Annotated in this window: 54 protein-coding genes, 2 pseudogenes and 3 riboswitches (2 of these 59 only partly in view); of the genes and pseudogenes, 24 read left to right on the forward strand and 32 right to left on the reverse strand. The window is 68.6% G+C overall.

The window, feature by feature from the left end; translation table 11 throughout:
• From KIS93_RS56035 to KIS93_RS56050, 3 genes are all read right to left on the reverse strand, one after another.
• A protein-coding gene (locus tag KIS93_RS56035; RefSeq protein ID WP_418114795.1) for an IS3 family transposase occupies positions 1–1264 on the reverse strand; the annotation gives its coding sequence in 2 pieces (ribosomal slippage) (positions 1–925 and positions 925–1264; 1467 coding nt in all) (it extends 202 nt beyond the left edge of the window).
• 24 nt (positions 1265–1288) lie between these two features.
• On the reverse strand, positions 1289–1912 hold the full coding sequence (locus KIS93_RS56045; protein ID WP_080039274.1) for a CHAP domain-containing protein: 624 nt from the start codon (positions 1910–1912) through the stop codon (positions 1289–1291).
• Positions 1913–1926: 14 nt separating this feature from the next.
• A riboswitch (cyclic di-AMP (ydaO/yuaA leader) is annotated at positions 1927–2081 on the reverse strand.
• Positions 2082–2353: 272 nt separating this feature from the next.
• Entirely contained in the window at positions 2354–2986 is a 633-nt protein-coding gene (locus KIS93_RS56050; RefSeq protein ID WP_080039275.1) for a CHAP domain-containing protein, read from the reverse strand.
• A gap of 13 nt (positions 2987–2999) precedes the next feature.
• Positions 3000–3146, reverse strand: a riboswitch (cyclic di-AMP (ydaO/yuaA leader).
• A 304-nt stretch (positions 3147–3450) separates the two neighbouring features.
• Here KIS93_RS56050 and KIS93_RS56060 point away from each other — a divergent pair.
• Positions 3451–4916 (forward strand): IS3 family transposase gene (locus KIS93_RS56060; RefSeq protein ID WP_418114795.1). Its coding sequence is split into 2 segments (ribosomal slippage): positions 3451–3790 and positions 3790–4916, totalling 1467 coding nucleotides; the frame shifts between segments, so codons are not numbered across the junction.
• Between the two features lie 276 nt (positions 4917–5192).
• Here the strand turns inward: KIS93_RS56060 and KIS93_RS56065 are convergent.
• Positions 5193–6755: an ISL3 family transposase gene (locus KIS93_RS56065; RefSeq protein WP_080039276.1), complete on the reverse strand. Its 1563-nt coding sequence runs from the start codon at positions 6753–6755 to the stop codon at positions 5193–5195.
• Between the two features lie 339 nt (positions 6756–7094).
• Positions 7095–7239: riboswitch (cyclic di-AMP (ydaO/yuaA leader) on the forward strand.
• Between the two features lie 12 nt (positions 7240–7251).
• On the opposite strand from KIS93_RS56065, the gene KIS93_RS56070 reads away from it, so the two are divergent.
• On the forward strand, positions 7252–7977 hold the full coding sequence (locus tag KIS93_RS56070) for a glycoside hydrolase family 25 protein (protein WP_080039277.1): 726 nt from the start codon (positions 7252–7254) through the stop codon (positions 7975–7977).
• 62 nt (positions 7978–8039) lie between these two features.
• On the opposite strand, the gene KIS93_RS69405 is transcribed toward KIS93_RS56070, so the two are convergent.
• Entirely contained in the window at positions 8040–8498 is a 459-nt protein-coding gene (locus KIS93_RS69405) for an excalibur calcium-binding domain-containing protein (RefSeq protein WP_080039278.1), read from the reverse strand.
• Between the two features lie 18 nt (positions 8499–8516).
• Complete coding sequence (locus KIS93_RS56080; protein ID WP_080039279.1) at positions 8517–9251, reverse strand: helix-turn-helix transcriptional regulator; 735 nt, start codon at positions 9249–9251, stop codon at positions 8517–8519.
• 68 nt (positions 9252–9319) lie between these two features.
• Between KIS93_RS56080 and KIS93_RS56085 the strand changes: the two genes are divergently transcribed.
• Both KIS93_RS56085 and KIS93_RS64055 read left to right on the forward strand, forming a co-directional pair.
• Positions 9320–10144: an MFS transporter gene (locus KIS93_RS56085; protein WP_246005547.1), complete on the forward strand. Its 825-nt coding sequence runs from the start codon at positions 9320–9322 to the stop codon at positions 10142–10144.
• Positions 10114–10332, forward strand: coding sequence for a hypothetical protein (locus KIS93_RS64055; protein ID WP_222108054.1), 219 nt, complete (start codon positions 10114–10116; stop codon positions 10330–10332). Before KIS93_RS56085 ends, KIS93_RS64055 begins: the two co-directional genes overlap by 31 nt.
• Before the next feature lie 260 nt (positions 10333–10592).
• Here the strand turns inward: KIS93_RS64055 and KIS93_RS56090 are convergent, their stop codons facing one another.
• On the reverse strand, positions 10593–11057 hold the full coding sequence (locus KIS93_RS56090) for a hypothetical protein (RefSeq protein ID WP_080039280.1): 465 nt from the start codon (positions 11055–11057) through the stop codon (positions 10593–10595).
• A gap of 97 nt (positions 11058–11154) precedes the next feature.
• Here KIS93_RS56090 and KIS93_RS56095 point away from each other — a divergent pair, with 97 nt between their 5' ends.
• The 5 genes from KIS93_RS56095 (at position 11155) to KIS93_RS56115 (ending at position 17354) form a co-directional block, all read left to right on the forward strand.
• Positions 11155–11676: a universal stress protein gene (locus KIS93_RS56095; RefSeq protein WP_080039281.1), complete on the forward strand. Its 522-nt coding sequence runs from the start codon at positions 11155–11157 to the stop codon at positions 11674–11676.
• 205 nt (positions 11677–11881) lie between these two features.
• On the forward strand, positions 11882–12109 hold the full coding sequence (locus tag KIS93_RS56100; protein WP_080039282.1) for a DUF2933 domain-containing protein: 228 nt from the start codon (positions 11882–11884) through the stop codon (positions 12107–12109).
• Entirely contained in the window at positions 12106–14823 is a 2718-nt protein-coding gene (locus tag KIS93_RS56105; protein WP_080039283.1) for a heavy metal translocating P-type ATPase, read from the forward strand. Before KIS93_RS56100 ends, KIS93_RS56105 begins: the two co-directional genes overlap by 4 nt.
• Before the next feature lie 254 nt (positions 14824–15077).
• Complete coding sequence (locus KIS93_RS56110; protein ID WP_080039284.1) at positions 15078–16190, forward strand: GNAT family N-acetyltransferase; 1113 nt, start codon at positions 15078–15080, stop codon at positions 16188–16190.
• A 3-nt stretch (positions 16191–16193) separates the two neighbouring features.
• Positions 16194–17354, forward strand: a complete 1161-nt coding sequence (locus KIS93_RS56115; RefSeq protein WP_080039285.1) for a DegT/DnrJ/EryC1/StrS family aminotransferase — start codon at positions 16194–16196, stop codon at positions 17352–17354.
• Between the two features lie 360 nt (positions 17355–17714).
• Here the strand turns inward: KIS93_RS56115 and KIS93_RS56120 are convergent, their stop codons facing one another.
• The 3 genes from KIS93_RS56120 to KIS93_RS56130 are packed head-to-tail and all read right to left on the reverse strand — an operon-like array spanning position 17715 to position 19224.
• Complete coding sequence (locus tag KIS93_RS56120; protein WP_080039286.1) at positions 17715–18140, reverse strand: thioredoxin domain-containing protein; 426 nt, start codon at positions 18138–18140, stop codon at positions 17715–17717.
• Entirely contained in the window at positions 18128–18580 is a 453-nt protein-coding gene (locus KIS93_RS56125) for a hypothetical protein (RefSeq protein ID WP_155127555.1), read from the reverse strand. Before KIS93_RS56125 ends, KIS93_RS56120 begins: the two co-directional genes overlap by 13 nt.
• Positions 18577–19224 carry a methyltransferase family protein gene (locus tag KIS93_RS56130; protein ID WP_080039288.1) on the reverse strand — a complete coding sequence of 216 codons (648 nt, stop codon included), beginning with the start codon at positions 19222–19224 and terminating at the stop codon, positions 18577–18579. The genes KIS93_RS56125 and KIS93_RS56130 overlap by 4 nt, the downstream gene beginning before the upstream one ends.
• A gap of 403 nt (positions 19225–19627) precedes the next feature.
• On the opposite strand from KIS93_RS56130, the gene KIS93_RS56135 reads away from it, so the two are divergent.
• Positions 19628–20968: a phenylacetate--CoA ligase family protein gene (locus KIS93_RS56135; protein ID WP_222108055.1), complete on the forward strand. Its 1341-nt coding sequence runs from the start codon at positions 19628–19630 to the stop codon at positions 20966–20968.
• Between the two features lie 234 nt (positions 20969–21202).
• Here KIS93_RS56135 and KIS93_RS56140 read toward each other — a convergent pair whose 3' ends face one another.
• Positions 21203–22156 (reverse strand): M56 family metallopeptidase, encoded by a 954-nt coding sequence (locus tag KIS93_RS56140; protein ID WP_080039290.1) that lies wholly within the window; start codon positions 22154–22156, stop codon positions 21203–21205.
• Positions 22153–22527, reverse strand: a complete 375-nt coding sequence (locus KIS93_RS56145) for a BlaI/MecI/CopY family transcriptional regulator (protein ID WP_080039291.1) — start codon at positions 22525–22527, stop codon at positions 22153–22155. The genes KIS93_RS56140 and KIS93_RS56145 overlap by 4 nt, the downstream gene beginning before the upstream one ends.
• 211 nt (positions 22528–22738) lie before the next feature.
• Here KIS93_RS56145 and KIS93_RS56150 point away from each other — a divergent pair, with 211 nt between their 5' ends.
• The 4 genes from KIS93_RS56150 to KIS93_RS56165 all read left to right on the forward strand — a co-directional run bounded on the left by KIS93_RS56150 (position 22739) and on the right by KIS93_RS56165 (position 27934).
• Positions 22739–22909: a hypothetical protein gene (locus KIS93_RS56150; protein ID WP_155127558.1), complete on the forward strand. Its 171-nt coding sequence runs from the start codon at positions 22739–22741 to the stop codon at positions 22907–22909.
• Between the two features lie 302 nt (positions 22910–23211).
• Positions 23212–25569: a heavy metal translocating P-type ATPase gene (locus tag KIS93_RS56155; RefSeq protein WP_080039292.1), complete on the forward strand. Its 2358-nt coding sequence runs from the start codon at positions 23212–23214 to the stop codon at positions 25567–25569.
• 326 nt (positions 25570–25895) lie between these two features.
• Positions 25896–26282: a hypothetical protein gene (locus tag KIS93_RS56160; RefSeq protein ID WP_155127561.1), complete on the forward strand. Its 387-nt coding sequence runs from the start codon at positions 25896–25898 to the stop codon at positions 26280–26282.
• A gap of 92 nt (positions 26283–26374) precedes the next feature.
• Positions 26375–27934 (forward strand): multicopper oxidase family protein, encoded by a 1560-nt coding sequence (locus KIS93_RS56165; protein ID WP_080039294.1) that lies wholly within the window; start codon positions 26375–26377, stop codon positions 27932–27934.
• 674 nt (positions 27935–28608) lie between these two features.
• Here KIS93_RS56165 and KIS93_RS56170 read toward each other — a convergent pair.
• A complete protein-coding gene (locus KIS93_RS56170) occupies positions 28609–28944 on the reverse strand; it encodes a hypothetical protein (protein WP_080039295.1) in 336 nt (111 codons plus the stop codon).
• Between KIS93_RS56170 and KIS93_RS56175 the strand changes: the two genes are divergently transcribed.
• From KIS93_RS56175 to KIS93_RS56190, 4 genes are all read left to right on the forward strand, one after another.
• The gene (locus KIS93_RS56175; RefSeq protein WP_080039296.1) at positions 28934–29758 is read left to right on the forward strand and encodes an ABC transporter permease; all 825 of its coding nucleotides are present in this window, start codon (positions 28934–28936) and stop codon (positions 29756–29758) included. The genes KIS93_RS56170 and KIS93_RS56175 overlap by 11 nt on opposite strands.
• On the forward strand, positions 29755–30885 hold the full coding sequence (locus tag KIS93_RS56180) for an ABC transporter permease (RefSeq protein ID WP_080039297.1): 1131 nt from the start codon (positions 29755–29757) through the stop codon (positions 30883–30885). The genes KIS93_RS56175 and KIS93_RS56180 overlap by 4 nt, the downstream gene beginning before the upstream one ends.
• The gene (locus KIS93_RS56185) at positions 30882–31721 is read left to right on the forward strand and encodes an ATP-binding cassette domain-containing protein (protein WP_080039298.1); all 840 of its coding nucleotides are present in this window, start codon (positions 30882–30884) and stop codon (positions 31719–31721) included. Before KIS93_RS56180 ends, KIS93_RS56185 begins: the two co-directional genes overlap by 4 nt.
• 79 nt (positions 31722–31800) lie before the next feature.
• Positions 31801–32319 (forward strand): transposase, encoded by a 519-nt coding sequence (locus KIS93_RS56190; RefSeq protein ID WP_222108056.1) that lies wholly within the window; start codon positions 31801–31803, stop codon positions 32317–32319.
• Between the two features lie 8 nt (positions 32320–32327).
• Here KIS93_RS56190 and KIS93_RS56195 read toward each other — a convergent pair whose 3' ends face one another.
• Entirely contained in the window at positions 32328–33437 is a 1110-nt protein-coding gene (locus KIS93_RS56195) for an IS630 family transposase (protein ID WP_080039299.1), read from the reverse strand.
• A gap of 100 nt (positions 33438–33537) precedes the next feature.
• Here KIS93_RS56195 and KIS93_RS56200 point away from each other — a divergent pair, with 100 nt between their 5' ends.
• A complete protein-coding gene (locus KIS93_RS56200; protein WP_080039300.1) occupies positions 33538–35118 on the forward strand; it encodes an IS1182 family transposase in 1581 nt (526 codons plus the stop codon).
• Between the two features lie 43 nt (positions 35119–35161).
• On the opposite strand, the gene KIS93_RS56205 is transcribed toward KIS93_RS56200, so the two are convergent.
• Positions 35162–35347 (reverse strand): hypothetical protein, encoded by a 186-nt coding sequence (locus tag KIS93_RS56205; RefSeq protein ID WP_080039301.1) that lies wholly within the window; start codon positions 35345–35347, stop codon positions 35162–35164.
• Between the two features lie 413 nt (positions 35348–35760).
• A complete protein-coding gene (locus KIS93_RS56210) occupies positions 35761–36000 on the reverse strand; it encodes a hypothetical protein (RefSeq protein ID WP_155127563.1) in 240 nt (79 codons plus the stop codon).
• Positions 36001–36080: 80 nt separating this feature from the next.
• On the opposite strand from KIS93_RS56210, the gene KIS93_RS56215 reads away from it, so the two are divergent.
• The gene (locus tag KIS93_RS56215; RefSeq protein ID WP_012891277.1) at positions 36081–36368 is read left to right on the forward strand and encodes a transposase; all 288 of its coding nucleotides are present in this window, start codon (positions 36081–36083) and stop codon (positions 36366–36368) included.
• The gene (locus KIS93_RS66795) at positions 36365–37309 is read left to right on the forward strand and encodes an IS3 family transposase (RefSeq protein WP_155127567.1); all 945 of its coding nucleotides are present in this window, start codon (positions 36365–36367) and stop codon (positions 37307–37309) included. The genes KIS93_RS56215 and KIS93_RS66795 overlap by 4 nt, the downstream gene beginning before the upstream one ends.
• A 681-nt stretch (positions 37310–37990) precedes the next feature.
• Here KIS93_RS66795 and KIS93_RS66800 read toward each other — a convergent pair.
• From KIS93_RS66800 to KIS93_RS56230, 4 genes and pseudogenes are all read right to left on the reverse strand, one after another.
• Positions 37991–38854, reverse strand: a pseudogene (locus KIS93_RS66800) (recombinase family protein); the annotation flags it as partial.
• On the reverse strand, positions 38803–39156 hold the full coding sequence (locus KIS93_RS68055) for a recombinase family protein (RefSeq protein ID WP_222108058.1): 354 nt from the start codon (positions 39154–39156) through the stop codon (positions 38803–38805). The gene KIS93_RS68055 and the pseudogene KIS93_RS66800, both read right to left, overlap by 52 nt.
• Before the next feature lie 349 nt (positions 39157–39505).
• A complete protein-coding gene (locus tag KIS93_RS56225) occupies positions 39506–39976 on the reverse strand; it encodes a helix-turn-helix domain-containing protein (protein WP_080039302.1) in 471 nt (156 codons plus the stop codon).
• A 213-nt stretch (positions 39977–40189) separates the two neighbouring features.
• Complete coding sequence (locus tag KIS93_RS56230; protein ID WP_080039303.1) at positions 40190–40435, reverse strand: DUF5372 family protein; 246 nt, start codon at positions 40433–40435, stop codon at positions 40190–40192.
• Positions 40436–40479: 44 nt separating this feature from the next.
• On the opposite strand from KIS93_RS56230, the pseudogene KIS93_RS56235 reads away from it, so the two are divergent.
• Positions 40480–40704, forward strand: a pseudogene (locus tag KIS93_RS56235) (IS3 family transposase); the annotation flags it as partial.
• Positions 40705–41009: 305 nt separating this feature from the next.
• Here the strand turns inward: KIS93_RS56235 and KIS93_RS56240 are convergent.
• From KIS93_RS56240 to KIS93_RS56250, 3 genes are all read right to left on the reverse strand, one after another.
• The gene (locus KIS93_RS56240) at positions 41010–42707 is read right to left on the reverse strand and encodes a tyrosine-type recombinase/integrase (protein ID WP_080039305.1); all 1698 of its coding nucleotides are present in this window, start codon (positions 42705–42707) and stop codon (positions 41010–41012) included.
• Positions 42704–42961 carry a MerR family transcriptional regulator gene (locus KIS93_RS56245; protein ID WP_080039306.1) on the reverse strand — a complete coding sequence of 86 codons (258 nt, stop codon included), beginning with the start codon at positions 42959–42961 and terminating at the stop codon, positions 42704–42706. The genes KIS93_RS56240 and KIS93_RS56245 overlap by 4 nt, the downstream gene beginning before the upstream one ends.
• Positions 42962–44611: 1650 nt before the next feature.
• Positions 44612–46309 carry a sensor histidine kinase gene (locus KIS93_RS56250; protein ID WP_080039307.1) on the reverse strand — a complete coding sequence of 566 codons (1698 nt, stop codon included), beginning with the start codon at positions 46307–46309 and terminating at the stop codon, positions 44612–44614.
• A 228-nt stretch (positions 46310–46537) separates the two neighbouring features.
• Between KIS93_RS56250 and KIS93_RS56255 the strand changes: the two genes are divergently transcribed.
• Both KIS93_RS56255 and KIS93_RS56260 read left to right on the forward strand, forming a co-directional pair.
• Positions 46538–47251, forward strand: coding sequence for a CBS domain-containing protein (locus KIS93_RS56255; protein ID WP_080039308.1), 714 nt, complete (start codon positions 46538–46540; stop codon positions 47249–47251).
• A gap of 87 nt (positions 47252–47338) precedes the next feature.
• The gene (locus tag KIS93_RS56260) at positions 47339–47980 is read left to right on the forward strand and encodes a response regulator transcription factor (protein WP_080039309.1); all 642 of its coding nucleotides are present in this window, start codon (positions 47339–47341) and stop codon (positions 47978–47980) included.
• Positions 47981–48008: 28 nt separating this feature from the next.
• On the opposite strand, the gene KIS93_RS56265 is transcribed toward KIS93_RS56260, so the two are convergent.
• From KIS93_RS56265 to KIS93_RS56305, 9 genes are all read right to left on the reverse strand, one after another.
• Positions 48009–48611 carry a hypothetical protein gene (locus KIS93_RS56265; RefSeq protein WP_080039310.1) on the reverse strand — a complete coding sequence of 201 codons (603 nt, stop codon included), beginning with the start codon at positions 48609–48611 and terminating at the stop codon, positions 48009–48011.
• A 157-nt stretch (positions 48612–48768) separates the two neighbouring features.
• Positions 48769–49545 carry a DUF6544 family protein gene (locus KIS93_RS56270; protein ID WP_222108060.1) on the reverse strand — a complete coding sequence of 259 codons (777 nt, stop codon included), beginning with the start codon at positions 49543–49545 and terminating at the stop codon, positions 48769–48771.
• Positions 49542–50396, reverse strand: coding sequence for a universal stress protein (locus KIS93_RS56275; protein ID WP_080039312.1), 855 nt, complete (start codon positions 50394–50396; stop codon positions 49542–49544). The genes KIS93_RS56270 and KIS93_RS56275 overlap by 4 nt, the downstream gene beginning before the upstream one ends.
• A 161-nt stretch (positions 50397–50557) precedes the next feature.
• Positions 50558–51061: a CBS domain-containing protein gene (locus KIS93_RS56280; RefSeq protein ID WP_080039313.1), complete on the reverse strand. Its 504-nt coding sequence runs from the start codon at positions 51059–51061 to the stop codon at positions 50558–50560.
• On the reverse strand, positions 51058–51897 hold the full coding sequence (locus KIS93_RS56285) for a universal stress protein (RefSeq protein WP_080039314.1): 840 nt from the start codon (positions 51895–51897) through the stop codon (positions 51058–51060). Before KIS93_RS56285 ends, KIS93_RS56280 begins: the two co-directional genes overlap by 4 nt.
• A 43-nt stretch (positions 51898–51940) precedes the next feature.
• On the reverse strand, positions 51941–52897 hold the full coding sequence (locus KIS93_RS56290; protein WP_080039315.1) for a carbamate kinase: 957 nt from the start codon (positions 52895–52897) through the stop codon (positions 51941–51943).
• Positions 52894–53823 (reverse strand): ornithine carbamoyltransferase, encoded by a 930-nt coding sequence (argF, locus tag KIS93_RS56295; RefSeq protein ID WP_080039316.1) that lies wholly within the window; start codon positions 53821–53823, stop codon positions 52894–52896. Before argF ends, KIS93_RS56290 begins: the two co-directional genes overlap by 4 nt.
• Positions 53820–54995, reverse strand: coding sequence for an arginine deiminase (locus KIS93_RS56300; RefSeq protein ID WP_080039317.1), 1176 nt, complete (start codon positions 54993–54995; stop codon positions 53820–53822). The genes argF and KIS93_RS56300 overlap by 4 nt, the downstream gene beginning before the upstream one ends.
• A protein-coding gene (locus tag KIS93_RS56305) for an amino acid permease (protein WP_080039318.1) crosses the window boundary here: on the reverse strand, positions 54992–55522 show its final stretch. The gene runs 819 nt beyond the window's last position; 531 of the gene's 1350 nt are visible here — the last part of the coding sequence; the start codon falls outside the window, past its right edge — the gene reads right to left on this strand; the stop codon is at positions 54992–54994. Before KIS93_RS56305 ends, KIS93_RS56300 begins: the two co-directional genes overlap by 4 nt.

The raw sequence follows: 55522 nt of genomic DNA on the forward strand, positions 1-55522 counted from the left end.
TGGTGGTAGCCGATCCCGGAGTGGAAGTGGTCCCGGTTGTACCAGGCGTAGAACTCCTGGCAGAAGACGCGGGCGTGCTCGATCGAGCCGAACCGGGCGGGGAAGGCGGGACAGTACTTCAGCGTTTTGAAACTCGCTTCGACGTGCGGGTTGTCGTTGGAGGTGCGGGGCCGGGAGTGGGACTTGGCCACGCCCAGGTCGATGAGGAGTTCGGCCAGCGTTTTGGAGGTCATCGAGCTGCCGCGATCGGCGTGCAGAGTGAGGGTGCCCGCGTCGATGCCGTGCTTGCGGGCGGTCGCTTCGATGAGGTGCCGGGCCAGGCCGGCGGACTCGCGGGAGGCGACCATCCAGCCGACGACGTAGCGGCTGAACAGGTCAATGATCGTGTAGAGGCAGTACCAGACGCCCTTGTCCGGGCCGCGCAGCTTGGTGATGTCCCACGCCCACACGACGTTGGGGGCGCCGGCGACCAGCTCGGGCACGACCCGCGGTGGATGGGTGGCCTGCCGGCGCCGGTCGGCGCCCACCTCGCCGTGCTCGCGCAGGATGCGATACATGGTCGACTGCGACGCCAGATAGACGCCCTCGTCGAGCAGGCTGTAGTAGGCGGTGGCCGGGGAGGCGTCGGCGAAGCGCTCGTTCAGCACCGCCCGGACCTGCTCGCGCTCGGCCGGTGACAGCGCGGCGGGATGCGGCTTGCGCGGCCGGGTCGGCCGGACCGGGGGCGGGCTCTGGCGGTGCTGGCGATACCAGGTCGCCTGCGACAGCCCGGCCGCCATGCAGGCCTTGCGCCGGCCGAGCAGCGGGGTCAGGTTCTCGATCGCCTCGGCCTGGGCGGCCTGGAAGGTTCCGGTCACTGCTCGCCCCGGCCCGGCTGGGTCTCGCTGCTGGTGGCGAGCTGATCCAGCAGCGCGAAGAGCTTTCCCTGCACCTCGATCACCTGGCGGGTCTGGCCGAGTTCGGCGCGCAGCCGTTCGACCTCCGCCTGCAGGGCCTCGATCCGCTTGTCGCGCGGGTCGGCCTTCGGCCGCCCGGCCGGGCGGGCCAGCGCCTGCTCCGCGCCGTGGTCCCGGGCTGTGCGCCAGCTGGAGATCAGCGACGAGTACAGGCCCTCCCGGCGCAGCAACGCGCCCTTGCCCGCCTTGTCCAGGCGGTCGTACTCCTCCAGAATCCGAGCCTTGTAGGCGGCGGAGTAGGACCGCGGACGCCCCCGATCACGCACCTGAGGATCAGGGAACTCCGGACCCGGCTTGCTTGCTCCCACGAAGGGATGTCTCCTTCCCCACCCTCAGCACAGAGTTTCATGCCTGTTTGCTACCTCTGTCCATTTTGACAGGGAGGGGACGGCTTTGGGAGGCCCTGCCTTGCCAAAGGCGGCCGGCTGCACCGGAGGGGAACCTAACTCGCCCTCAATGATGAAGACCTCTCTCCCGCCGTCCCCCATCTTCTCCCGCACCTTCTTCGGCAGCCCGTACCCGACGACCTTGCTCTGATCGCGCTCCTTGCGCTTGAGCCACACCCTGTCGACGTTCCCCTCGATCGTGGAGATCCTCTCCCCGTCCACCCGTTCCACGATGCCGGCGTGATCGATGCCGCCGATGTCCTTGGAGCCGCTCCAGTCGTAGAACACGATCGCGCCCGGTTCAGGCTTGTCGCTCCATGCTCCCTGCGACTTGAACCACCTCGCGTGGTCGACCGTGTAGGCGAACTCGCCGACGTACTTCTCCACGCCTGCCTGGTTGGCGGCCCACGTGATGAACATGTCACACCAAGGAGCCGTCTTGAAGTAGGAGTCGCTGGAATCCACGTTGACGTAGTACCAGTCGCCGAACCTGGTATAGCCGCTGCTCTGTTCCTGGTAGCCGAGATACTTCTGGGCAGCCTCAAGCAGGCCCTCGTCAATGGATGCCATAGGCCGGGAGAATGACCCTTCTCCTTGACCGCCTACCGGGTTAGCTGACGGATTCGGGCCAGGAGACGCCCTACCACCGTACCTGCGGCGGATTCACCCCGTACGTGGATCGCTCCACGTGGATGGTTCCCCGGTTCCCGAGCACGCCGGGATTGAGCGGCTGGCCGATCGACTTCGGGAGAAGCCAGGTCACCCGGCCAGTACGATGCACTGTAGTAGACAAGACGACCCATTTGTGCCGGTATGCCAAAAGGATCTACCCCAAGCGGGAAGCACGGCTTCAGCCCTACGTTGCTCCATCCTCAAGAGTCTGCTCGGGCTGACCGCTCACGATGCCGTACGGACAGCGCGCACATGCAACGGGTGGTGCAGGAACCCGTCCTGCACCACCCGTGATTCCTTGACCATCGCACTGGCAAGGAGCTTTCGGCCCCCTAAAGGTCAGGCCTTGTATTCAGGGTACCCGTAACCCACCACCTGCGACTTGGGCCGGATCCGCTGCTCGACCTTGCCGTTGCCGGTGTTGCCCTCGATCGTGGTGATCGTGCCGTTGCCGTTGTCCTGTTTGACCAGGCCCATGTGGTCGATGCCCGTGGTGCTCTTGCCGTTCCAGTCATAGAAGACGACGGCGCCGGGCTTGGCCAGCGTGCCCCACTTCTTGTTGGCCTGGAACCACTTGGCCCAGGTGACGGTGTACGCATCCCAGCCTACGGTCTGCCGGGCGCCCGCCTTCTCGCCCACCCAGGAGACGAACATGGCACACCACGGCGCGTTGGCGTAGGCCTGCACGCTGCCGCCGTCACGGGCGATGGTCTCCTTCGCCCGCTGGGAGGACATGTACCAGCTGTGGAACGGCGTTCCGCCACCCGCAGCGTTCTCCGTCACACCGATCTGAGACTCGGCGATCTTCAGCACCGACTGCGCGGACGCCTGCGTCGCAGGCTTCTGGGCTTCATGGTCGGCGGCGAAGGCCGGCGTGCCGGCGAGCATCGCGCTTGCGGCCACACTGGCTGAGGCGGCGAACACACCAAGAGTCGCGGGCTTCAGGGCACGGGTGAAGACGTTCTTACGCATGAGTGGAAATTGCTCCTTGCTTCCATGCCGCCTACCGGGTTAGCTGACGGGTTCGGGCGTGGAAGTGCCCTACGGAGCGCTCAAGCGGAGCGCGCCGATTCACCCCAGGAACATGTGGGTCCCCGGCTCCGCGAGATCGCGAATTCGGCGGCCGCCTCTCACCCGCAGTCACGACGTTCATGCTGGTGAGAGGCGGTCTCGGCAATACAGTGACGTTCCGTGACAGGCAACGCTGCCATGCGGTACGCCGTGAGTCCTCGAAGGTAAGCGAATCGCATAGAAAGATGCAAGCCAAGCTCGGGAGAAGGCAACGGAATACCCTGCCCTGCAGGCGATACCGATAAAATCCTTTACCTACGCACGATCGATCAGAGAGCTCAGCCAAGCCCTCCCTGTCAAAATGGACAGAGGTAGCAAACAGGCATGAAACTCTGTGCTGAGGGTGGGGAAGGAGACATCCCTTCGTGGGAGCAAGCAAGCCGGGTCCGGAGTTCCCTGATCCTCAGGTGCGTGATCGGGGGCGTCCGCGGTCCTACTCCGCCGCCTACAAGGCTCGGATTCTGGAGGAGTACGACCGCCTGGACAAGGCGGGCAAGGGCGCGTTGCTGCGCCGGGAGGGCCTGTACTCGTCGCTGATCTCCAGCTGGCGCACAGCCCGGGACCACGGCGCGGAGCAGGCGCTGGCCCGCCCGGCCGGGCGGCCGAAGGCCGACCCGCGCGACAAGCGGATCGAGGCCCTGCAGGCGGAGGTCGAACGGCTGCGCGCCGAACTCGGCCAGACCCGCCAGGTGATCGAGGTGCAGGGAAAGCTCTTCGCGCTGCTGGATCAGCTCGCCACCAGCAGCGAGACCCAGCCGGGCCGGGGCGAGCAGTGACCGGAACCTTCCAGGCCGCCCAGGCCGAGGCGATCGAGAACCTGACCCCGCTGCTCGGCCGGCGCAAGGCCTGCATGGCGGCCGGGCTGTCGCAGGCGACCTGGTATCGCCAGCACCGCCAGAGCCCGCCCCCGGTCCGGCCGACCCGGCCGCGCAAGCCGCATCCCGCCGCGCTGTCACCGGCCGAGCGCGAGCAGGTCCGGGCGGTGCTGAACGAGCGCTTCGCCGACGCCTCCCCGGCCACCGCCTACTACAGCCTGCTCGACGAGGGCGTCTATCTGGCGTCGCAGTCGACCATGTATCGCATCCTGCGCGAGCACGGCGAGGTGGGCGCCGACCGGCGCCGGCAGGCCACCCATCCACCGCGGGTCGTGCCCGAGCTGGTCGCCGGCGCCCCCAACGTCGTGTGGGCGTGGGACATCACCAAGCTGCGCGGCCCGGACAAGGGCGTCTGGTACTGCCTCTACACGATCATTGACCTGTTCAGCCGCTACGTCGTCGGCTGGATGGTCGCCTCCCGCGAGTCCGCCGGCCTGGCCCGGCACCTCATCGAAGCGACCGCCCGCAAGCACGGCATCGACGCGGGCACCCTCACTCTGCACGCCGATCGCGGCAGCTCGATGACCTCCAAAACGCTGGCCGAACTCCTCATCGACCTGGGCGTGGCCAAGTCCCACTCCCGGCCCCGCACCTCCAACGACAACCCGCACGTCGAAGCGAGTTTCAAAACGCTGAAGTACTGTCCCGCCTTCCCCGCCCGGTTCGGCTCGATCGAGCACGCCCGCGTCTTCTGCCAGGAGTTCTACGCCTGGTACAACCGGGACCACTTCCACTCCGGGATCGGCTACCACCACCCCATCGACGTGCACTACGGCCGCGCCGCCGCCATCCGTGACCGGCGCGCCACCGTCCTGACCGCTGCCCACACCGCCCATCCCGAACGGTTCGCCAGCGGCGGCCTGCCCACCCCGCCCGACCTGCCCGGCCCCGCCTGGATCAACAAGCCCAAGACCGACGAAGCGAAGGACGCCACAGAGAAGACAACACAGAATTAGCCCAGCTCAACTGCCTTGATCAGATTGACAGGTTCCGAAGCGCTTTCCCAGCTTTTTCAGGGCGCGCATACCGAGCCCCTGAAGGCTCGTCTCCTATCAAGCCCGCGAGTTCCTCGTCCAGACGACGCCACGCAGGGGTCTTCCTCCAGCGCGAAGACGCTTCTGATCGCCTGTATCAGCAGTCGCTTGAGTCACACAGGCCACCTAATCCCGCCCTCACGAGGAACGTCGTGTCAATGGCCTTTGAGTTCTGGCTCTGGCACAGAGTCCGTGAAGTCATGGGCCGAGCAGCACACGACGGCGGAGAAGCTCGAAGTTGGCTCTGCCGTACATCTGCCTCTTGATCGCCTTGATTCGGCACACAGCACCCTCGACAGCGCCACTGTTCCAGTCCAGCGTTAGTCCGTTGCGTACGGCGTCGTAGTCCTTGAGCAGGCCGTCGGCGAAGCCCTGCATCTGGGTGATACCGCTGGTCTGTGCGTTGGCGATCCATGTGTCGAGGTGCTGGCCTTGACGATGACGGAGCATCCCGGCGAAGTCGCTGACGAGTTGATCGACAGCCTTCAAGGTCTGGCAGCGGTCGAGGATCTGGGCCAGGTCTGCCTGCTCTTGCTCGCTTCGCTTGTCGGCGGGGCGGATGATCCATCCGGTGACCTGCCGAGGTTTGGGCGTGCTCACCGGGGTGGCGCTAGGTGGGGTGACGTTGTCGCGCCAGGTGTGCAGCAACCGGCGTACCGTCCGTTCGCTGCCACGGTATCCGCGCTGGCGCAGTTCCTGGGTCAGCCAGGCGGCGTTTGTGCAGCCCTCCTGCCAGCGCTGGGCGAGGTAGCCGACGTGCTGGTCGAGCATGCTCTCGCGTCGGGTGGGCTGGGTGAGCAACTCCTCGGCGGTGGCGGCGCGGACGTAGCGCAGGACGGTCTTGTGGTCCAGGTTGAGTGCTCTGCAGATCGCGGTGGTACCCACGCCCTTGCCCCACAGGGCGTGCACCTCGGCGTGCCGCTGCCTGGTCTGCTCGGCACGCCGTCCTTGACCTGCCACGCTGGACGGCGGTGCCGGCTGAGCGACGGTGTCCTGCGCGGGTTGCTCACGCAGACACATGCGGTGGGCGCGGACCACCCGGTCGACGGCCGTGGTCAGGTTGAACAGCAGGTGCCAGCGATCCGCCACCTGGATCGCCTCGGGAGCACCAAGACGGCCGCCCTCGGCATACCCGCCCGCGCGGTCACGGCAGATGACCTCGACGCCGGGATGCTCACGCAGCCACGCGGCGAAGGTATCGCTCAGCCGATCGGGCAGCAGGTCGATGGGCCGGTGGCTATCCATGTCGACCACGACGCTTCCGTAGTTGCTGCCCTTACGGAAGGCGAAGTCGTCCACCCCGAGCACCGAGCAGGCCGGAGCCTTAGGAAGAGGCATCGCCATGATCAAGCGCAACAAGGTCATCCGCGACACCTCGGCAGCCAACCGCCGGGTGAGCCTGGCGCCGGGGCGACCACCCAGCGCCAACGCGACCGCCTCCAGCCATCGGCGCAACAGCAGCGTGCGCCGGGCATGCGGCACCGTCAGACCCGGCACCTGTTCAGCGAAGGTCTTACGCGGGCACTGCCGGTTGTCGCAAAAGAAGCGTCGCACGCGTAAGCAGATCACCGCCTCGCGCCCTCCGAGAGCGGCATCCGACAACGACCGCTCATAGCGGCTGTGGACCCGGCCGGACGGCTGCCCGCACCCGGGACAGCACGTAGTAGTCCACGGACACGAGGCCGCTATCCGAACACCCTTGCCTTTCGCGGCGATCTGCTCGATGCGGAGATCAGCCAGGTGAGGCAGGAGAACCCTCAGACCATGATCACTGCACCCGAAACATGATCATCGGCGATGATGTTCGACGCCAACTTTTGATCATCACGGACTTTGTGCCAGAGCCAGCTTTTCACGGCCGCCGTCAACGTCGATACGGGACAGAAGGGAGCAGGCGTAAAGCTTTACCCAACGCGGGGGCCCTTGCTGGCACGGCGCTTCTCGCCCGAGAGAGTCCCGACACGTGGACATCCGCTTTGCCCTACTTGCACTCCCTTTGGGGAAATATGTACCTTTATCTGCGCGGCATCTATGAACGAACTTCTCGGATGCCGCCTTTCTTGACCGGACCGCGTGCCGTTTCCAGCACTGTCGTGCGACGGCGCTCGGCCGCCGAGTCCGCAGACCTGTGGAGCCGGGGACCCACCGTTCCTGGGGTGAATCGGACGCCAGCCAGACTGCGCCCGTAGGGCACTTCCAGTCCCGAACCCGTCAGCTAACCCGGTAGGCGGCATGGAAGCAAGGAGTCAACACCCCCATGCCCAACTACAAGCGCTTCAGCATTGCCATAGCGGGAGCCCTCCTGGCCGGAACCGCAGCCGTCACCGGCGTGACAGGGACGGCGTTCGCCGAGACCGCTGGCCACGACGCCACCCACAGTGCTCAGCACGAAGCCAAGTCGTTCACCTACGGCGTGGACGTCTCCCGATACGAGTCCGACTACAACTGGAGCGCCAGCCCTGCCAAGTTCGGCATCATCAAGGCCACCGAGGGCACGAGCTTCCGCGACGCCTCGTTCGCCCGGCACTGGGGCGAGCTGGACCGGAAGGGAATCGTGCGCGGGGCCTACCACTACGGCCACCCCGGAAACGACCCCATCGCCGAGGCCGACTACTTCCTGTCCCTGGTGAACTCCCAGCCCGCCAAGGCCGGCGACCTGCTCGTCCTGGACCTGGAGACCACCGACGGCAAGTCCGTCGCCGAAGTCAACGCCTGGGCCAAGGCCTGGCTGTCCCATGTGAAGGCCAAGACCGGGGTCACCCCGATGCTGTACAGCGGCTGGAACTTCGCCAACACCTACGGCAAGGGCCTGGCGGGCTACCCTCTCTGGGTCGCTCACTACAGCAAGCCCCAGGGCCAGCTCACCCCACCTGCCGACTGGAAGTCCTGGACCATCCACCAGTACACCGACTCTCCTGTCGACCAGAACGTCTCCGCGCTCACTCCCGAGCAGTTGCGGGGCCTTGGCCGACCGGCCGCGTAGGGACGTAGACGAGCACCGACCATCTCTGGGGCTGAGGACTCGGTTCTCAGCCCCCACTGGTCCTAACGGCGCTCGCAGGCCACGCCGTCACCATCCCGATCCTGATAACAGCCATACTCGTGGTCGACACTACGTATGTATGGGCCATCACCCTGGGCGTTGACCTCCCGCAGATGTGCGGTATTTGGCGCCAGACCAGTTCCCGGCTGCCCCGAGCGCTGTGAGGCCGGCCCCTCCGACCTGGTCTCTTGCTTGTCCTCTTCGTCCTCGGACGGTTGCTCCGTCGGCCGGGCTGCCCCGGCTGCGTTGTCTCCTTGAACCGGTACACCTTCAGCGTGACTCCGTCTCTCGGGTTGGGCCATGGTCGAGGCGGCGCGCCGGACCACCTCGACGGTGAGCGCGGCGGGCTTCTCCCGGACGTCCAGCTCGGCGGAGGCGCGGCCGTCCGCGAAATCAGCCCGCACGGTGCTCGACGCCGCGCCACCCAGTGCGCGGCCCGGCCTCGGCATGGTGAGCCGCATTCCAGGCCCCGATAGCGGTCAACGGCTGAGCAGGTAGCGACCGGGCGAGGTGCCGACCGTGCGACGGAAGGCCGCCAGGAAGGCGCTCGCCGTGGCGTACCCCACGCTGTGCGCCACCCGCGACACCGGCTGCCCCTCGGCCAGCAGCGGCAGGGCGGCGCGCAGGCGTACCTGCGTGCGCCAGTGATCGAAGCTCATGCCCGTGTCGCGCACGAACAGCCGGGTCAGCGTGCGCCTGCTCACGCCCGCCGCGCGGGCGTGAGCCTCCAGGCTGCGCGGATCGGCCGGGTCCACCAGGAGGGCGGCCGCCACCGCCCGGACGCGCTCGTCGGTGGGCTCAGGCACGTCGATGGGCCGGGTGGGCAGCGGGCGCAGCAGGTCGGGCAGCACGGCCTCGGCGCGCAGGCGCGCGTCGTCGGCGAGATCAGGACGCGCCAGGTACCCGATCAGCTCGGCCAGCAGGCCGTCGACGCCCACGGCGGTGGGCTCCGGCCAGTCCAGCGGGCAGCGCTCCGGCGTCAGGTACAGGCTGCACAGCACCGCGTCGCGGGTCGCGCCGGTCGCGTGGGTGACGCCTGCGGGCAGCCACAGCGCCCTGGTGGGCGGCAGCACCCAGTACACCTCGCCCACGTTGACGCTCAGCACCCCGCGCCTGGTCCAAGCGAGCTGGTGATGGGTGTGGTGGTGCGGTGGTATCCACTCCCCCGGGGCCAGCGGGAAGTGGCCGACGATGATCGCGCCCATGTCCTCCATACGACATAGTTTGGCCTCATCGCGGATGGTGGCCAACGGCGGGTGAACCATAGCGTCGGCGGGTGCCCATGATCGTGTTGTGCCTTGTCCAGCTCATGCTCGTGCTCGACGACACTGTCGTAAGCGTGGCCCTGCCCAGCATCCGGGACGAGCTGGGTTTCAGCGCCTCCGAGCTGCCCTGGGTCGTCAACGCCTACTTCCTGGCCTTCGGCGGGCTGCTGCTTCTGTGCGGCCGGATGGCCGACCTGCTCGGCCGCCGCCGCGTCTTCCTCATCGGGGTAGCACTGTTCGGGGTGGCCAGCCTGGCCTGCGGGCTCGCCCAGGAGCTGTGGCAACTCGTGATCGGACGATTCGTCCAGGGCTCCGGCTCCGCGATGGCCAGCCCCCCGGCCATGTCCATGATCACACTGTTGTACCCGGAGGCTCGGGAGCGGGCCAGGGCACTGGGCATCTGGGGCGGCATCGCGGCCCTCGGCGGGACCTCGGGCCTGGTGCTGTCCGGGGCGCTGACCGACCTGGCGTCCTGGCGATGGATCTTCCTGATCAACCTGCCCGTCGTCGCCGTAACCCTGGCCCTGCTCCCGCGCCTGATCCCCGAGTCCCGCGCTCCTGGCCGGCGCCGCCTGGACGTTCCCGGCGCGACGCTGATCACCGGAGCCGCGGTGTCCTTGGTGTACGGGCTCCTTCGGGCCGGCGAGGAAGGCTGGGGTGACCATCTCGTCATCGGCGCCGTCGTCCTGTCCGCTGCCCTGGCCGTGGCGTTCCTGGCGGCCGAGTCACGGGCGGGGCGCCTCTGGTTCCGGGCTCGTTCCTGGCGTCGCGGACCCGTGCGGTCGCCAACGGCGCGACCCTGCTGTTCTCGATGGCGATGTACGCGATGGCGTTCCTGCTGATGATCCAGATCCAGACTGCTCTGGGGTACGGCCCGCTCCTGGCCGGCATCGCCTACCTGCCTTACGGCGCCGGCATCCTGGCGGGCATGTGGCTGTCGTCCCGCCTCTGGCTCAGGATCGGGACGCGGCGGGCGCTCCTGCTGGCGTTCCTGGTCGACATCGCCGCCTGCTCCTGCTGTCCGGGGTGACGGCGGGGGACTCCTACGCCGCCCACGTCCTGCCCGGCATGCTCGTCCTGAGCGTCGGCAACGGCCTGAGCCTGCCCGTCCTGGCCGCGACCGCCCATGAGCCTTGAGGTCACAAGCGGATGATCCAGTCGTCGCCCGCGAGGACGTCAGACCCTCGCTGGGATGACCCAGTTGATCAGGAAGTCGTGCATGTCCGGTTGCGCAAGCTGCGTTCCAGGCGGCCTCCTCTGGTGCGGATGGGCTCGCGCCGAGATCCTGCTTCAGGGCGCAGCGGAATCGAACTCGTGCGCGCGGGGCCCGGGCGCCGGACACGCCCGCAGCGCCGTAAGCCGTCGCCGCAGCGCAACGGCGAGGATGACCAGCGAACTCACCGCGAGGACCGGTTGCAGGGGTGCGAAGTACGTCAGAGCCCCGGACGTGCCCAGAGCCAGCACGACGAGCTTGTTGCAGACCGGGCAGCCGACGGCGAACGCCGAGATCAAGGCGCCGATGAGAGCTTTGGACTCTTGAGGAGCGCGCACCCGGACAGGAGCCACATAGGTGGCGGCGATCAAGCCTGTAAGGGCTGCGGCGGTCACCCAGACCGGGTAGTTCCACCACTGCACCGGCGTCATCCGGCTGAACCACGAGGTTGCGATGATCGCCGTGGGTACGCCGATCAGAGCCGCGGCGATCACAGTCACCACACCAGCGACAGCCCATTGCCGCCCGGTCCACAAGCGCATGACCCAGCTCCAGCCGATAGATAGCTACTATGGACCGTAGTGACATAACGCCGCGACGGCAAGAACGGCCTTCCGGGCTGGAGGCAGGTGGTGGCGCATGAACAGCGACAGCTACCGGCATCTCGAGAGTGATTCGAGGCCACGCGTACTGGTCGCGCTGGACGGCTCGCTGGCGGGTTTTGCCGCCTTGCGCCATGCGGTCGGCGAGGCCCGGCGGCGCGGCGCCCATCTGTACGCGATCCGCGTGCTGCCGGGCGCCGGCGTTCTGCCTGGCCTCGACGACGACCATGATCTCTTCCTGCTCATGCGAGAGGGAGTATGGACCTCGGTCCGGGAGGCGCTCGGCGAGGTTCCTGCCGACATCGAGATGCACGCGCTGGTCGCCCGGGGCAGCCCAGGACCGGCACTCGTCGGCCTTGCCCATCGAGACAATGATCTGCTGGTGCTGGGCGGAGGAGAAGGAAACTGGCTGCGCCGATGGCGTGGTGCGGCTACGAGTCGCTATTGCGTCACGCATTGTCGGTGTCCGGTACTCACCGTGCCGCTGCCACCATCGCTGCAGGCTCTGTACCGCTCCAGGGGGCGCCGACGCGAGTGGGGCCGTCTCCTTGAGGGCTGATGGCATGCACATCCGTATCGGCCCTCGCACGGCGGTGACGACCGCCCGCACGAGCTCCGCCGCCCGCCCCATCAGGCCAAGAGCACAGAGGAGGGACTTTAGGCCCTGTTACTCATTACCTTCTGCCGTTCTTGGCGGGACAACCGCTGGTCAGACTTAATCGCAAGTCTCCTATCTTAACTAGTAGAAGGAGCAGGAGGTAGTCATGATCAAGCAACATCTCGTGCTGGCTGGCGTGGCGGCCGTCGTGGCGGTCGTGGCCGTCTGGGCCGGAGCGCCCGTGAGCACGGTCCTCCTCGTGGTGCTGTTCCTGGCATGCCCGGTAATGATGATTTTCATGATGCGGTCCATGAGCGGTGACCACACCGGCCGCGGTCACGACCCGGCCGAGCACGGTCAGGGGCGGGGCCCCCAGGGGACGGACGTGTCATGAGCGCGGACGAGTGGGCGGTCATCGCCGTCTCCGCGACGATGATCGCCTTTCTCGCCTGGTATTTCTTCGGGCCGAGAAAGAGCCATCTCGCCGAATTGCGGGACGGGGTGCAGGAAGCCGAGATCATTGTCAGAGGTGGCTACGCGCCGGATGTCGTGCGCGTACGGCAGGGCGTGCCGCTGCGGCTGATCTTCGACCGGCGTGAGGACGGGGACTGCACCTCGCACGTCGTGTTTCCGGATTTCGGCGTGGATCAAGCGTTGCCGGCCTTCCAGCGCACTGCCGTGGAGCTGACACCGTCGACGGCGGGCGAGCATGGCTTCGCGTGCGGCATGAACATGGTGCGCGGTCGTCTCATCGTGGAACCGAGCTCGAACGGCCGTTCCGGCGATGGCGATGCGGTCGCGGATGGACGGGTCGAGCGCGCCGGCGGCCAGGAACGTCCGGCTGCATCGGGCGGGCCGGTCGTCTCGGACGACGGCGACGCCGAGGTGGCGCAGCGGCGGGCGGAGATCCGGGATCTGTCGCGGCGGGTGCTCATCGGGGCCGCGCTGACCGTGCCGGTGGCGCTGGCGGTGATGGCGCACGAGTTCTTTGGCGCCTCCTGGGTGCCCAGCCTTCTGCTCGACCGGTGGGTGCAGCTGGTGCTGATCACGCCGGTGATGTTCTACGCCGGCTGGCCGATCCACCGGGTGGGCTGGCTGAGCCTGCGCCACCGGGCGGCCGAAATGAACGCGCTGATCACCCTCGGCACATGCGCCGCCTACGGCTACAGCCTGCTCGTCACCGTCGCGCCGGGGATGCTGCTGCCGGAGTTGCGGGATGTGTACTTCGAGGCCGTCGGCGTGATCGTGACGCTGATCCTGCTCGGCCGGCTGCTGGAGGCTCGCGCCAAGGCGGGCACCGGGCAGGCGATCCGTGAGCTGATCGGCCTGCAGGCCCGGACCGCACGGGTACTGCGCGACGGCGCCGAGGCTGAGATACCCATCGCCGAGGTGACCCCCGGCGATCTGGTGATCGTCCGGCCGGGTGAGAAGGTGCCGGTGGACGGCGTGATCGTCGAGGGACGTTCGACGGTGGACGAGTCGATGGTGACCGGCGAGTCGATTCCGGTGGAGAAGGAGCCGGGCGACGCGGTCGTGGGTGCGACCGTCAACCAGACCGGTGCTTTCACGTTCCGGGCCGAGAAAGTCGGGGCGCAGACCGTGCTGGCACAGATCATCCGTCTGGTGCAGGCCGCGCAGGCGTCGAGAGCGCCCATCCAGCGGCTGGCCGACCTGGTGTCCGGCTACTTCGTGCCGGCGGTCATGGCCATCGCCGTGGTGGCGTTCGCCGCCTGGTACGTCACCGGGCCACCACCCGCGTTCACGCTCGCCCTGGTCGCGGCGGTGGCCGTACTGATCATCGCCTGCCCCTGCGCGCTCGGCCTGGCCACTCCCCTATCGATCATGGTGGCGACCGGCAAGGGCGCCCGCGCGGGCATCTTGATTCGCGACGCGGCGGCACTGGAGACCGCGCACAAGCTCAATACGATCGTTCTGGACAAGACCGGCACCATCACCCTCGGCCGGCCCGCGCTCACCGACGTGATCCCCATCGGCGCATGGGCGTCCGACGCCCTGCTCCGGCTTGCCGCCGGCGCCGAACGCTCCTCCGAGCACCCGCTGGGCCGGGCCGTGGTCACCGGCGCGGCCGAACGCGGCCTGACATCCGCCGAGGCATCCGAATTCGGCTCACAGACCGGCAAGGGCGTCTCGGCCACCATCGACGGACATCAGGTGCTGGTCGGTGGGCACCGCCTGCTGGCAACCGCCGGAGTGGAGATCGAAAGCCTGCGGGAGACGACCTACCGGCTCGCCGGGCAAGGCCGTACTCCGATCATGGTGGCCGTCGACGGTGAGCCCGCCGGAGTGCTGGGCGTCGCGGACACGGTCAAGGACGACTCCCGCGACGCCGTGGCCGCACTCCGGTATCTGGGCCTGCAGATCGTGATGATCACCGGGGACAACCGGCGTACCGCCGAGGCCATCGCCCGTCAGGTCGGCATCGCCCGTGTGCTGGCCGAGGTGCTGCCCGAGCACAAGTCCGCCGAGATCGCCCGCCTTCAGCATGAAGGGCTTCGGGTCGGCATGGTCGGTGACGGCATCAACGACGCGCCGGCGCTGGCGCAGGCCGACGTCGGCTTCGCCATCGGCACTGGCACCGACGTAGCCATCGAGGCATCCGACATCACACTGATCTCCGGCGCGCTGACCGGGATCGTCACCGCGGTCCGGCTCTCCCGCGCCACCATGCGCAACATCCGGCAGAACCTGTTCCTGGCCTTCGTCTACAACACCGTCGGTATCCCCGTCGCGGCCGGCATCCTCTATCCGTTCCTGGGCATCCGGCTCTCCCCCATCATTGCCGCCGCCGCCATGGCCCTGTCCTCGCTGTCGGTCGTCGGCAACGCCAACCGGCTACGCCGCTTCACCCCACCCGCCCTGCAGCCCGCGCCCACACTCCCCGTCGGCGTGCCCATCAGCGTGGAGACCGACATCGAGCCCGAGCAGGCCGTCGACCCGGTCTGTGGGATGCGCGTCCCTCCGGCCACCACCGCCGCCTCACTAGAGCGCGACGGCACCACCTATTGGTTCTGCTCCGCCGGGTGCCGTGACGCCTTCACCGCTCAGGGGCCGTTGCCGCAGGGGTTGCCCACCGACCGCCCGTCCTAGTCCTGCCCCGGTGTGCGGCGTGCTGCGCCCATCGCCGAGGACAAAGTGGCCGGGGCAAAGCAGCCGCGGCGAAGCGGCGACGGCCTTCATAACCGCTCCGCCTGCCCGCATCGCAACAGCAAGCGCGCTTCTGCTCCGACGTGTCATCGTAGAAAGAGGTCACCTCTTCCCAAGACAGCACATAAACTATGGTAAGTGTCTACCATGTTTAATAGTAGTTACTGTGATTTTGACGAGACGGTCGGAAGCGGCTCGTGAAGATCAGCATTGTTCACCCGAGCGATCTCAGGCCCTTCGAGCTACGCACATGGCACGTCCTGCTGCGTTCCGGCCGCGAGCTCGTCAATCCGTTCCTGTGCCCGGAGTTCACCCTCGCAGTCGGACGACTGCGGCACGATGTGAGGGTCGCGGTCATCGAGGACGCTGTGGACATCGTGGGGTTCTTTCCCTTTCAGCGGCACGCGCTGGGCATCGGCAAGCCAGTGGGCGCCGGGCTGACCGATGCTCAGGGGGCCATCTCGGCACCTGGCCTGGAGCTTGATCCATCGTGGCTGCTCAGGAGGTGCGAACTGAGCGTCGGGGAGTTCGACCATCTGGTCGCCGATCAGTTCCCCGCACACCACACCAGCCGCCACCCGTCCCCGTTCATGGACCTGCGCCTCGGATACGACGGCTACACAGACGTGATCAAACGCGAGTCCGGCAAGACCTACAGGTCCACGATGTACAAGGAGCGCAAGCTCGGCCGGGACGCCGACGACGTGCGCCAAAGGTACGGCATCACCGACCTAACTGCGCTGCGCACGCTGGTGAGTTGGAAGAGCGAGCAGTACCGCCGGACCGGCCGCACAGACCGGTTCGCACGACCGTGGATCGTCCAGCTCGTGGAGGACCTGCTGCACGTGGACACTCCTGGCTTCGCGGGTGTGCTTGACATGGTCTATGCCGGAGACCAACCTGTCGCCGGGCATTTCGGCCTGCGCAGCGACACGGTCCTGGCCGATTGGTTCCCCTCCTATGACGTGGCGTTCGCCCCTTACTCACCTGGGCTCATCCAGCATCTCGCCATGGCGCGGGAGGCGGCCAAGCAGGGCATCCGGGTGGTCGACATGGGCCGCGGCGAAAAGGAGTACAAGAACAAGCTCAAGTCGGGCGACCTCCTGGTGGCCGAGGGGCGTCTGGCGCGGCACACCCCGGCTGCCGGACTGCACTGGCTCGTACGCACACCGCTGCGCGCCACGCGTAACGCGGTGCTTGCCCGACCACGGTTGCGCGAACCCACCGATCGTCTACTCAAAGGCTATGGCAATGTGCGGAACTCGCTGCTGCGGACAGATCAGGACAACCGCACCAAGTCGGCGAGGTAACCGATGTTCACTCGTCTGGAAGCGGAACTGGCCTCCCGGCTCGGCAGGGATTGCCTGTACGTCCCCTCCAACCGGTTCGGCCTGTTCATCGCCCTGCGCCATCTGATGACGCCGGGCCAGCGCCTGCTCATGTCGCCGATCTCGGCGGACGAGATCCTCTTCCTGGTTCTGGCCGCGGGCTTGCGCCCGGTCATCGCTCCGGTGTCCGCACACAGCGGCGCGATCGACGTCGCGGCGGTGGCTGCGCTGCGGTTCGACGGGGTGATGACCACCAACCTGTACGGTCTGCCGGACGATCTCGTCGCGCTGACTGGCCTCCGTGCCGAGCGTGGCGTCCCGCTCATCGAAGATGCCGCCCACGCCTTGCAGACCACCGTCGCCGGAACACCGGTAGGCACGCACGGCACGACCGGTGTGTTCAGCCTGTCCAAGCATGCGGGAGCGGCACAAGGCGGAGTGATCGCGATGCGCTCCCCAGGCGATCGTCATGCTCTGGAAGAGCTACGTGCGCAGTGGCTCAGCCCGCGATATGCGGCCGCCGAGCTCGGCGGTCTGATCAAGACGGCAGCACGCAATGCCATCACGGGGACCGGACTCGCCCGCCCGGCGTGGCGGCTGGCCGAAGTCCTGGGATCGAACGAGCCGCGAGACGGTTACCGCATCCCGCTGCGCCGCGCTGTTCTGGCCTCGCGACTGTCCGGAGGCCCGTACGCGGGGATGGTGGCCCTGGAGCCCTGGATCCGCGCGGACAACCACACCTACCGCATGCCCCAGGGATCCCTTTCCGAGCGTTACGCCTTACGGCGGCTGAGGGCGGCCGACGCCCAGCGTGAGGGCCGGCTACGCGGGGTGCTCCGCCTGGCCGAGCTCAGGACCGCCGCACCGGCCGTGCACCGTCATCTCGATCAGCCGCTGTTTCGCGTACCACTTCTGGTCCGAGACCGCGACCGCGCCGTCAGGGAGTTGCGGCGCCTGGGAGTCGTCACAGGACACATCTACGACCCGCCGTTCGACGACTACGCGCCTGGCTTGGCCGAGCCGTCCCCCGCGCCCGCAGCGGCTCGCTGGTGGGCACGGCATGTACTTCCGGTGGATCCCCTGCTGGCGGAACGCGCCTGGGCCGTTGTGGCCGCCCTTTCGTCTCCCGGCGAGGCCATGCCTTGAGCATCACTCCGGCAACGACGAGATCAAAAAAGGTCTGCCGTGCGTCGCAGACACGGTGCGTGCCCATGTTGGGCCCCTTGCTGATTCCAGGGGTGATTCCTGGCCCCACTTGCCAGCGACGCTTGGCCCCCCACCCCGCGATCGGCAGAACCCCGGGCAGCGAGATTTGGCCCCACCTACCCTGGTCCCGTCGATGCTGCTTGAAGGCCGGCCACAGTCGAAGGTGGGGCCAAATCTCATCCCTACCCCGGCCCCCTGAAGATCGCGAAGTGGGGCCAGAACTGGTCCGCAGGTGGGGCCAAGAGTCGTTGTTGAAATCACCTTGCCGCTCAGCGGTTCTCTGCCTCAGGACGAGGTACGTTACGGCGCTTGCCAAACGGATGTGACGTCTTCCGGCAACCCGGTGATGCGCAGCTCAACCTTGGCTCCGGGCGGCACCGCATCGACGAAGGCGAGCGTGCCCTCCCGGTGATGGCCGCCGGCGGCCGTGCCGGTCCACACTGGCCGGCCCGCGGCACGGGTGTCGATGCGCAACGTAGCAGAGCGTGCCAGGTCGAGGGCGAGTGGCACGGTGTGCGTGTCCAGCGTGACTTCGAAGCGCGCTCCCGACTGGTCCAGGGCCAAGGGCGTCATGCTGACCTCCACCGCGCCCGCCTGGACCGTGCTGGTGCGCGTCGGCGACGTGCCGGACGAGCGAGCGGCCAGCCACCAGATCAGGGCCACCGCAAGGAGCAGGGACAGGATCACGGTCATCACGACGGCAGGACGGCGCATCAGGCGTGGCATGTCTGACCTCCGGTAGGTGCGGGTGCGTGGAGCAGCCGCCGTAGTGCGACGGCGACACCGAGGCCGTTGACGGCGAGACCGGCGGCCATGATCGGGACGCGGAACTCGGTGAGGAAGATGGCAGCGCCTGAGGCGCCCAGGATGGGAACGAGGTCGGCCACGTGGTGGGCGCAGCAGGCCACCATGCCGACCACCGAGGCGCCGCTTCCGGCACCGGCCGTCGTCTTGGCCGCTCCGTGCAGCCGCCGCCGGCGGCGCAGCTCGGCCAGGAGCGCGACCTGGATGCCGAAGCCGACCAGGATGCCCACCAGCCACGGCCAGTCGGTGGCGGCCTGGTCCCCCAGGTGTTCCAGGCCGCCCAGCCCGCCGACCACCAGTATGTAGAACATTGCCAGGGCGGCCAGTGCGATGACCCCGATGCGGATGCTTGAACGATTCATGATCTGCTCCCTGCTGATTGACGACGACGGCGAGGGATGAAGGCCGGCGTCGTGGCGGCGTACGTTGTCCACGTCGTGCCGAAGTGCTGGGCGACTTCGCGTTCCTCGCTGCGAGCCAGCCGCAGGTAGATCACGACGAGGATGGGGAACATGATCAGCGTGGGGATGGTCGGCCACTGGAGCAAGAATCCGATCATGACCAGCAGGAACCCGTCGTACTGCGGGTGCCGTATGTGGGCGTAGGGCCCCGTGGTGGCCAGTGTGCCGTCCTGTGCCGCCTGGTGCAGAACCCGCCACGCTGCCGCAATCAGCCAGAACCCGCCGCCGATCAGCACGTAACTGGCCAGGTGGAACGGGCTCAGGTGGGGGTCACCCTGCCAGCCGATGAGATCGTTCCACAGGTGACCGCCCGCGTGGGTGTCGCTCAGCAGCGGGAAACGTGATCCCAGCCAGCTGCCGAGCAGATAGATGGTCAGGGGCGTGCCGTACATCTCAGTGAACAGCGCGACCAGGAAAGCGCTGTAGGCGCCCATAGCCCGCCAGTCCCGTTTGCTCTTGGGGTGGAAGAAGCTCACCGCGAACAGCACGAACAACGCGGTATTGAGCACCACCAGCGGCCATAGCCCGTATGCGGCATCAGCCATTTCGCCCTCCCAGAAGAGTTTCTCTCCTCGGACGTTCGCGCCTTCGACGCCGCGCTACTAGGGCACTTCGTAGTATTTGCTCGGGACCATCGGCCTTCTGGCGTGCCAGCTGAAGCTACTCCGAGCCCACGGCCGGGATCAGGCCAGCGCCTTCGATCTGGCAGCTCCAGTGGATTAGGCGTCCCTGCCGCGACTTCGAGCACGGGACCTTAGTCCTCAGGCTTCGGGCCGTTCACTCATGGCCCGCCATGGCGTTCTGCGCCATCTTACTATCAAAACTAGGAGATTCGGCTCGAGCCCCTCCTGCCGGAGCTCTCGTCGAAACCGCAGCGGATACGCCGCCGCAGGCCCAAGATCCCACCACTACGGGACAGACATCAGGAGGCATCGGATGGATGTGAGGATGATCTCCCAGGTGCTGTGGCTGCGGCGCGTTCTGCGCGGCCGGGAACGCTGGAGCGCGGCACGGCTGGCCCAACACCAGCAGCATCAGCTCGCGCTGCTACGCCGGCACGCTTACGCTCGCTCGCCGTTCTACCACCACTTCCACCAGCGGCTCGGCGAGGCGCCACTCGCCGAGTTGCCGGTGCTCACCAAGGCCGCGCTGATGGACTGCTTCGACGACATCAGCACCGTGCGGGGCCTACGGTTGTCCGGGGTACAGGAGTATCTGGAGAAGCTGCACGGCGACGAGCGCTACCGGGGTCGTTACTGGGTAGCGGCGACCTCGGGCAGTTCCGGGCGCAGGAGCGTCATCCCCAGCGACGCCCGCGAATGGGCCACCGTCATCGCCTCCTACGCCCGGGCCAACGAGTGGGCCGGCATCAGCGCCGGCCCCCTCCACCCCGCGAGCATGGCGGTGGTCAGCTCCACCACTGCCTGGCACCAATCAGCCCGGGTAGCCGCCACGGTGCGCAGCCCATTCATCAAGAGCACCCGCCTGGACGCCGCCTCGCCCCTACCCGGCATCGTCGCCCGGCTCAACGAGACAAGGCCGGACGTGCTGGTGGCGTACGCGTCGATGATCCGCGTTCTGGCCGACGAGCAACTCGCCGGGCGCTTGCACATCACGCCGCGCGCCGTCAACTCCTCTTCGGAGGTTCTTACCGAGGAAAGCCGCACGATGGCTGCCCGCGCCTGGGGGGTGCCGCCCTTCAACGTGTACGCGGCCACCGAGACCGGCGGCATCGCCGCCGAATGCGACCGCCACCAGGGCATGCACCTGTTCGAGGATCTCGTGATCCCAGAAGTGGTCGACGATGCCTATCGGCCGGTCCCGCCCGGTGTGGCGGGCGACCGACTGCTGGTCACGGTCCTGTTCAGCCGGACACTGCCGCTCATTCGCTACGAGATGACCGATCGGGTCCGCCTGGCGGCCGAAGCATGCCCGTGCGGGCGTACGTTCCGGTTACTGGAATCGATCGAGGGTCGTACCGATGACCTGCTCACGCTGCCAGCGAAGGCCGGCGGGGCCGTTCGCCTGCATCCCGTCGTCTTCCACCAGGTCCTCGACTTGCTGGACGCCGCCGGATGGCAGGTACGCCATGAGGACAGGCGCCTGGAGATTCTGGTCGCCGCCCCAGGCGGAGACATCGACCGGGCCGGCGTGGGAAGCGCCGTGCATGACGCGCTCACCGCCGCGGGCGCGCTCCCGCCCGAGATCCAGGTGCGTGTTGTGGACGCCATACCCGTCGGCGTGAGCGGCAAGCGCCCGCTCATCGTGAGTGTCCCCGATCAGGTTTGACGGCGGTTCTCTGCCGTCAGCCGCCAAGCGGCGGTCGTACCTGCCGGTCAGCGTCTCCAGCGGACAGTGTCGTCCATCACCATCTGGGTTAGCAGACCGGAGTCCCCTTCGAGAGGGCAATGCTTCCCCGACGACACTTGATCGTGATACCTGATCCAGCTCGGGAAGTCGCCGCCGAAGCGGGGCGCCTATCGCTCTCCAGCCTTCAGGTGGTTGCCGCCGCGGCTTGGTTGTTCAAAGCAGGAAGAGGTTGTGGCAATGGTGCGCGACGAGCGCGCTGAGCCCGGGAAGCAGAGCAACCGCCGCAGGGCCGACCAGCAGCATGCCGACGGCGGCCATGCCCGTCAATTTCTCGCGACGGCGCAGGGGCGTGGCAGGGTGAAGCATGCGTCGGATCCGGGCGAGCGCCGTCTCCCCTCCCGCGCCGAGCACGAAGGCGGGGGCCCGGCTCGTGGCCAGGCTCACCAGAGCGGCGGCAATATGGATACGCGGATGATGGCGGGCCGCGACATCGTCGGCGTGCAGTTCGACCAGCCGGATGATCTCCTTCTTGGCCTTGGCGAACAGCGACAGGCGGGGAAATGCCCGGCTCAGGCCCTCGGCCACAGCCAGCACCAGATGGTGCCGTCCACGAAGGTGCGCTTGTTCGTGTGCAAGCACAGCGGCGACGTACGCAGGGGCCAGCGACCGCAGCGCCGCCGTTGTGATCACCTTCTTGGCGTGGCGGCCGGGCAGGCAGTAGACCAGCGGCTCGTCATAGTCCAGCACGATCGCGCCCAGCTCGCTGTCGCGGCGCCCGAGCAGGCGCAGCATCGCGGCGTGCCGCCGGCGTTCCCGGTGCGCGGCAATCAGGACCGTTCCGACCCCAGAGGCGGCACGGATCACGATCAGGGCCGCAGCAAGGAGTGCGAGCCAGCCGCCGATGGACATCGCTGCCGGGTCGAATTCATTGTCGAGCATGGCGAAGCAGGCCTCGATGAGGCCCGCCAGCTCATGTCCGATCGTGTCGGTGGGCACTGCGGTGGCGACGGCCGCCAGGCTCGCGGAGGCAATGGCGGATCCGCACGCGGCCAGCCACAGGGAGATCGCCAACCGGGGAGCACGATCAGACCACTGCGCCCGGACGAGCAGCCTGGGCAGAAGGGTCGTCGCGAACACCGCGTACGCCGCGAGGGCGGCGGCGATCATGACTCGCGGCCCGGCAGCGGGAACACCTGGAGAGCTGCGGCCAGCGCCTTGGATTCTTCGGGGTTCAGGCGCTCCAGGAAGTGCGCCAACGTGGCGGCCTGGTTGCCGCTGCGGGCCAGCGACTCCCGCATCTGCTGCGCCGTGTACGCCTCCTTGGTGATCAGCGGCTCGTAGATGTAGGCCTTTCCCTGCGGCTGCCGTCTCAGCAGGCCCTTCTTGTAGAGCTTGTCCATCACCGTCATGACGGTCGTATACGCGATCTCCCGGTCGCGACGGAGGTCCTCCAGCACATGACGGACCGACGAGGGCCGATGATAGGACCACAACCGGTCCATGATCGTGGATTCCAGGTCACCCAAGGCACGTACCACGCGCCCGCCCTCCTCTCCGTGTCTTTCTTGATGCTACCCACGATCGTAGAGTTGGCGAAGCCCAAGAGTGGTGGTGATCTGAGCAGTCATGAGAGCCGAGCAGACCCGCCGACGGCAAGTACTAATTAGCCTAGTGTCACGATGCGGGAACGAACGAGACGCGGAAGCGGCGCGCCGCCCCTCCCGCGAAAGCGTTCGAACTTTAGCCCGGTTGACGCGCATCGAGCATTGCCTGCCGCCGGCGCTGGCGGTCATTCACTGGTTCGAGCCGTCGGCGGCGGGATCGGTGACCCTGCGGCTGTCCGCCGAACCCGTGGGCGGCAAGCAGTCTCTCCTGTACATGGCGGACTGGTCATGGCGGCATCGACGTCCGCGGAAATGACCCGCGCGGCCGGTCCGCGCCCACCGGATCCCCTCCTCTCATGCTCCCGATCTTTTCCCGGGAGTCTGGCCTATGTTCCCTCCGCTGGGCGTGATCGTCGCACTGGTGGTCCAATCGCTGTCGGCCACCCGAGTCGGGGCGCTCGTGCGGGTTGCGCTGACGGTGTCACGGCTGTCGATCCTGGCCGGCGGGGCGGGTAGGGCAGACCTACGAATCTCAGTAGTAATCTGATCAGAGGCGCGGCAAGGGTGCGAGCCGGGTTCCGGTTACGTGACACGGCCGGGCAGTTGTGGAGGAGCGCCATGACAGCAGGGAATGGCAAGGACCGCAGCACGGCGGTTCTGGATGTGAGTGGCCTGCATTGGGCCACCGAGCAGAACGTGGTGGGCTCTGTCCTACGTCGCCGGCCCGGGGTGATCGAGGTCGAGGTCAATCCGGTCGGGCAGGCCGCGACCGTGGTGTTCGATCCGAGGGTCACGTCCCTGGCGGAACTGCGCCGCTGGGTGGAGGAGTGCGGCTACCACTGCGCGGGCCAATCCGTCCCCTCGCACATCTGCGACCCCATGACGGAGCCCGACCCGCCGGGCGGCGCGACGGCCGTACGAGAACCCTCGCATGCGGAGCATGAGGCCGGTCCGTCACCGCACGAGATGATAGGGCACGGGGGCCATGGCGGCATGTCGATGGAGGCCATGGTCGCTGACATGCGTAACCGGTTCCTGGTGGCGGCCGTACTGTCGGTTCCCATCCTGATCTGGTCGCCGATCGGGCGTGAGGTGTTCGGTCTGAACGCGCCGACCCCGTTCGGGCTGCGCGAAGACATGTGGGCGCTGATCCTCAGCCTGCCGGTGATCTTCTACTCCTCGTGGATCTTCTTCGACGGCGCCGTACGAGCCTTGCGGGCGCGCACCCTGGACATGATGGTGCTGGTGGCCGTGGCGATCGGCGCGGGATGGCTGTACTCGCTGTACATCACGCTGACCGGCGGCGGTGAGGTGTTCTACGAGGCGGCCACCGTGCTGGCGGCCTTCGTGCTGCTGGGGCACTGGTTCGAGATGCGGGCCAGAGGCGGCGCCAACGACGCGATCCGCGCGCTGCTCGATCTGGCTCCGCCCAAGGCGGTGGTGATCCGAGGCGGCGAGCAGGTGGAGGTACCCACCGCCGAAGTCGTGGCCGGGGATCTGCTGCTGGTCCGCCCCGGCTCGAAGATCGCGGTGGACGGCGAGGTCGAGGAGGGTGAGAGCGAGGTCGACGAGTCGATGGTCACCGGCGAGAGCCTGCCGGTGCACAAGGCCCCGGGCGACGCGGTCGTCGGAGCGACCATCAACAAGAATGGCACGCTGCGGGTGCGCGCCACCAAGGTCGGCGCCGACACCGCGCTCGCCCAGATCGTCAAGCTCGTCCAGCAGGCACAGAACTCCAAGGCTCCAGGACAGCGCCTGGCAGACCGGGCGGCGTTCTGGCTGGTGTTCGTGGCGCTCGCCGGTGGCGCACTGACACTGGTGGCCTGGCTGCTGGCGGGCGCGACGGCCGGGGTGGCGATGCTGTTCGCCATCACCGTGGTGGTGGTGACCTGCCCGGACGCACTCGGCCTGGCCACCCCTACCGCGATCATGGTGGGCACAGGCCTGGGGGCCAAGCGCGGCGTGCTGTTCAAGAACGCCATCGCGTTGGAGACCTCGGCCCGCGTCCAGGCCGTGGTGATGGACAAGACCGGAACGCTGACCAAGGGCGAGCCCGAGGTCACCGACGTCATCACCGCCGGCTTGGCGGAGGCCGAGTTGCTGCGGCTGGTCGCCGCCGTCGAGCGGGAGTCCGAGCACCCGTTGGCCGAGGCCGTGGTCCGCTTCGCCGATGCGCATGCGCCCGGCACGGCCAAGGCGACCAAGTTCGAGAACGTCCCTGGTCACGGGGCGAAGGCTGAGGTGGACGGGCACCGGGTCGTGGTGGGCAACACGAAGCTGATGCGGGCCGAAGGGGTCGATCTAGGATCTCTGGCCGTCCGCCGGGAGGAACTGGCGGCGGGCGGGCGGACCGCGGTGATCGCCGCCGTGGACGGACGCGCCGCCGGGTTGATCGGTGTCGCCGACGCGCCCCGCGCCACCTCGGCCGCCGCTGTAGCCGCTCTTCATCAGGCCGGTGTCGAGGTCGTCATGCTGACCGGGGACAACGAGGCCACGGCACGGCGCATCGCCGACCAACTGGGGATCGACACGGTCATCGCCGAGGTGCTGCCCGGCGACAAGGCGGCAAAGATCGCCGAACTGCAGCGCGGCGGGCGCAAGGTCGCGATGGTCGGTGACGGTGTCAACGACGCTCCCGCGCTCGCCCAGGCCGACCTTGGGATCGCGATCGGCGCCGGGACCGACGTCGCCATCGAGACCGCCGACGTGGTGCTCATGCGATCTGACCCCCTCGACGTCCCGACGGCGCTGACCATCGGCCGCGGCACGCTACGCAAGATGCGGCAGAACCTTGGCTGGGCGATCGGCTACAACGCCATCGCGCTACCCATCGCGGCCGGCGTCTTCGAGCCTGCCTTCGGCCTGGTGCTTCGCCCCGAGATCGCCGCGCTGTCGATGTCCGGATCGAGCTTCATCGTCGCGGTCAACGCACTCGCCCTCAAGCGGCTGCGCCTGCCGCGCCCTCTCGGAGACTGACGTCAACCCGCCACCCGGCATCACCCACGAGGTTGGACATATGGACGTGGACGATCTGACGATGTCTCCTTCCGGGCGTCCGGGATCATCTTGCCGCCTCCGAGGTGCGCCACAGGGCGCGAAGTGTGGCCGGGGCTGGTCGAACCAGACCGACAAAAAACCTGGTCATCTGACCGTTCCGCAAGGGAACCTGCCCTCCGCTGGTTTGGTGCGCGGCCTCCGCGCTGAACCGCGTCATACTCATCCCGGACCCGGGCTTCGCTCCACACACGCCTTCCATCGGGTTCCTGCGACGCGCCATAGTAGAGGTGGCGTATTCTCAGGTCGTGGTGCTCAGCAGGCGTCTGAAGACGGCGGGTCTGTTTCCGCTGCTGCTTGCCGTGCTCCTCGCATTCGGCCTGGCCGCAATGCACACTCTGGGTCACCAAGCACCTGTAGCTGACCGTGCCGGTGTGCTCCAGGTCGATAGCACTCATCCGGCGATGCCCGCATCGCATCACGGTGGAACCTCGCATGAGGACCGCGACGCCGCCATCGTCTGCCTGGCCATCCTCGCCGGTCTCATAGCACTCGCCGTGCCGCTGCTTTCGCTGGTGAGCATGTTCGAGGCGCTGTCCGGGAGCTGTGCCCAGGCAGGGCGGCGCGCTGCCCGGATGCGGCGCGGGCCGCCCTCTGCTCTCGTGCTGATGCGAACGGTCGTACTGCGGACATAGAGGCCGGATGCGAACCGCTGGAGCCTTCGTGTCCCAGCGGTTGCTCCCCCGTCGTCCATCCGTGAGCATCGTTCTTCAGCGAGGCATCCATCATGCACATCGATCGACGTACCCTGCTGCGAGCCGCTGGGCTCGGAATCCTGGCCAGCGCTGTCACCGCGTGCGCCGGCGAGCCGGCCGCCACTGGCCCCGCGTTCATCACTCCGACCGGCGAGCAAGTACGGCAGGCAGAGCGGGCGCGCCGTACTGGCGCGGTCCGTGACTTCCGCCTGACCGCTACCGAAAGTCAGGTCGATCTCGGCGGTGTGACCGTACGCACCTGGGCCTACGACGGCAGGATCCCAGGCCGTCCGATCCGGGTGAGGCCTGGCGAGGTGATCCGCGCTCGCCTGACCAACCGGCTCCCCCGCGACACCAGCATCCACTGGCACGGCCTGGCCCTGAGCAACAACACCGACGGCGTACCCGGCGTCACCCAGCAGCCCATCGCGGCCGGGGCCGAGTTCGTCTACGAGTTCGCCGCCCCTCACCCTGGAACCTACTGGTTCCACCCACACTCCGGAACCCAACTGGACCGCGGCCTGTACTCGCCGCTGATCGTGGAGGACCCACGGGAGCCGCTCGGTTACGACGCCGAGTGGATCGTGGTCCTCGACGACTGGCTGGACGGCGTCACCGGCACGCCGGACGAGGTCCTGGCCGAGCTGTCGCGAGGCATGAGCATGGGCATGAACCATGGCGCCACCACACCCGGCGACGGTATGAAGGACATGCCGGGCATGGACCACGGCGTCACGCCCGCCCCATCGCCGGGCCCGGCCCAGCACATGCTCATGGGTGCCACCAGCCTGCTGCTCGGCGGGGACGCCGGGGACGTGCGTTACCCGTACTTCCTGCTCAACGGCCGTATCCCTGCCGCGCCCGAGACCTTCCACGCCAGACCGGGGGCGCGGCTGCGCATCCGGATCATCAACGCGGGAGGCGACACGGCCTTCCGCGTGGCCCTGGCCGGGCACCGGATGACGGTCACCCACACCGACGGCTTTCCCGTCCAGCATGCTGAAACCGATGCGCTGCTGATCGGCATGGGCGAGCGCTACGACGTGCTGGTCACCCTCAAGGACGGGGTCTTCCCGCTGGTCGCCCTCGCGGAAGGCAAAAACGCCCTGGCCCGCGGCCTGGTCCGCACCAGCGGCAGTGCACCGGCCCCCAAGCTCGGCCTGCGCCCCCGCGAACTGGACGGCGACGTCGCCCGATATGCCAAGCTTCGGCCGGCCGACGACATGCGGCTGGCGGCCAGGGACCCCGACCGCACCCTGAAGCTGGAGCTCACCGGCACCATGATGGCCTACAACTGGGCGATCAACGGCAGGAAGTACGATCCAAAAGTCATCTCACTGGTGCGGTCCGGCGAACGCGTAAGGCTGTCCTTCGGGAACCGGACCACCATGTGGCATCCCATGCACCTGCACGGCCACACCTTCGCCCTCACCAACGGCGGCATTCGCAAGGACACCGCCATCGTCCTGCCCAACAGCACTCTGAACGTCGACTTCGACGCCGACAACCCAGGACTGTGGATGATCCACTGCCACAACATCTACCACGCCGAATCCGGCATGATGACCCTCCTCGGCTACCAGCAGACCTGACCCCGCGCCCAGGGCGTCGTCACTGGCGACGCCCTGGCATCAGGGGCGAACCGCAAGGACGTGGATCAACTACTTGTCATAGGGTCTTGTCGAGCGGACGGTTCCGCGTGATGGCCGACGCGGAACACTTGACGATCGGGCATCGCAGCGGGAAACACCGCCATCGGCTCCACCCTCGACGCCGCGCGGTCGCTAGCGTTCCCTGCCCTGCCCTGTGGACGCTGACAGCCCTCGGGCTCCACCTGTGCGGCAGCTCTTTTTATGCTGAGCCGACAAGGCCAGAAGCGCCCTTTCCGTGTAAGCCCCTCAAGGGGCTGCCCGGGGATGACCTCCGTCAGGACCATGGACGTCACCGCCTGGCTCAAGGCCGACTTGAGCGACGCCGCGCACGTCCGCCAAATGAGAACGAGCGGTCCGCCTCCAACATGATCGGCATTCCTGTCGCGCCGTAGTGTTGTACCCGGTGATCGGCGTGCGACTCTCCCCGGTGATCGCCGCCGTCACGATGACGCGGTCCTTCTTGTCGGGGATCGGCAACGCCAACCGGCTGCGACACTTCGCCGTGCCGCCTTCGCCTCCCATCTCGCGGGTTCCAGCGGGCCTGTGCGTCATGGTCGAGACATCAGCGACTCGTGCCGTACCCGCTGAGGTGACCGATCCACCATGCGGGATGCTCAGCCGGCCTGCGCGGACGGTTTACGCGCGGCCAAGCGCTCCGCGATACCCAGCTTGAAGCGATCGCGGCGCTCGACCGACAGCCCATGAGCAGCCAGGTGGCGGAGAGGACGGCGCAGGCAATGCTCGCCTGCCAGCGGCACAGTCGCCACCTCCGCCAACCGCTGGATCGCGCGGACCAGCATGTTCGAGCTCGCCACGTGATCGGCGAGCAGCAGCAGCCCGCCGGGGCGCAGTACCCGGACTCTGGTGTCGGACGCGAGCCTGCCTCGCTCGGCGGTCGCCACCGTCCGCGCCACCGAACAGGTGAGCTGGGCGTACCCGGTGCGCGCCATCTTCGCCATCCTGAACCTGCACGGTCGCAAGCTCGCCACCACCGTGATCGGTACAGAGCCGGGCGGACAAGGCGGGCCCTGGCGCATGGCGGCAGGCCGCGTTCCATGGTCGACCGACGAACTCGTCGTCGACCGTGTGCTGGCCGACCAGCACAACCTGCGCATCGGCGACGAAGTCGAAGCGCTGGGCCGAAGGCTCACGATCGTCGGACTGTCAGCCGACACGACCGGATTCATGGTCGGGTTCGTCTTCACCACCCACGCCACCACCGACGCTCTGCTGTCAGCCCCGGACACCACCACGTTTATCCTGGTCGGCACGGAGCATCCGGAGGTCGCGGCTGCCGCGCTCCGCGCCAAGGGCCTGTCCGTGACCGGCCGGGACGAGCTGGCCGAATCCAACCTCATGCTCGCCACGCGTGTGTACGGCCAGCCGTTGCGCCTGATGGTGGCCGTCGCGTTCGCCGCGGGCGTCCTGGTCATCGCGCTCACCACCTACGGTGCCGTGGCCGAGCAGCGGCGGCTGCTCGGCCTGCTCGCCGCGCTCGGTGCCACCCGATGGCGCCTGTACCGCTTCGCCATCGCGTATGTGGCTGCCATCGCCGTGGCCGGAATGATCCTCAGCTCCGTGCTCTTCGTGCTCGGCCGGACATTGATCGGCTGGTGGCGGCCACAGTTCCCGGTCGCGCCCACCACGCGTGACATCCTCACGGCTGTCGCCGCGACGCTGGTCATGGCCGCGCTCGCAAGCGTGCTCCCAGCGCGCCGGATATCCCGCACCGATCCCGCTGACACCTTCAGGAGCACGACATGACTTCTGTGATCACTCCCGTGACCGTTCCGCTGGCACGGCGCAGCCTGTTCGCCGACCGGCGGCGCGCGATCCTGGCGGTCAGCGGCGTCGCGGTGGCTCTGGCCCTGGTCCTGCTGTTCGACGCCGTCCTCGCCGGCGCCTCCGACCGCGTCACGTTCTACCTGCGCACCTCACCCGCCGACGTCTTCATCTCCCAGAAAGACGTCACGACCATGCACATGTCCTCGTCCTCCCTCGATCCCACGATCGTCAGCACAGCCGCACGAGTGGACGGCGTGTACTGGCTCGCACCCCTCGCCTACCTGACCGCCACTCTCACAGCCGCCGACCATCAGCAGCTCAGCTACGTCTTCGGCTATGACACGATCTCCGGCGGCGGAGGGCCACCCGGCGGTGTCGACGGCGCTCCACCCCGGCCCGGCCACGTGGTGATCGATCGGGTCGCCGCCGAACAGCTGAAGGTCGGCCTCGGCGACCAGGTGATGCTGGTCGGTCGCCCCTTCACGATCTCCGGGCTGAGCGAAGACGGCACCAGCATCACCAACACCACCAGCTACATCGACATCCGGGACTTTGCCACTCTCGGCCGGGCGCCGCTGAGCTACCTGCTCGTCGGAGCCCGTCCCGGTACCGTCCCCGAGGACCTGGCCCACCGGCTCGCTCTGGCACTGCCGCAGGCCACCGTTCAGACCCGCGACGAGTTCGTCGGCCAGGAACTCGCGCTCATCAACGACATGGCCGCCGACGTGATGCGGCTGATGAACGTCATCGCCTTCATTCTCGCCCTGGCTGTGATCGCCCTCGTGCTGTCCGCCGTCACCCGTGCCAATCTGCGGTCCTACGCCGTCATCGGAGCGATCGGCGCTCGGCCGGCGCGGCTGGTCCGCGTACTGGCCGCGCAGGCGGTCTGGACGGCGCTGCCCGCCGTGGCCGCCGCGACTGCGCTCACGCTACTCATCGCGGCGGTCCTGCCCCGTTTCGCCGAGACGCTCCCTCTGGCCGTACGTCCTGGGGCGGTGCTGCAGACGACCGCCGCGGCGCTGCTGGCCGCCGCCGTGGGCGCGTTGGTTCCGCTGCGCGCCATCATCCGCGTCGATGCGGCCACCGCTTTCAGGAGGACGACATGACCACCCCTGCCACACCCCCCACTGACTTGTCCGTGCGCGGCCTGCGCAAGGTCTACGGCTCAGGGCCGATGGCGGTGGCCGCGGTCGACGGGATCGACCTGGATCTCATACCCGGCCAGATCCTGCTCGTCATGGGGCCCTCCGGCTCGGGCAAGACCACTCTGCTGCTCATGCTCGGCGCGCTGCTGCGGCCCACCGAGGGCAGCATCCTGATCGGCGATCTGGACCTGGCCACCACCCCTTCCCGCAGGCTTCCCCAACTGCGGGCACGCACCCTGGGTTTCGTCTTCCAGGACTTCAACCTGATCCCCTCGCTGAACGCCGAGGAGAACGTCACCCTGGCCGCCAACCTGGCGGGCGTGACTGGTGCGGAAGCCGGAAAACGCGCCCGCGCCGTCCTCGACCGAGTGGGGCTGTCGGCACGGCTGAACTTCCGCCCCGACCAGCTGTCCGGCGGCGAGAAGCAGCGCGTCGCGGTCGCCAGGGCGCTGGTCAACAACCCCATCCTGCTCCTGGCCGACGAACCGACCGCCAATCTGGACTCCGGCACCGGCCGAGAGGTCGCCCGCCGATTGCGCGAACTGGCCACGCACGACGGTCGCAGCGTCGTCATCGTCAGCCACGACGAACGTCTGCGTGAGATCGCCGACCGCACCCTGTGGCTTGAGGACGGCCGCTTGCGCGACTTGGACGCCCTGGTCACCGACCCGATCTGCGGGATGAGCGTGCAGCCTGGCTCCGGGCCGCATGTGGTCGACAACGCCACGATCGTATGGTTCTGCTCAACCGGCTGCCGCGATGAGTACGCCGGCCGCCTCTCCCGCCTGCTGGCGTGATTCCCGGCCGAGGCACATCAAACTCCTGAACACATCGGCCCGAACGCCCACGGCGGCCAACGCCGCATGCTGCTTGATCATGGCTGCCTCCGTCCCTCTACTCTCAAGGAGAGAGACATTAGCCGGAGCCGGTCCTCAGCGACAGAAGCTGCATCTCGCCTGTGAGCAGGCCCAGCGGCTGCTGGCGGTGGTGCTCACCGCCGGGCAGCGTGGGGACGCGCCGCAGTTCACCGCAGTCATGGCCGCCATCCGGGTGCCCCGGCTCGGACCGGGCCGGCCCCGGATCAGGCCCGAGGTCGTCCGCGCCGACAAGGCGTACTCCTCGCGGGCGATCCGCGCTCATCTGCGCTCGCGCGGCATCCGCTGCACCATCCCCGAACCGGCCGACCGTGTCGCCGCCCGGCGGCGGCGTGGCAGCCGCGGTGGGCGTCCCCCGGCGTTCGACTCGACCGACTACCGCGCCCGCTCAGCGGTGGAATGTGGCATCAACCGGCTCAAACGTCACCGCGGCGTCGCCACCCGATTCGACAAACTCGCCGTCCGATACGAAGCGAGCGTCCTCATAGCTGCCATCAACGACTGGCTGACCCGGCTTTGAGACACGCTCTAGTGTCCTGAGTCAGTAATTCGCCGACAATACGAGGCGAGGGCGTCGAGGATCTCTTCGGCGGTCTTGGCCCAGACAAAAGGCTTGGGGTCGTCATTCCAGGAGGCGATCCAGGTGCGGATGTCCTTCTCCAGTGCCTGTACCGTCTTGTGGACGCCGCGTCGTAGCTGCTTGGTCGTCAGTTCGGCGAACCAGCGTTCCACCAGGTTCAGCCACGATGAGCCGGTCGGGGTGAAGTGCAGGTGGAAGCGCGGGTGTGCCAGCAACCAGCGTTTGATCGCGGGCGTCTTGTGCGTGGCGTAGTTGTCGCAGATCACGTGGACCTCAAGCTCAGCCGGGACCTCCTTGTCCACCTTGATCAGGAACTTCTTGAACTCCACCGCGCGATGCCTGCGATGCAGGGAACCGATCACCTTGCCCGAGATCACGTCCAAAGCCGCGAACAACGTGGTGGTGCCGGCCCGGACATAGTCATGGGTGGCCCGCTCGGGCACACCCGGCATCATCGGCAATACCGGCTGAGCTCGATCCAGCGCCTGGATCTGCGACTTCTCATCGACGCATAAGACCAGCGCCCGCTCCGGCGGATCCAGGTACAGACCGACCACGTCGTGCACCTTCTCCACAAAGAAGGGATCGGCTGACAGCTTGAACGTCTGCGACCGATGCGGCTGCAGGCCAAAGGCCCGCCAGACGCGCGACACCGTCGACTGCGACAGACCCACCTGCTTGGCCATGGACCGTGTCGACCAGTGCGTAGCGTTGGCGGGCGTGGTCTCCAGGGTGCGCGCGATCAGCTCCGCCACCTGCTCATCACTCACCGTCCGCGGCCGGCCCGGACGCGGCTCATCCGCCAGACCCATCAGCCGCTCAGCCAGGAAGCGCCGACGCCACTTCGAGACCGTCTCGCGCGATACCCCGACCTCCTCCGCCACCACCTTGGTGGACACGGGCAAACCGTCCTCGCCGATCGCATCACACGCCAGGATCAGCCGGGCCCGTAACGCCATGTCCTGGGCGCCCTTGCGCCGCCGTACCCACCGCTCAAGCTCAGCCCGCTCGCCCTCGGTCAGATGCAGCGGCTCGACCTTCGGTCCCGGACGTCCCATAGCCAAGAACCATAGACGAATTACTGACTCAGGACACTAGGAATGTCCTGAAGATCTCGGTGGGCTGGTCAGGGAGAGTTTCGGGATTCAGACTCGGGTCATGATGGGCCGTCGGAGGGTTCCGGCTGGGCCTGAGGTATGGGCCGTGTGCCGGGAGATGATCCCTGCCGGGAGCGTGTTCGCGTTCCTGGCCGAACACCGGCGGGTGTTGTTCCCGTCGCAGGCGTTCGCGGACATGTATGCGCCGGTCAACGGGCGTCCGTCGGTGCCGCCGGGGCTGCTGGCCACGGTCGTGGTGCTGCAGTCCTTGCAGGGATTGTCCGATGAGGAGGCGGTCGGGGCGCTGCGGTTCGATCTGCGGTGGAAGGCCGCCTGCGGGCTGGGCCTGTATGACCCGGGCTTCGATCCGTCGTTGCTGACCTATTTCAGGCGCCGGCTGGCCGGCTCCTCAGAGCCGGACCGCATCTTCGGCATCGTCCGCGCGGTGGTGGAGCAGACCGGGGTGCTGGCCGGCCGGACGCGGCGGGCGTTGGATTCGGCGGTGCTGCTGGATGCGGTGGCCACCCAGGACACCATCACCCAGCTGATCGCCGCGATCCGCCGGGTGGCCCGCCAGGTGCCCGGCGCGAGCGCGCTGGTGGCGGCGCACTGCCACGCCTGCGACTACACCGACCCAGGCAAGCCAAGGATCGCCTGGGACGACGAGGAGGCCAAGAGCGCCCTGGTCAGTGGGCTCGTCACGGACGCGCTCGCCCTGCTCGACCACCTGGCCGGGCAGGAACTGGACGAGAGTGCCGAGCACGCGGTCGGCCTGCTGGCCCTGATCGCCGGCCAGGATGTCGAGCCTGTTGACGGCTCCGACGGCACCGACGGGCGGTGGCGGATCGCCCGCCGCACCGCACCTGATCGGATCATCTCCACCGTCGATGTGGAGGCCCGCCACATCCACAAGAGCCAGGAGCAACGCGACGACGGCTATAAGGCTCACCTGGCTGTGGAGCCGGAGACCGGCCTGTTCACCGCCGTCGCCCTGCGCCCCGGCGCCGGCGCCGCCTGCCATGAGGCCACCGTCGCGCCCGGCCTGCTCGCTCACGAGCGCGGGCCACTGCAGATCCTGGCCGATGCCGCCTATGCCGCCGCCGGCCTGCGTGCCGCCCTCACCGATGCCGGGCACCGGCTGCTGATCAAGCCGCCCGCGCTCAAGCCCGCCGTGATCGGCGGATTCACCCTGGACGACTTCGCGATCGACACCGCCGCCGGCACGGTCACCTGCCCCGCCGGGCACACCGTCCCGCTCGCCGCACCAGGTGGCCGCTACCAGCAACGCCGCGCCACCTTCACCGGCCTGTGCGCCGCCTGCCCGCTGCGCGAGCGGTGCACCACCGCCCAGACCGGCCGCGTGCTCACCATCCGCCCGCACCACCACCTGCAGGCCGCCGCCCGCCACCAAGCCGCCACCGACCCCGCCTGGCAAGACGACTACCGCCGCTGGCGGCCCATGGTGGAGCGCGCCGTCGCCTGGCTCGTCGCCCGAGGCAACCGCCGCCTGCACTACCGCGGCACCGCCGCCAACGACCGCTGGCTCCACCACCGCGCCGCCGCCCTCAACCTCCGCCGCCTGGTCAACCTCGGACTCACCCACACCAACGGCATCTGGACACTCGTCCCGATCACTGCATAGCAAGAGGGTGAGCCAGCTCATGCCGACTCACCCAGCAAGATCTTCAGGACAGTCCTAGTGCGTCGGGGTAGCCGGTGGCGGTGCAGCCGACGGCGGGGCCGCGGCCGACGATCCTGCCCCAGCGGACCGGCGGCAGATCAGCGGGCCGGTAAGCGACGTCGTCGATCTCGATGAGCGCAGCGTCCAGCGGGGCGGAGGCGTCGTCGGCACCGGACGCGCACCAGACCACCGTGCCGGTGACGAGCTGGGCGCCCAGACGTACCGCCAGAGTCTCCCCACCGATCCGGCAACGTGGGCCGCAGTTAAGACGAGGCGGTCGGCGACCAGGTATCCGGAGCCGAACGTGGTGCCCGCGTTTTTGGGCAAGGCGCGCCGAAGGGCCGCCACGCGAAGATCTGGCACGTCGGGATCCCTTCCAAGGGCGGACGCCGCTAGCGCGGCCCCTGCTGAAGGACGGCTGGGAATCATCGTGACAGTTCCGATGGACGCTGAACATCGGAATGGGCCAAGCGAATGGCCTCCACTCAACCCGGGGCACACCAGGGTCTCCAAGAAAGTCGGAGCGGTTCAAGCACTGTGATCGTTGTGATCCAGCCTGATGACGACCTCGGTGTGGCCTTGGCCAGTCTTGTTCGAGGATGGTCATCGAGAAGCTCCTGCCGAAGGCGGTGTGAACGGCCTGACCGTGGCGGAACGAGCCTTCTCGAGTTCCTTGCGCAGGTTGGTGTTCTCGATCGTGAGCACGTTCATGGCTCGGGCGAACACCGCGGTCGCGACCCGATAGCCGTCGCGTTCGACGCGCAGGCTGTCGATATTGGCCTTCAGTGTGTCGGTGTACAGGGCATGTGCAGAGTCAGGCCAGCCTTTCGAAAGATGAGACAAACGGAGTGATCTGGAGTTAGCCCGGTTTGGTGGACACCTGATCTCTGGGGAATCCTGGTTCCCGGAAGAAGGAGTCTGCTGTGCCGAACAACTATCCGCCGGAGTTTCGCCGGCAGATGGTGGAACTGGTGCGCGCGGGACGGACACCGGAAGAGCTGGCCAAGGAGTTCCAGCCCTCCGCGCAGTCGATCCGTACCTGGGTGCGCCAGGCCGACCTCGATGACGGCCGCCGCCAAGACGGCCTGACCAGCGCGGAGAAGGACGAGCTGGCCCGGCTGCGCCGCGAGAACAAGATTCTCCGCGAGGAGAAGGAGATCTTGCGCAAGGCTGCGGCTTTCTTCGCGCGGGAGACGGATCTGCCGAGATGAAGTTCCGGCTGATCCATGCGGAGAAGGACCACCACGAGGTCTCCCTGCTGGCCCGGGTGCTGGGTGTGTCGCGCCAGGGCTACTACGCCTGGGCCGCCCGCCTGCGGCGTGGCCCGTCGGCACGGGCCCGCCGTGACGCCGAGCTGACAGAGAAGATTCAGCGGCATCACCAGGCCTCCGACGAAATCTACGGGGCGCCGCGTATCCATGCCGATCTGCGCGAGCTCGACGGGGAGCGGGTGGGCCGCAAGCGGGTGGCCCGGCTGATGCGCGCCGCCGGGCTGGCCGGGGTGAGCCGGCGCGGGGGCTGTCGCACCACCATCACCGACCGGCGCGCCGCTTCCGCTTCCGACCTGGTCAGACGCCAGTTCGCGTCGGCTGAGCCGAACCGCATCTGGACCGCCGACATCACGTACGTGCCGACCTGGCAGGGCTTCGTCTACCTGGCGGTGGTGCTGGACGTCTTCTCCCGCCGGATCGTCGGCTGGGCGATGGCCGAGCACATGCGCACCGAACTGGTGACCGACGCGCTGGCGATGGCGATCCACCAGCGCCGCCCCGAGGCGGGGGTGATTCATCACAGCGATAAGGGCAGTCAATACACCTCCGTTGCCTTCGGCCAGCGGTGTGAGCAGGCCGGCGTCCTACCGTCGACGGGCCGGACCGGGACCTGCTTCGACAAGACTCGGGTTTCATACTGCTCTCCTTCGATACTTTCGAGGGGGTTTGACTTCGAAGCCGGGTGGCCGGCGCTCTGCGAAGGGTCTGCCCTGTGCCGGTCGTGGGGCGTCGGGGCCGGGTGCGGGGAACAGGTAGCCGTTCTTGTCGTTGTAGGCGGTTCCGGTGATCAGGCCGTTGCGGCGCCAGATCTTCACGGTCTGGGGTGTGGTCCCGACGGCGTGGGCGTACTCGGTGCCGGTGAGCAGGCCTTGGTCGCGTAGCCGCTGGTAGCGGTGGGTCAGGTGGTAGGCGTCGCGGATGTCGCGGACCATCAGCGCGTTGTAGGGGCGGCCTTTGCCGCTGCGGATGCCGCGCTGGTTGAGGATGTCGGCGATCTGCCGGTGGGTGTGCTGGTTCAGCAGATCGTCGATCAACGCGACGGTGTCGGGGTGGGTCTGCCAGGATTTGCCGCCGCCGACGGGCTTGTCCAGCGTCAGTGTGTGGTTCTGACCGCCGCTGAGCCGGATCCGGGCGATCAGCTGATCGGTCTTGTCCAGGGTGATGTCGGTGATGAGCAGGCGGGCGATGCGTTTGCGTTCCCGCATCGGGGTGGCCGCATCGTGCCAGAGCGCGTGGACGTCGGCGGCGAGCGCGGTCAACCGTGTCCGGGTGGTCTGCGCCAGCGGGGCGGCGGCGCGGGTGGCCGTGTCGTAGTCCTGCCTGGCCGCGCGGACCTCGCGCAGGGCGGTGTTCCAGTCGGCTTCCAGGGTGTCGGCGACCAGCCGGTTGCCGGGGTCGACGGCCAGGTAGCGGCGGCGGGCCAGATCCGCGCGCTGCTCGGCGCGTTGCACGTGGGCCGCGCGCAGCCGGTCGGCTTGCTGCTCGCGTGCGGCGATTTGGTCGGTGACGGCCAGGGCGGTCTCCACGGCCAGCGGGGTGAGCTGGGCGAGCAGCAGGTCCGCGACGGCCTGGTCGAGTTTGGCGCCGGGGATGCGCTGGCAGATGCGGGTGCCGTTCTGGATCGCTTCACTCATGCACCGGTATTCGGGCCAGAGCTGGTCACGGTAGTGGCGGTAGGCGACCGTCATCCGGCGGCCGCACCGGCCGCAGAGCACCAGGCCCTGCAGCAGGGCAGGGCCCTCGCGGGGTGGCCCGGCCTTGCGTTCCTGCCCCCGCGATTGCGCGTTGCCGGCCAGCCGGGTCAGGTTGGCTTCCCACTGACCGAGGCTGATATACCCCGGGTGGTGATCGGCGATCATGGTGTCCCACTGCTCGCGGGGCAACAGTTCGAAGGCGATGCGGCCGTCCGGGGTGCGGATGGTGCGGCGCCGCCCGTAACAGAACGCGCCCGCGTAGCAGGGATTGTGCAGAATCGACAGCACCCGCCAGTGTTTGAGCGGCTCCCAGAGCAACTGGCCCTTGCGCGGCCCGGTCCGGATCCGCGCCGGGAACAGCAGCCCGTCCCGGGCGAAGGCGGTGACCACGGCGCGGGCCGAGCCGGTCTGGGCGAACAGGGCGAACAGCCGCTCCAGCGCGCCGCGGATCTGCGCGTCGGGGTCCAAGATCGGGTGGTCGGCGCCGTCATAGCAGTAGCCGATCGGCAGCGCCTGCTTGAGCTGTCCGCGCCGGGCCTTGGACAACTGGCCGCCGCGCAGCCGGGCGCCGAGCAGATGCAGCTCGGCCTCCGACATGGTGCCCTTCATGCCCAGCACGAGCCGGTCGTTGAACGTGCGGGGGTCATAGAGGCCGTCCTCGTCCAGGATCAGCGTGCCGGTCAGGGCGCAGATCTCCAGCAGCCGATGCCAGTCGGTGTTGTTGCGCGCCAGCCGGAGACCTCCAGCCCGAGCACTATCCCGGCCCTGCCCAGGCCGACCTCGGCGACCAGGCGCTGGAACCCGTCGCGATCGGCCGAACTGGCGCCCGAGCGTCCCTGATCGGTGTCGATCACGGTGATCTGCGCATCGCTCCAGCCCAGCGCGATCGCCCGGCCTCGCAGGTCGTACTGCCGCCAGGTCGACTCGGTGTTGTTGACCACCTGTTTCAGCGACGACTGGCGGACATACAGGTAGGCGTCACGCCGCAGATGCCCGGCGGTCACCTTCGCCGCTCCGGTCATGTCCCGATGCATAACAGCCTCCTCTCATCCGCGTTCAGGGTTATCGCCGGCCCGGGCGCACCCGGTGCGCCCGTCGCACCGGCCATGACGAGCGAAGCCAGCACATCCACCAGATGCGCGCACCGCCCGCCGTCCGGCAGGTCCGCTGTCACCGGCCGGTCCGGCTCCAGCGCCGGGCCGCCTGCCGGAGTACGGCGCGGGGCCGGAAGGAGGGCCACGGCCGCTGCCCAGGCCGCCATGCCGGAGCGGGCCAGCACGCTCCAGGCCTGCCGCCAGCCGTTTCCCCTGCCGCCGAGCACCGCCGCGCGCAGGCTCTCGTAGTGTTCGCTGATCGTGGCCGGGCTGAACCTCTCCCTGGGGATCAGCGCCCAGTCGCCGCCTCCGGATCATGGGGTTCGCGTCGCCGCAGCAGTGCCCGCTCCACCGAGCGCGGATGCACCCCGAAGCCGAACTCGGCTTCGATGAGCCGGGCCAGCGCCCGGCCCTTGAGATGCGGGTCGGCTGCCCGCCACTGCTCGACCCGGTCCATGACCTGCCGGGTCAGCTTGCGCGGCCCTTTCGGGCCGGGCTTGCCCGGCACCAGCCCCGCCGGGCCCGCCGCCTCCAGCGCGGCAGCGGCGGAATAGAACGAGGCCCGGGAGAAGCCGAACGCGGCGGCCGCGACTGTGACCGGCACCCTATCGACCAGAACCCTGCGCACCATCTCGTACTTGACCTGCACGAGATCACGCGGGTCGAAGAACGCCGAGGAGCAGAACAGCGGATCGACCACCGCGCCGGCCCGCTGGTTGAACACCCCGCCCGCTGTCAGCGCTGCCGCTTTGCTGTCCATCGTCTCTCCCGGGAGTTGCCCCGATCTATGCTCGGATAATTACGCCGCGTGCCTTGGAAGACAAGCCCGGCAACCTCGATCCTGAGGCATAACAACCAGCCCAGACCGATAGCCGGACGGAACCGCAAGACAGGGAATGAATCGACGCGGCGTAATCTTCCGACGCTCGCGGCGCAGACTCCTGGTCATGATCGAAGTCCGCGACCAGGAGTGTCACAAGGTCCGGCGATCGATCAGATCCGCCAGCGCCACCAGGTCCGCGGTCCGGAACGGACACCGTCCCGCGGCCATGACCCGGAACGGGTCATCGGCCACCACGTCCGTCCAAGCTGCGGGGATAGGCCGCCGCCGGCCCTGCTCGTCGAGATAGAACACCACATCGCCGCTCCAGCACCGCCACCGCGCCACGAACTGCAGCACCTGCCCGGCCAGCGGATGGAACGGATGAGTAACACTCACCAGACCATCTTGAGAGTCGTGAACCTGAGGAGTTGACGGATCGGGATAATGCGATCACCGAGAGCTTCTTCGCCTCGCTGGAATGCGAGCTGATTGACCGGCGCACCTTCCACACCAGGTCAGAAGCCGAACGGGCCCTGTTCAGTTACATCGAGGGGTTCTACAACCCGCGTCGCCGCCACTCGGCCAACGGCCAGCTCAGCCCCGCCGAATACGAACGCCGCCACGCGCTCAAGAACGCCCAAGACCTCGACTATGCTGCCGCGTAGTCGCAAGCCCTGATGTGTCTATCGAACCGGGGCAACTTCAGATCATCACATAAGGCGCAAATAAGACTAAAGATCGTTTTCGGTGACGGGAAATGGCTGTTCCGTAGCGAGCGCGAGGTCAGCGACAGTGTGGGGCCGGATGCGGCATCTGCGAAAGGTCAGAGGTTAATAACACGCTTAGCCCTGGGACCGGAGATGATCACCGCGGTGACGGGTAGCCCGCTCTTGCCAGGTGGATGGTGCTGGACAAGCAGGAGGCAGGTCTGTGTGCAGCTGACCTGCCTCCTGTGAACCTCGCCCTGTGCCTAGCTGGTAGGCAGGTGGATCACCGTCCCGCCCTTGTCTGCGGCCCTTTCGTCCGTCGTGTCTCGTCCGGGGCGCGGGATGCGCCGTCCGGGAGGCAGTGGCCGTGGTGCAGGTGTGGGAGTTCCGGTGAGGAAGGCAGCGGTTGCCTCGGCTGCCGCGGCTGCGGCTTCGGGGTAGATGCTGGTGTAGGTGTCGCGGGTGAACGCCGAGGAGGTGTGCCCGAGGGTCTCATGCACGATCTTGATGTCCACTCCGGCCGCGAGCATGGCGGTCGCGGCGCCGTGGCGCAGGTCATGCAGCCGGATCGGCGGCAACCCTGCCCGGTGGCAGATGCTGTAGAAGCGGTCGGTGACGTGCTGGGGGTGCAGGGGCCGGCCGATCTCGTCGCTGAAGACGAACCCGGACTCGATCCAGTCCTCGCCTGCGGCCAGCCGTTCCCGCCTCTGGCGTTTGTCGTGCTCCTTGAGAAGGATCATCGTCTCGGCATCGACAGCGATCTCGCGGTCGCTGGCGTCGGTCTTCGGGGCGCCCTGGATCGGCTCCCAGCCGAGCTGGGTGATCTGCCAGTGAATCCCGATCCTGGCGGTGGAGTAGTTGACATCCGGCTTGCGCAGACCCACGCCCTCACCGCGTCGCAGGCCGCGCGTAGCGATCAGCCGGAACAACACGAAAAGCCGATCCTCGCGGGCGTAGGCAAGGAACGCCTTCGTCTGCTCGGCCGTCCACACCATCACCGAGGAGGGCCTGGGCGTACTGATGTAGGCGGCGATCGGATCGACCCGCCGCCCCACACGGGCTCGCTGGAGCAGGTTGAGGTGCGCGGCGTGATCGGCACGCCACTGCTGCACCTTCTCCTCGGTCCACACGAGCGGCTTCGGCCGGTCGATCGCTGGCAGTTCGACCACGGAGGCGGGGTTGAAGTCCAGGAGCCGGTCTTGCCGGATCGCCATGTTGAGGGCGTGGCGGAGGGTAGCGCGAATGCGATGCATGCTCGTCGGGCCAACCGGTCGCCGGTAGCGGACCGCCCGGACGCGGGCGGGGTCGCCGCTGGCACGTTCGGCTGCGATGGTGTCGTTGAACTCCTCGATCGCATCGAACATGCCCGCGATGTCGGAGACCCGTAGCTTGTCCAGCCGGATGCTCCCGAGGTAGGGGGCGAGGTAGAGCCGGACATGCGACTCATAGGAGCGCCTGGTGGTCGGCTCAATGGCGCGCTTACGCTTGAGGAACTCCGCCAACCACTCCTCGACCGTGACATGGCGGTTGAGGTCTTGGCGAGTGCGGACCTTGCGCCGCACCTCCTCGACATCGGGCAAGCCCTTGGTGTCCTTGAGCACCGACAGCATCAGCGCAGTGATCTGCCGCCGCACCCCAGGGTCGGGGTCGAGGGCGAGCAGGCTTCGGGCGTGCTCCAGCTCGGCTTCGGCAGACTCCAGGGTGGCGAAGCCACGGCGGCGCAGCGGGTTGTGCCGCGTGCCGTCAGCGTGAGCGGGCAACCCCAGCTGGTAGCCCCAGGAACCGTGGGTCGTACTCCACCGGCCTCCGCCGTCACCGTGCGGGCGGCGCAGCTTCGGGCAGTTCTTCCCGAGCCGCTTGCCGGTGGCCGGGTCCTTGCAGGCACAGCTCTTGAACGTGGTGCCCTTGGCGACACCCGGCTCTCCAGCTGTGGTGTGCGGATCTTTCGCTATCAAGGTCATCCTTCCTCGCTTGCCGGACGGTCTTGCCTGCCGTCCGCGTCCGTGCTGGTGTGGTCGAGTAGCGACCGCAGTCCGCGCAGCGGCACCGCGTACCGGCCGCCGATGCGCAGCACCCGGCACGGGACCTCACCCGTCCGGGCGAGGCGGTAGGCCTTGCTACGGCCCATGCCGAGCAGCCGCCCGGCGGCGAGCAAGCTGATCACCTCAGGCGTTATCTGCTGCTCTGGGTGGCTGGTCGGGGTTGTGCTGGTCATGCATCGCCTCCGTGACGTTGATGAACACCGACGCGCAGAACGGCGCGGCCCGTACGGTCATGGCGGGCTGTGCTGGGCGCTACGCCGCCACCCCGGCCCCATCCGCCCCACGGCGGGGGTGTGGCCGCCGTTCATCGACAGACGGCCACAGCCCCACCACGGGGTTCGGTACGGGGCCGGGCTGGTGGCGGCGGTATCGACGCCCACCTCCATGGCCCGGGTCAAGCGAAATCCACAGGTCAGTGCCCGCACCCCAGCTCCCGGCCCAAATCTGGGCCAAGGACGAGGGGGACGGAACCGAGTACTCCAGCGCGCGGCTGTCTGACAGGACGGACCCAGGCGCGGACGGCTCTGACGCCGAGTGCGACTTCGGCCGTGTGAACAGCAGTAGCTCCACATACGCCCCTGCGCTCGCCGGCAGCCCGGCGCACTCCGGCAAGCGGCAGTTTCGGCGTCGGCTGCGGCCAGCCACACGATCAGCGGCCGATGCCCCCACTCAGGGGCCCGCACCTCCCGCCTCACGCCGCTTCCGGCGGCGTCGTTCGCGGGTGATGGGAAGGTGATGGATGACGTTTCGGTGGTGGAGTTAAGAACGGTGGTCGAGGTGGTGGCGAGTTCGGTCATGTGGGTGTGGCCCGAGCACCGGGTCACTGATCCCTGTCACTAATCCAAATACCTGTCCGAAGGCCCGGGTTAGGACAACCGATCAAGCAAAATTTCGACAATGCCTGCTAATGCCAAGCGCCTTCAGGTACTTCCCGCTCCTGGCCGATCAGGTCTCGATCCGGTCATCCACAGCAGGTGTGCGGGACGCCCTGCATTTCGACCCGGGGCGCGGCGCCCAACACCAACCCTCCTCGGCGAACGCGATCAACCGTCGAGCGCCCCTTCCCGGGGGCTTCCCAGACATCCCAGACATCGGGGCCGGCAGCGGCCTTGCCGGCCCACACCGCGACGGAACGCTCGGCACCGTCATAGGACGTGGAGACAGGCGGCCTGCCCGACGCAGATGGTCACCAGCCGAAGGCGCCACCGCGCCAGGCTTCCCTGCCAGGGCCGGCCCAGCCCCTGGAGGTTCTCGGCGAACTGGCTGGAAAATAGGTAACCGTCCACCGTCCCGATCTCAGAAAGCGGAGGTCCTTCCCGTGCCACCTGACTCAACACCGGCTCGAAAGGCCGAGGTAGGACAGCGCGACAGTTCAGTCTTTAGCAAAATCGACATCGGATTCCACGCCGGACACCTGGAGCAACCAACCGCCAAGCGAGGGTGATGAATACATGCCATTTATGAACAAATCGACGCGAATGTTTTGTCACTGAATGTCCGGATAGAACGCACTCGCAGCGACATATCTCAACCCTGCGCAACCGCCTGCGGCATGCTCCGACATGCAGCGACGGACCTTTGGGTTTTTAATCCGTAGGTTCCGGGTTCGAGCCCCGGGCGCCCTGCCACTCCACACCCTATCTGACCTGGAATTTCTCGGTTCTCGGCTGCTTCTGTTGAGATGGAGAGCTGCCGGTGGTTGCTCGGCGGCTGCTCTTCGGCATATGGCCGGGCGTTCCGCCGCACGGCATGGAACGGTCTGACAACCGCGACCCGCAAGTTGGTCAAGGAATGCCGGGCACGCCGGTCGGCTGGATCCGCTGTCAGAGTGGGACCTGCCAGCGTAGCCGGGTGCCGCCCTGCTGCGGGGCGTCCAGCTCGGCGGTGCCGCCCAGGCGGGCGGCGCGTTCCTCGATGTTGCGTAGGCCGCTGCGGCGCCCGCCCTCCCCTGCTCCGACGCCGTTGTCGGTGATCGTGAGGGTGAGCCGGCGGTCCGCGACCTCGATGGAGACCTCGGCCCGGGTGGCGTGGGAGTGGCGTACCACGTTGGACAGCGCTTCGCGCAGGACGGCCAGCAGGTGCTCGGCGGGCTGCTCGCCCACGAGGGTGTCGATCTGGCCCTCCATGCGCAGGCCGGGCATGAAGCCCAGATGACCGCCCGCGCCCTCCACCAGGTCGACGATCTGCGCGCGCAGGCTCGGGGCGCTGTCTTCGCGGGTGCCTTGGAGGGCGAAGATGGACGAGCGGATCTGCCGGATCGTCTCGTCCAGCTCGTCGATGGCGTGCTGCAGCCGTTTGGAGGCTTCCGGCCGCTCCACCAGCCGGACCGTGCTCATCAGGGTCATGGCGGTGGCGAACAGGCGTTGGATGACCACGTCGTGCAGGTCCTTGGCGATGCGGTCGCGGTCTTCGAGCAGGCCGAGCCTTTCGGCGTCGCGGCGGGCCTCGGCGAGCTCCAGCGCGATCGCGGCCTGGCCGGCGAACGCCTGGAGCATCTGCTGGTCGGCGCGGCTGAAGGGCAGCCGGCCGCTGCGTTTGGTGAGCGTGAGCACGCCGCGCACGTGCGGTGCCGCGCCCACCGGCACCAGGAGCGCGGGTCCGTAGCCCAGCCGCCGCAGCGGCGAGTCGAGGTCGGTGACGTTCTGCAGGTCGGTCTCGGCTAGCGGCTCGCCCTGGGTGAACGCGTCTCCCGCCAAGGTGGCGGCGGTGTCGAAGGTGGCCCCCAGCAGCTCGTCGGCTCCTTCGCCGTCCGCCACCGCCACGGTCAGCCACTCGTGGGACGGCTCGGGCAGCAGCACCTGGACCAGGTCCGCGTCGCACATCCGGCGGGCGCGGGCCGCCATCGTGGCGAGCACCTCGTGCGGGTCGGCGCCGGACAGCAGGCTGGTGGTGAGCTCGGCGGAGGCCTGCAGCCAGGTTTCGCGCCGCCGCGACTCCTCATACAGGCGGGCGTTCTCGACGGCGACGCCGGCGGCGGTGGCCAGGGCGATGACGACGGCCTCGTCCTCCTCGTCGAACTCGCCGCCGCCGCGCTTCTCGGTGAGATACAGGTTGCCGAAGACCTCGTCGCGGACGCGTACGGGCACGCCGAGGAAGGTGCCCATCGGCGGGTGGCCGGGCGGGAAGCCGTAGGATTCGGGGTGGTCGGAGATGCGGCCGAGCCGCAGCGGCCGCGCGTCCTTGATGAGCAGGCCGAGCAGGCCGAGCCCGTGCGGCCAGTGCTCGATGCGGGCGATCTCCTTCTCGGTGAGGCCGACGGGGATGAACTGCAGGAGCGTGTTCTCCTCGCCCACCACGCCGAGCGCGCCGTAGCTGGCGTCGACCAGCGTGGTCGCGGTCTCCACGATGCGCCGCAGCACGGTCTCCAGGTCGAGGTCGCTGCCCACGGACACGACGGCTTCGAGCAGGGCGTGCACGCGGTCACGGGTGGCCAGCACCGCGGTGAGCCTGGTCTGCAGCTCTGCCAGCAGCTCATCGAGTCGCATCTGGGGCATCAACGGACGAACCTCGCTTTCCGACATGCGATCAGTTTTGCATCCCGTCGGGTATGCGCCCACCCGTTGTCCGGCGTGTTCCTCAGCGCCCTGGTCGTCGCCTCCGCGTCCAGAACCGCGGCTGTCGACCTGTGGCGAACGTCCCCACGGGCATGACACTCGGCCGCGACCAACGGCTGTGCCATGAGGGGCTTCGGTCCCTACGAGAGGCACCGCGGGAAGCGGTGTCATGGCAGTGGAGAGCGAAGGAGGACCATGATGCGGATCACGGTGCACGATGTCATGACCAAGCTGGTCGTCGCGGTCGGGCAGGACATGCCGTTCAAAGAGGTCGCCCGGGTGCTGGTGACCCATGGGATCAGCGCCGTGCCGGTGGTGGACGCCGCCGGCCGGGTCGTCGGCGTGGTCTCCGAGGGAGACCTGATGCGCAAGGAAGAGTTCCGCGAACAGTACCACGGCGAGAGCTACCGGCCCTCGCTGCGGGCGCGGCTGCGGCGGAAGGTGACGATGCAGGACGAGGACGGCGGCGCGAAGGCGGCGGCGGACACGGCCGCAGGCCTGATGACGGCCCCCGCGGTGACGGTCGCCCCGCACGCCTCGACGGTCAGGGCGGCGCGCATGATGGACGAGTACGGCGTCAAGCGGCTGATCGTCGTCGACGAGGAAGGCCGGCTGGAGGGCGTCGTCAGCAGGCGCGACCTGCTGCGCGCGTACCTGCGCGACGATGAGGAGACCCGGCGGCTGGTGGTCGCGGGCATCCCCGCGCAGGATCGGTGGAACGACCGCGACGGCATCCTGGTGGAGGTGCACGACGGCATCGTCACCCTGTCCGGCTACACCGACCGGCGCAGCCAGGCCCAGGCCGCCGTGCACGCCGCCGAGAACCTCGACGGGGTCGTGGACGTCCGCGAGGACCTCCTCTGGCGGCGCGACGACGTCTTCGAGCTGCCCTTCCTGGACCGGCCTTGACGGAAGCGACCGGAGCGGGCATGGCCATATATCCCCCGGTAGGGGGCGATGTTGATCGTTTCTCCGCGCGTCGGATAGCGTCGAAGCATGATTCGTGTGTTCCTCCTCGACGATCACGAAGTCGTCCGGCGCGGCGTGGCCGCCCTGCTGGACTCCGAGGACGACATCGAGGTGATCGGCGAGGCGGGTACCGCCGAGTCCGCTCTCGCCCGCATCCCGGCGCTCAAGCCGGACGTGGCGGTCCTGGACGTGCGGCTGCCCGACGGGAACGGCGTGGACGTGTGCCGCGAGGTGCGCTCCAAGCTGCCAGGCCTGGCCTGCCTGATGCTCACCTCGTTCGCCGACGACGATGCGTTGTTCGACGCGGTGATGGCCGGGGCCGCCGGTTACGTGCTCAAGCAGATCCACGGCTCCGACCTGGTCGGCGCCGTCCGCACGGTCGCCTCCGGGCAGTCGCTGCTCGACCCGCAGACCACCGCCGCCATGCTGCAGCGGCTGCGCGACCAGGCCGCCAGGAAGGATCCGCTGGCCGCGCTGACCGAGCAGGAGCGCACCATCCTCGACCTCATCGGCGAGGGGCTGACCAACCGGCAGATCGGCGAGCGCATGTTCCTGGCCGAGAAGACCGTCAAGAACTACGTCTCCAACCTGCTGTCCAAGCTCGACATGCAACGCCGCACCCAGGCCGCCGCCCTGGCCGCCCGCCTTCGGGCCGATCGCCGGGACTGACCGGGACCGTCGCGGGGACGGGGAGAGGTCAGGTTCGCGACATGACGGCAACGTGGGCCACGGCCTCGTGGCGTCCCCTGGTGGCCTGGGTATAGGCGAGCCAGGCCGTGCGGCGCACCTCCTCCAGGAGCGGCCCGTCGCTCTCGCTGAGCAGCGAGATGTAGATGTGCACCATCCCCTCCAGCTCCATCAGCCGCACGTGCGGCCGGCCGGCGTCCTCACGGAACAAGGGTCGGATGGCCTCGCTCACCGCCCGCCAGGCCGCGGGGCCGGTGGCGGACACGGCTGAGGCGCAGGCGTCCACCAGTTCGTCGGTTCGGCAGGTCGTCGCCGCCTCGCCCAGCGCGGTGTCTTCCGGGATCGGCCCGGCCACCAGCAGCGGGACGCGGGTGCGTAACGCGCACAGCACCCCTGCCTCCCGCAGCGTGAGCCGTCCGGGCGACGGACGGACGTCCACGACGAGGTCGGCGTCCCCTTCCGACAGCGGGCAGCGCCTGTCTGCCGCCAGACCGGCGCATGGCGCACTGTCGCCTGCATTATGGCAGAAGGCCAGGTCATGTCCTTGTGCCGCGAGCAGGGCCGCCGGGACCGCGGCCGCGGACTGCTCCGACTCGGTCAGCAGGATTCGCATGCTTCACACCCTGCCGGGATGGCCTCGACCGACCAGGGACCAAGGTCCTCCTGAGGGTCCTCGCGCATCCGTTCGCGCCGGAGACCGAGCGCCGCGCGGAGGTTCTTCCGGTCACGCTTGAGTGACATGTCGCCGTGCTGCTTTGCCGCCTGGGCCTTCACCGGAACTGTGCCTCTTGGACGTCGAACCGGATGAACTCGCCCTGATCCCAGCGTTCGCTGCCGGGCCACCAGCCTCCCCGCACTCTGCTGGGGATGGTGAACCCGTCGAAGGTGGCCTCACCGGCGCATTCGATGCCGAAGGTGTGCCGGCCGAAGGTTCCCTTGTCCGGGTTGCCCCAGCGCTTCATGGTGACCCGCGTCAGCGCGCCCGTGGGAGCGACGCAGAGCGTCACGTCGTGCTCCTTTGCACCGATCGGGACAGTGGCGATCACCTGGTGGTCGTCGACGGGTTTCCACCGGACGCGCGGGTCGAGCGCCGCTGCGGGTGCCATGACGAGCTCGCACGCCAGCCGCCCTGCCGCGCTCTCGGTGATGTCCGGCCCCGTTCCGGACATGATCGGGAGGAGGTGCAGGAGCCGCCAGCGCATCTCTCCCTCGCCCGCGCGGTAGCGGTCGAAGCCGCGCACGGCCAGTGGGCCGATCCAGGCGGTGGCCGACCAGACGAAGCCTTCCATCGGTGCCCGGACCTGCACGGCGTCGAATTTCCGCCAAGCGCCGAGCCGGATGTGACCGCGCATGCGCAGCAGCACCGAACGCAGCAGCGGCGTGCCCGGCTGGATGGCGTGCGACACCCAGCGCCGCGTCGGAGCCGGCAGTAAGTCCGCCAGTCCCGGGCCGAAGCGTCGCGCGTCGCCCGTCTCTGCCTGCAGCGCGTCCCAGTCGCGGCGGGCCTGCTCGCTCAGGTGCGGCGGGGCGGGGATGACGGTCATCATGTCCTGCTCGGCAGGCATATCACGGCCACCGGGCAATGGGCGCGGCGCAGGATGCCGCGGCTCACCGAGCCGAGCACGGCGGAGGCGAACCCGCCGAGTCCACGCGACCCGACCACCACCAAATCGGCCTGCCGGGACGCCCGGGCCAGCACCGTGACCGGATTTCCGGCCACTACGGACACGACCACCTCGATCTCCGGGTACTTCTGCCGCCATGGTGCCAGCCGCTGCTCGATCTCCTGGCCGGCGATGCCATCCGGAATGAGCCCGTAACCCACGGGATGCGGGGCCTGCACCGGCGGCTGCAGGCCGTACAGCACGCACAGCCGCGCACCCCGAGCCTGCGCCTGCTCCAGCCCGTATTCCAGGGCGGCTTCGGCATCGGCCGAACCGTCGAACCCGGCGACGACTTCGCCATACGACTGCTCAGCCGGCTCGTGCACGATGACCAGCGGGCAGGAGAGGTGACCGGTCAGTGCCAGCCCGACCGAGCCCAGTATCCGTCCCGAAACTCCGCCGAGGCCGCGGCTGCCCAGCACCACGGTGTCGGCGCTCCGCGCTTCCTGCTTGAGCCGCTCGGCCACCGCGCCGACGACCAGCGCGGTCGTCACTTCCAGGCCGGGCCGCCGCTGCTGCGCCCGGGTGGCCGCCTGTTGGAGCATCGCTTCGCACCGCTCGGTCAACGTCTGGTGATCGCTGGCCGCCGTGAGCGGGTGTTCGGCCGTCCACGGCCCGTGTACGTGCACGATGCGCACGCCCAGCCCGCGTCGCGCGGCGTCATCGGCCGCCCAGTCCAGAGCGGCGTACGACGTCCGTGAGCCGTTGATGCCCACCACGATCGTTCTCATCATCTTCCTGGCCTCCTCGGATGCCCACGACAAGCCGTGGACGGTACGCCTGCGACGATCCGCTCCTTGGATCCCGGTCTCACAGTTTCAGTACACGCTCGCCCCGGTCCCCTCTCCAGAGGACAAAGTCCGCTGTTCGAAGGGACGGCCGGCCATGGAGCCCGTCATGCCTGCCGCCAGCTCTGTGCCGGCAGGACCGGTTCAGTCCGCTTCGGCAGGACGGGTTCCAGGTGGAACATGCCGGTCAGCACCTCGCTGGTCTGCTGTGCAGGGCTGAGGCGGCCGGCGACCGCGGCCAGCACGTCCCGGACCGTGATCAGGCCGATCAGGCCGGCACCGGACACGACCGGCACGGCGTCGAGGCCGGCGTCGAGCATGACGCCCGCCGCCGCGGTCAGCGACGTCTCCGGATGTACCTGCGGTCTCCGATCGCGGCCCAACAGATCGCGGACGTGGCGGGTGGATTGCTCCTGAGGTCCGCCGGACCACGAGGCGGCCAGTTCCTCACGGGTCAGGACGCCTAGCACGCGCCGGCCATCCACGACCGGCAGATGGTGCACGCCCGCGCGGCGCATCAGCTCCCAGGCCATGAGGGGCGATTCCGCCGCCTTGACGGCGACCAGGACGCGGCTCATCACCTGCCCGGCGGTCAGCACTTCGACGGTCATGACGTCTCCTTACCGATCGGGCGGACCACGGCGATCGGGCAGGTCGCGTGGTGCAGCACGGCGTGGCTGACCGAGCCGAGCAGCGCCGAGGCGAAACCGCCGAGCCCGCGCGAGCCGACCACGACGAGGTCGGCGGTCTCGGCCGCTCTGGTCAAGGCGGCGACGGGGTGTTCGCATGGCTGTTCGTCGGTCACGACCAGGTCGGGGTTGGCTGCACGCCAGGGCTCGACCAGGGCGCGTGCCGCGCGCGGTTCCTCCCGCATGACCTGCTCGATCAGCTCGCCGTAGCCGATGGCGTACGGCGAGAAGGACGGCACCTGCCAGGCCGTGACCACGTGCAGCTCGGCCCGGCGACTCCTGGCCTGCTCGACGGCGTACTCCATGGCCGCCCGCGCGTGCTCCGAGCCGTCGTAGCCGACCACGACGCGGCCGTGCTCGGCTGTGCGAGCTGCGCGGACGACGACGACCGGTCCTGCGGCGTGCCCGGCCACCGCGGTGCTCACCGAGCCGAGCACCATGCCGGTGAATCCGCCGAGGCCGCGGCTGCCCACCACCAGGCTGCCGGCCGTCACGGACTCGCCGATCAGTTCGTCGACGACGTTCCCGGCCCGCAGGTCCGTCGTCACCTTGACGCCCCCGGTCAGGCCGCGCGCCAGGTCAGCGGCGGCTTCCAGCGCGCCGGCGCAGTACTCCGTGCTCTCGCTGTGCGGCCACTGCTCGCACACGTGCACGAGCCGCAGCTCCAGCCCGCGCCGCTCGGCGTCGGCCGCCGCCCATTCCACCGCCGCCGCAGCCGCGGCGGAGCCGTCCACACCGACCACGATTCGCCTGGTCATCGCCTTCTCCTCAGTCGTTCGGAACTGCCGGTCCCAGTTTTGATCAAGGGGGTGTTGCGGCACCGCGGGAAGAGGTCCCGGGAAGTTGTGCCTTTCGTCCCTGCTCGCGGGACTCGATGCGAGTGCCGCTGGTGCCGGCGACCACCTGTGCGAGCTCGTCCAGCGCGCCGATGGCGACCGGTCGGCCGGTGGCGCGGATGAACGCGCAAGCCGCGGCGATCTTGGGGCCCATGGAGCCGGGGGTGAAGGAGCCGTCGTCGAGCTCGTCGGGTGAGGCAGTGGTGATGGGCCGCTGGTGTGGCGTGCCGTAGCCGGCGTAGACGCAGGGCACGTCGGTCAGGATGGCCAGCAGGTCCGCGTCGAGGCGCGTGGCGAGCAGCGCGGCGACCGCGTCCTTGTCCACGACGGCCTCCACGCCGGCGCGCTCGCTGGTGACGGGGGCGCCGCCTCCTCCTCCGGCAATCACGACCGTGCCGGCGTCCAGCAGCCGGGCGATGACGGGCAGCTCGACCACGTGTTCCGGCCGGGGGGAGGGCACCACGCGGCGGTGCCCGTTCCGTTCCCTGACGAAGGTCCAGCCGCGTTCGGCGGCGAGCCGCTCGGCCTCCGCCCGGGGGTAGTAGGGGCCGATGGGCTTCTCCGGCCGGTCGAAGGCCGGGTCGGCGGCGTCCACGGCGACCTGGGTGACCAGCGCGGCGACCGGCGTGTGCGGCAGGTGGCGGCCGATGCCCTGGGCGAGCCAGTAGCCGATCATGCCCTGGGTCTCGGCGACGAGCGTGTCGAGCGGGTAGCCGCGTTCCAGGGTGGGATCGCGCTCGCTCTCCTCGGCCAGCAGCCCCACCTGGGGGCCGTTGCCGTGCACGACGAGAACCTGATGACGGGTGGCCAGGCGGGCGATCTGCTCGGCGGCGGATGCGGCGTTGCGGATCTGCGTGGCCGCGTCGGCACGCTCGCCGCGGTGCAGCAGCGCGTTGCCGCCGAGCGCGATGACGATCCTCACCGCGCGCCTGCCAGAGTGCGGCCGAACAGCGCTTCCAGGACCGCCTGAGCGGTGGGCAGCCGGTTGGCGGCCTGGAGGAACACCTGGGAGGCGGGGCCGTCGATGACCTCCGCGGCGACCTCCCCGCCGCGGTGGGCGGGTAGGCAGTGCAGGAAGATCGCGCCGGATGCGGCCGCCGCCATCAGACCAGGGGTGACGCGGTACGGGGTGAGCGCGGCGATCCTGGCGGCCTTCTCCTGCTGGGGATCGCCCATGGACAGCCACACGTCGGTGTAGACGGCGTCCGCGTCCCGGACCGCTTCGTAGGGGTCTTCGGTGATGAGCAGTTCCCCGCCGGTGGAGATCTTCCGGGCCATCGCCTCGACCTGAGGGTCCGGCCGGTAGGCGTCCGGGGTGGCCACCGCCAGGGAGATCCCTGCCAGCGCGGTGGCCTCCATGAGGCTGTGGGTGACGTTGGTGGCCGGGCCGACGTAGGCCAGTCTGCGCCCGCGCGGGTCGCCGAAGTGCTCGCGCAGCGTGAGCAGGTCGGCGAGTGCCTGGAGGGGGTGGTGGGAGTCGGTGAGCGCGTTGATCACCGGGACCTCGGCGGATCGGGCGAACTGGGCGACGTCGTCGTGGTCGAAGGTGCGGATCACGACGGCGGCGGCGTACGAGGAGATGACGCGGGCGGTGTCGGCGATGGTCTCGCCCCTGCCGAGCTGCAGTTCGGCAGGGCCGACGGTCAGCGGCACGCCGCCCAGGCGCACCACGGCGGTCTCGGTGGAGACGCGGGTGCGGGTGGAGGGTTTGGCGAAGTAGAGCAGCACCGTCTGTCCGTCCAGGGGGTCGCCGGCGGCGCCGGGGTGGCGCTTGAGGTGTTCGGCCCGATCGAGAAGGTAGGCGAGATCGTGTTCGGTGAGGTCGGCGATGCGCAGCAGGTCTTTCACAGGGGGTTCCTCTCGATGGGGCAGCTCATGCAGCGCGGTCCGCCGCGGCCTCGGCCGAGCTCGGCGCCGGCGATGATGATGACCTCGATGCCGTTCTTGCGGAGCATGGTGTTGGTGGTGACGTTGCGTTCGTAGGCGACGACCACGCCGGGCGCGATGGCGAGCACGTTGGTGCCGTCGTCCCACTGCTCGCGCTCGGCGGCCCACACGTCCTGCTCGGCGCGCAGGACATGCGCCGCGCCGAGCGCGGCGAACAGATCGTCGTTCTCGCGCACCCGCAGGCCGGGCGTGAGGGTGAACGAGCGCAGCGGCGGCAGCTCGGGATAGACCACGAAGACGCCCCGGTCGACCATCGTCATAACGGTGTCCAGGTGCATGAACGCCCGCTTGGACGGCAGGGCGGCGGCGATCACCCGGTCGGCGGCGCCGGCCTCGAACAACCGTCGGGCCAGCAGTTCGATCGCCTGCGGGGTGGTGCGCTCGCTCATCCCCACCAGGACGGCACCGTCGCCGACGACGTGGATGTCGCCGCCCTCGATACTGGCGGGCTGCTCGGCCTCGGCCGGGTACCAGACCGGAGCCTGGTCGGCGAACATGGGATGGAAGGCGTAGACGGCGGCCACGTGGGTGGTCTCGCGGCGGCGGGCGGGCTTGGCCATCGGGTGCAGGGACACCCCGCCGTAGATCCAGGCCGAGGCGTCGCGGGTGAACAGGTGGTTCGGCAGCGGCGCCAGGACGAAGTCGTCCTCGCCCAGCCCGGCCAGGCGCAGGCTGTCGGCGTGCATGCCGAGCTCGCGCCGGGTCAGGCCGCCGACGAGGTGGCGGGTGAGGGTGTCGGCCGGCATCGCCTCCAGCGCCTCGCGCAGCGGCGGGGCGAGCGTGGGGCCGAAGGCGGGCTCGGTGACGACGCGATCCAGCACCCACGTCCGGGCCTCATCGTGCTTGAGGGTCTCGGTGAGCAGCTCGTCGAACAGGTGAACGGTCACCCCGCGCTCGCGCAGCGTGTCGGCGAAGGCGTCGTGCTCCTGCCGGGCACGTTTGACCCAGAGCACGTCGTCGAAGAGCAGCTCGTCGCAGTTGGTGGGGGTCAGCCGCATCAGCTCCAGCCCCGGCCGGTGCAGGATGACCTGCCGGAGCGGGCCGGCCTCGCTGTCGACGTGGAACACGGTCATGCCGCCTTCCTGGTGATCTCGGCGGTGTCGTGGTGGTCGCGGTGCTTGAGCCACACGTAGACGGGGATGCCGGCGAGCAGCAGCAGGGTGCCCTTGTAGACGACCTCGTAGCCCGAGCCGGCGATGGTCCACAGCGTGTACGCGAACGCCAGGACCGCGACCGTGCCGTCCAGCGCCAGCCGCCTGCCGGAGAAGCGTTCGCGATCGGTGAACATGAGCATGAGCTGGGCCATCGCCGCGTACGCGTACGGGATGAGCGTGGTGAGCGTGGCCAGCAGGATCACGAAGTTGAACTGCTCGACCAGGCTCGCGTTGTAGTTGAGCAGCATCAAGGCGGTCACCAGCACGCTGGAGACGATCAGCCCGACGGCGGGGGTGCCCCAGCGTGACACCCTGGCGAACACCTTCGGGAACAGCCCGTCGCGGGCGGCGGCCAGCGGCACCTGCCCTTGGAGCAGGATCCAGCCGTTGAGCGCGCCGAACGCGCTGACGATGGCACCGATCGCGACCGCGGTGCCGGCCCAGTC

The sequence above is a fragment of the [Actinomadura] parvosata subsp. kistnae genome (assembly GCF_900323885.1).
Lineage (GTDB): Bacteria > Actinomycetota > Actinomycetes > Streptosporangiales > Streptosporangiaceae > Nonomuraea > Nonomuraea composti.

Bases quoted from the DNA above. Each gene is read 5' to 3' on its own strand.
- KIS93_RS56045 (WP_080039274.1), bottom strand. From the start codon at position 1,912: ATGGCATCCATTGACGAGGGCCTGCTTGAGGCTGCCCAGAAGTATCTC.
- KIS93_RS56050 (WP_080039275.1), bottom strand. From the start codon at position 2,986: ATGCGTAAGAACGTCTTCACCCGTGCCCTGAAGCCCGCGACTCTTGGT.
- KIS93_RS56070 (WP_080039277.1), top strand. From the start codon at position 7,252: ATGCCCAACTACAAGCGCTTCAGCATTGCCATAGCGGGAGCCCTCCTG.
- KIS93_RS69405 (WP_080039278.1), bottom strand. From the start codon at position 8,498: ATGCGGCTCACCATGCCGAGGCCGGGCCGCGCACTGGGTGGCGCGGCG.
- KIS93_RS56080 (WP_080039279.1), bottom strand. From the start codon at position 9,251: ATGGAGGACATGGGCGCGATCATCGTCGGCCACTTCCCGCTGGCCCCG.
- KIS93_RS56085 (WP_246005547.1), top strand. From the start codon at position 9,320: ATGATCGTGTTGTGCCTTGTCCAGCTCATGCTCGTGCTCGACGACACT.
- KIS93_RS64055 (WP_222108054.1), top strand. From the start codon at position 10,114: ATGGCGATGTACGCGATGGCGTTCCTGCTGATGATCCAGATCCAGACT.
- KIS93_RS56090 (WP_080039280.1), bottom strand. From the start codon at position 11,057: ATGCGCTTGTGGACCGGGCGGCAATGGGCTGTCGCTGGTGTGGTGACT.
- KIS93_RS56095 (WP_080039281.1), top strand. From the start codon at position 11,155: ATGAACAGCGACAGCTACCGGCATCTCGAGAGTGATTCGAGGCCACGC.
- KIS93_RS56100 (WP_080039282.1), top strand. From the start codon at position 11,882: ATGATCAAGCAACATCTCGTGCTGGCTGGCGTGGCGGCCGTCGTGGCG.
- KIS93_RS56105 (WP_080039283.1), top strand. From the start codon at position 12,106: ATGAGCGCGGACGAGTGGGCGGTCATCGCCGTCTCCGCGACGATGATC.
- KIS93_RS56115 (WP_080039285.1), top strand. From the start codon at position 16,194: ATGTTCACTCGTCTGGAAGCGGAACTGGCCTCCCGGCTCGGCAGGGAT.
- KIS93_RS56120 (WP_080039286.1), bottom strand. From the start codon at position 18,140: ATGCCACGCCTGATGCGCCGTCCTGCCGTCGTGATGACCGTGATCCTG.
- KIS93_RS56125 (WP_155127555.1), bottom strand. From the start codon at position 18,580: ATGAATCGTTCAAGCATCCGCATCGGGGTCATCGCACTGGCCGCCCTG.
- KIS93_RS56130 (WP_080039288.1), bottom strand. From the start codon at position 19,224: ATGGCTGATGCCGCATACGGGCTATGGCCGCTGGTGGTGCTCAATACC.
- KIS93_RS56135 (WP_222108055.1), top strand. From the start codon at position 19,628: ATGATCTCCCAGGTGCTGTGGCTGCGGCGCGTTCTGCGCGGCCGGGAA.
- KIS93_RS56140 (WP_080039290.1), bottom strand. From the start codon at position 22,156: ATGATCGCCGCCGCCCTCGCGGCGTACGCGGTGTTCGCGACGACCCTT.
- KIS93_RS56155 (WP_080039292.1), top strand. From the start codon at position 23,212: ATGACAGCAGGGAATGGCAAGGACCGCAGCACGGCGGTTCTGGATGTG.
- KIS93_RS56165 (WP_080039294.1), top strand. From the start codon at position 26,375: ATGCACATCGATCGACGTACCCTGCTGCGAGCCGCTGGGCTCGGAATC.
- KIS93_RS56170 (WP_080039295.1), bottom strand. From the start codon at position 28,944: ATGGCGCGCACCGGGTACGCCCAGCTCACCTGTTCGGTGGCGCGGACG.
- KIS93_RS56180 (WP_080039297.1), top strand. From the start codon at position 29,755: ATGACTTCTGTGATCACTCCCGTGACCGTTCCGCTGGCACGGCGCAGC.
- KIS93_RS56185 (WP_080039298.1), top strand. From the start codon at position 30,882: ATGACCACCCCTGCCACACCCCCCACTGACTTGTCCGTGCGCGGCCTG.
- KIS93_RS56190 (WP_222108056.1), top strand. From the start codon at position 31,801: ATGGCTGCCTCCGTCCCTCTACTCTCAAGGAGAGAGACATTAGCCGGA.
- KIS93_RS56195 (WP_080039299.1), bottom strand. From the start codon at position 33,437: ATGGGACGTCCGGGACCGAAGGTCGAGCCGCTGCATCTGACCGAGGGC.
- KIS93_RS56200 (WP_080039300.1), top strand. From the start codon at position 33,538: ATGATGGGCCGTCGGAGGGTTCCGGCTGGGCCTGAGGTATGGGCCGTG.
- KIS93_RS66795 (WP_155127567.1), top strand. From the start codon at position 36,365: ATGAAGTTCCGGCTGATCCATGCGGAGAAGGACCACCACGAGGTCTCC.
- KIS93_RS68055 (WP_222108058.1), bottom strand. From the start codon at position 39,156: ATGCATCGGGACATGACCGGAGCGGCGAAGGTGACCGCCGGGCATCTG.
- KIS93_RS56225 (WP_080039302.1), bottom strand. From the start codon at position 39,976: ATGGACAGCAAAGCGGCAGCGCTGACAGCGGGCGGGGTGTTCAACCAG.
- KIS93_RS56240 (WP_080039305.1), bottom strand. From the start codon at position 42,707: ATGACCTTGATAGCGAAAGATCCGCACACCACAGCTGGAGAGCCGGGT.
- KIS93_RS56245 (WP_080039306.1), bottom strand. From the start codon at position 42,961: ATGACCAGCACAACCCCGACCAGCCACCCAGAGCAGCAGATAACGCCT.
- KIS93_RS56250 (WP_080039307.1), bottom strand. From the start codon at position 46,309: ATGTCGGAAAGCGAGGTTCGTCCGTTGATGCCCCAGATGCGACTCGAT.
- KIS93_RS56255 (WP_080039308.1), top strand. From the start codon at position 46,538: ATGATGCGGATCACGGTGCACGATGTCATGACCAAGCTGGTCGTCGCG.
- KIS93_RS56260 (WP_080039309.1), top strand. From the start codon at position 47,339: ATGATTCGTGTGTTCCTCCTCGACGATCACGAAGTCGTCCGGCGCGGC.
- KIS93_RS56265 (WP_080039310.1), bottom strand. From the start codon at position 48,611: ATGCGAATCCTGCTGACCGAGTCGGAGCAGTCCGCGGCCGCGGTCCCG.
- KIS93_RS56270 (WP_222108060.1), bottom strand. From the start codon at position 49,545: ATGATGACCGTCATCCCCGCCCCGCCGCACCTGAGCGAGCAGGCCCGC.
- KIS93_RS56275 (WP_080039312.1), bottom strand. From the start codon at position 50,396: ATGATGAGAACGATCGTGGTGGGCATCAACGGCTCACGGACGTCGTAC.
- KIS93_RS56280 (WP_080039313.1), bottom strand. From the start codon at position 51,061: ATGACCGTCGAAGTGCTGACCGCCGGGCAGGTGATGAGCCGCGTCCTG.
- KIS93_RS56285 (WP_080039314.1), bottom strand. From the start codon at position 51,897: ATGACCAGGCGAATCGTGGTCGGTGTGGACGGCTCCGCCGCGGCTGCG.
- KIS93_RS56300 (WP_080039317.1), bottom strand. From the start codon at position 54,995: ATGACCGTGTTCCACGTCGACAGCGAGGCCGGCCCGCTCCGGCAGGTC.